Origin of the sequence: Halopseudomonas pelagia CL-AP6 (assembly GCF_000410875.1) — a bacterium.
Lineage (GTDB): Bacteria > Pseudomonadota > Gammaproteobacteria > Pseudomonadales > Pseudomonadaceae > Halopseudomonas > Halopseudomonas pelagia.
Map to the genome: position 1 here is coordinate 1 of NZ_AROI01000005.1, position 57,671 is coordinate 57,671.

At 53.5% G+C, this 57,671-nt stretch carries 48 protein-coding genes and 2 pseudogenes (1 of these 50 running past the window's edge); 30 read left to right on the top strand and 20 right to left on the bottom strand.

The window, feature by feature from the left end; genetic code table 11:
- Positions 1-244: 244 nt before the first annotated feature.
- The gene (gene gapS1 / locus K787_RS0103685; protein WP_028614559.1) at positions 245-1,804 is read left to right on the top strand and encodes a GapS1 family protein; all 1,560 of its coding nucleotides are present in this window, start codon (positions 245-247) and stop codon (positions 1,802-1,804) included.
- A 371-nt stretch (positions 1,805-2,175) separates the two neighbouring features.
- Here gapS1 and K787_RS0103690 read toward each other — a convergent pair whose 3' ends face one another.
- From K787_RS0103690 to K787_RS0103715, 6 genes are all read right to left on the bottom strand, one after another.
- Positions 2,176-4,512 carry a heavy metal translocating P-type ATPase gene (locus tag K787_RS0103690; RefSeq protein ID WP_022961444.1) on the bottom strand — a complete coding sequence of 779 codons (2,337 nt, stop codon included), beginning with the start codon at positions 4,510-4,512 and terminating at the stop codon, positions 2,176-2,178.
- The gene (locus K787_RS0103695) at positions 4,505-4,732 is read right to left on the bottom strand and encodes a hypothetical protein (protein ID WP_022961445.1); all 228 of its coding nucleotides are present in this window, start codon (positions 4,730-4,732) and stop codon (positions 4,505-4,507) included. The genes K787_RS0103690 and K787_RS0103695 overlap by 8 nt, the downstream gene beginning before the upstream one ends.
- A 30-nt stretch (positions 4,733-4,762) precedes the next feature.
- A complete protein-coding gene (locus K787_RS0103700) occupies positions 4,763-6,115 on the bottom strand; it encodes an APC family permease (RefSeq protein ID WP_022961446.1) in 1,353 nt (450 codons plus the stop codon).
- Positions 6,116-6,214: 99 nt separating this feature from the next.
- Entirely contained in the window at positions 6,215-6,916 is a 702-nt protein-coding gene (locus K787_RS0103705; RefSeq protein WP_235801898.1) for a copper resistance protein B, read from the bottom strand.
- A gap of 44 nt (positions 6,917-6,960) precedes the next feature.
- On the bottom strand, positions 6,961-8,688 hold the full coding sequence (locus tag K787_RS0103710) for a copper resistance system multicopper oxidase (RefSeq protein WP_022961448.1): 1,728 nt from the start codon (positions 8,686-8,688) through the stop codon (positions 6,961-6,963).
- A gap of 83 nt (positions 8,689-8,771) precedes the next feature.
- Positions 8,772-9,338 carry a cupredoxin domain-containing protein gene (locus K787_RS0103715; RefSeq protein WP_022961449.1) on the bottom strand — a complete coding sequence of 189 codons (567 nt, stop codon included), beginning with the start codon at positions 9,336-9,338 and terminating at the stop codon, positions 8,772-8,774.
- Positions 9,339-9,538: 200 nt separating this feature from the next.
- On the opposite strand from K787_RS0103715, the gene K787_RS0103720 reads away from it, so the two are divergent.
- Positions 9,539-10,204, top strand: a complete 666-nt coding sequence (locus K787_RS0103720; protein ID WP_022961450.1) for a response regulator transcription factor — start codon at positions 9,539-9,541, stop codon at positions 10,202-10,204.
- Positions 10,191-11,537 (top strand): ATP-binding protein, encoded by a 1,347-nt coding sequence (locus tag K787_RS0103725; protein ID WP_022961451.1) that lies wholly within the window; start codon positions 10,191-10,193, stop codon positions 11,535-11,537. Before K787_RS0103720 ends, K787_RS0103725 begins: the two co-directional genes overlap by 14 nt.
- A gap of 295 nt (positions 11,538-11,832) precedes the next feature.
- On the opposite strand, the gene K787_RS0103730 is transcribed toward K787_RS0103725, so the two are convergent.
- The 3 genes from K787_RS0103730 to K787_RS24575 are packed head-to-tail and all read right to left on the bottom strand — an operon-like array spanning position 11,833 to position 13,662.
- Positions 11,833-12,507, bottom strand: a complete 675-nt coding sequence (locus tag K787_RS0103730; protein WP_022961452.1) for a hypothetical protein — start codon at positions 12,505-12,507, stop codon at positions 11,833-11,835.
- Between the two features lie 14 nt (positions 12,508-12,521).
- A complete protein-coding gene (locus K787_RS0103735; protein WP_022961453.1) occupies positions 12,522-13,256 on the bottom strand; it encodes a HupE/UreJ family protein in 735 nt (244 codons plus the stop codon).
- Positions 13,257-13,308: 52 nt separating this feature from the next.
- The gene (locus tag K787_RS24575) at positions 13,309-13,662 is read right to left on the bottom strand and encodes a hypothetical protein (RefSeq protein WP_084671925.1); all 354 of its coding nucleotides are present in this window, start codon (positions 13,660-13,662) and stop codon (positions 13,309-13,311) included.
- A 79-nt stretch (positions 13,663-13,741) separates the two neighbouring features.
- On the opposite strand from K787_RS24575, the gene K787_RS0103740 reads away from it, so the two are divergent.
- On the top strand, positions 13,742-14,020 hold the full coding sequence (locus K787_RS0103740; RefSeq protein WP_022961454.1) for a metal-sensing transcriptional repressor: 279 nt from the start codon (positions 13,742-13,744) through the stop codon (positions 14,018-14,020).
- Between the two features lie 13 nt (positions 14,021-14,033).
- Positions 14,034-15,335, top strand: a complete 1,302-nt coding sequence (locus tag K787_RS0103745; protein WP_022961455.1) for an MFS transporter — start codon at positions 14,034-14,036, stop codon at positions 15,333-15,335.
- A gap of 41 nt (positions 15,336-15,376) precedes the next feature.
- Here K787_RS0103745 and K787_RS0103750 read toward each other — a convergent pair whose 3' ends face one another.
- Positions 15,377-15,994 (bottom strand): tyrosine-type recombinase/integrase, encoded by a 618-nt coding sequence (locus K787_RS0103750; protein WP_022961456.1) that lies wholly within the window; start codon positions 15,992-15,994, stop codon positions 15,377-15,379.
- Between the two features lie 637 nt (positions 15,995-16,631).
- On the opposite strand from K787_RS0103750, the gene K787_RS0103755 reads away from it, so the two are divergent.
- Complete coding sequence (locus tag K787_RS0103755) at positions 16,632-17,444, top strand: inositol monophosphatase family protein (RefSeq protein ID WP_022961457.1); 813 nt, start codon at positions 16,632-16,634, stop codon at positions 17,442-17,444.
- Between the two features lie 297 nt (positions 17,445-17,741).
- The gene (locus tag K787_RS0103760) at positions 17,742-18,323 is read left to right on the top strand and encodes a hypothetical protein (RefSeq protein ID WP_022961458.1); all 582 of its coding nucleotides are present in this window, start codon (positions 17,742-17,744) and stop codon (positions 18,321-18,323) included.
- Positions 18,324-18,422: 99 nt separating this feature from the next.
- On the opposite strand, the gene K787_RS0103765 is transcribed toward K787_RS0103760, so the two are convergent.
- Complete coding sequence (locus K787_RS0103765) at positions 18,423-18,680, bottom strand: helix-turn-helix domain-containing protein (protein ID WP_022961459.1); 258 nt, start codon at positions 18,678-18,680, stop codon at positions 18,423-18,425.
- A gap of 80 nt (positions 18,681-18,760) precedes the next feature.
- Here K787_RS0103765 and K787_RS0103770 point away from each other — a divergent pair, with 80 nt between their 5' ends.
- From K787_RS0103770 to K787_RS0103815, 9 genes and pseudogenes are all read left to right on the top strand, one after another.
- A complete protein-coding gene (locus K787_RS0103770; protein ID WP_152486782.1) occupies positions 18,761-19,165 on the top strand; it encodes a hypothetical protein in 405 nt (134 codons plus the stop codon).
- 407 nt (positions 19,166-19,572) lie between these two features.
- Positions 19,573-20,451: a tyrosine-type recombinase/integrase gene (locus K787_RS22070; RefSeq protein ID WP_022961461.1), complete on the top strand. Its 879-nt coding sequence runs from the start codon at positions 19,573-19,575 to the stop codon at positions 20,449-20,451.
- Between the two features lie 124 nt (positions 20,452-20,575).
- Positions 20,576-21,886 carry a hypothetical protein gene (locus tag K787_RS0103780; RefSeq protein ID WP_022961462.1) on the top strand — a complete coding sequence of 437 codons (1,311 nt, stop codon included), beginning with the start codon at positions 20,576-20,578 and terminating at the stop codon, positions 21,884-21,886.
- A 344-nt stretch (positions 21,887-22,230) separates the two neighbouring features.
- Complete coding sequence (locus K787_RS0103790; protein WP_022961464.1) at positions 22,231-22,956, top strand: cation efflux transmembrane domain-containing protein; 726 nt, start codon at positions 22,231-22,233, stop codon at positions 22,954-22,956.
- Positions 22,953-23,072 (top strand): annotated as a pseudogene (locus tag K787_RS25815) (disulfide bond formation protein B); the annotation flags it as partial. The gene K787_RS0103790 and the pseudogene K787_RS25815, both read left to right, overlap by 4 nt.
- 62 nt (positions 23,073-23,134) lie before the next feature.
- A protein-coding gene (locus tag K787_RS0103800; RefSeq protein WP_152486783.1) for an IS3 family transposase occupies positions 23,135-24,285 on the top strand; the annotation gives its coding sequence in 2 pieces (ribosomal slippage) (positions 23,135-23,378 and positions 23,378-24,285; 1,152 coding nt in all).
- 18 nt (positions 24,286-24,303) lie between these two features.
- Positions 24,304-24,615 (top strand): annotated as a pseudogene (locus tag K787_RS25445) (disulfide oxidoreductase); the annotation flags it as partial.
- Complete coding sequence (locus K787_RS0103810; RefSeq protein ID WP_022961468.1) at positions 24,615-25,292, top strand: DsbA family protein; 678 nt, start codon at positions 24,615-24,617, stop codon at positions 25,290-25,292. The pseudogene K787_RS25445 and the gene K787_RS0103810, both read left to right, overlap by 1 nt.
- 83 nt (positions 25,293-25,375) lie before the next feature.
- Positions 25,376-25,738, top strand: a complete 363-nt coding sequence (locus K787_RS0103815) for a DUF3703 domain-containing protein (protein WP_022961469.1) — start codon at positions 25,376-25,378, stop codon at positions 25,736-25,738.
- 85 nt (positions 25,739-25,823) lie between these two features.
- Here K787_RS0103815 and K787_RS22080 read toward each other — a convergent pair whose 3' ends face one another.
- Positions 25,824-26,468, bottom strand: a complete 645-nt coding sequence (locus tag K787_RS22080) for a ZIP family metal transporter (RefSeq protein ID WP_235801897.1) — start codon at positions 26,466-26,468, stop codon at positions 25,824-25,826.
- Between the two features lie 2,029 nt (positions 26,469-28,497).
- On the opposite strand from K787_RS22080, the gene lnt reads away from it, so the two are divergent.
- Positions 28,498-29,937, top strand: a complete 1,440-nt coding sequence (gene lnt, locus K787_RS0103825; RefSeq protein WP_022961470.1) for an apolipoprotein N-acyltransferase — start codon at positions 28,498-28,500, stop codon at positions 29,935-29,937.
- Between the two features lie 522 nt (positions 29,938-30,459).
- Here lnt and K787_RS0103830 read toward each other — a convergent pair.
- The 5 genes from K787_RS0103830 to cadR all read right to left on the bottom strand — a co-directional run bounded on the left by K787_RS0103830 (position 30,460) and on the right by cadR (position 34,191).
- Positions 30,460-31,056, bottom strand: coding sequence for a protein-disulfide reductase DsbD domain-containing protein (locus K787_RS0103830; RefSeq protein WP_022961471.1), 597 nt, complete (start codon positions 31,054-31,056; stop codon positions 30,460-30,462).
- 22 nt (positions 31,057-31,078) lie between these two features.
- Positions 31,079-32,263 (bottom strand): protein-disulfide reductase DsbD family protein, encoded by a 1,185-nt coding sequence (locus K787_RS0103835; protein ID WP_028614561.1) that lies wholly within the window; start codon positions 32,261-32,263, stop codon positions 31,079-31,081.
- A gap of 559 nt (positions 32,264-32,822) precedes the next feature.
- Entirely contained in the window at positions 32,823-33,335 is a 513-nt protein-coding gene (gene lspA / locus K787_RS0103840) for a signal peptidase II (protein ID WP_028614562.1), read from the bottom strand.
- Positions 33,332-33,679: a DUF3703 domain-containing protein gene (locus K787_RS0103845; protein ID WP_022961473.1), complete on the bottom strand. Its 348-nt coding sequence runs from the start codon at positions 33,677-33,679 to the stop codon at positions 33,332-33,334. The genes lspA and K787_RS0103845 overlap by 4 nt, the downstream gene beginning before the upstream one ends.
- 104 nt (positions 33,680-33,783) lie before the next feature.
- A complete protein-coding gene (gene cadR, locus K787_RS0103850; protein WP_022961474.1) occupies positions 33,784-34,191 on the bottom strand; it encodes a Cd(II)/Pb(II)-responsive transcriptional regulator in 408 nt (135 codons plus the stop codon).
- A 100-nt stretch (positions 34,192-34,291) separates the two neighbouring features.
- Between cadR and K787_RS0103855 the strand changes: the two genes are divergently transcribed.
- The 7 genes from K787_RS0103855 to K787_RS0103885 all read left to right on the top strand — a co-directional run bounded on the left by K787_RS0103855 (position 34,292) and on the right by K787_RS0103885 (position 45,325).
- Positions 34,292-35,185, top strand: a complete 894-nt coding sequence (locus K787_RS0103855; RefSeq protein WP_084671927.1) for a cation efflux transmembrane domain-containing protein — start codon at positions 34,292-34,294, stop codon at positions 35,183-35,185.
- Positions 35,186-35,882: 697 nt separating this feature from the next.
- Complete coding sequence (locus tag K787_RS0103860; RefSeq protein ID WP_084671928.1) at positions 35,883-38,219, top strand: heavy metal translocating P-type ATPase; 2,337 nt, start codon at positions 35,883-35,885, stop codon at positions 38,217-38,219.
- A gap of 585 nt (positions 38,220-38,804) precedes the next feature.
- A complete protein-coding gene (locus tag K787_RS0103865) occupies positions 38,805-40,055 on the top strand; it encodes a TolC family protein (protein ID WP_022961477.1) in 1,251 nt (416 codons plus the stop codon).
- Positions 40,052-41,506, top strand: a complete 1,455-nt coding sequence (locus tag K787_RS0103870; protein ID WP_022961478.1) for an efflux RND transporter periplasmic adaptor subunit — start codon at positions 40,052-40,054, stop codon at positions 41,504-41,506. The genes K787_RS0103865 and K787_RS0103870 overlap by 4 nt, the downstream gene beginning before the upstream one ends.
- Entirely contained in the window at positions 41,503-44,658 is a 3,156-nt protein-coding gene (locus K787_RS0103875; protein WP_022961479.1) for an efflux RND transporter permease subunit, read from the top strand. Before K787_RS0103870 ends, K787_RS0103875 begins: the two co-directional genes overlap by 4 nt.
- Positions 44,655-45,011, top strand: coding sequence for a copper-binding protein (locus tag K787_RS0103880; RefSeq protein WP_022961480.1), 357 nt, complete (start codon positions 44,655-44,657; stop codon positions 45,009-45,011). Before K787_RS0103875 ends, K787_RS0103880 begins: the two co-directional genes overlap by 4 nt.
- Positions 45,012-45,145: 134 nt before the next feature.
- Positions 45,146-45,325, top strand: coding sequence for a hypothetical protein (locus tag K787_RS0103885; protein ID WP_022961481.1), 180 nt, complete (start codon positions 45,146-45,148; stop codon positions 45,323-45,325).
- A 162-nt stretch (positions 45,326-45,487) separates the two neighbouring features.
- Here the strand turns inward: K787_RS0103885 and K787_RS0103890 are convergent, their stop codons facing one another.
- The 3 genes from K787_RS0103890 to K787_RS0103900 all read right to left on the bottom strand — a co-directional run bounded on the left by K787_RS0103890 (position 45,488) and on the right by K787_RS0103900 (position 48,513).
- On the bottom strand, positions 45,488-46,891 hold the full coding sequence (locus K787_RS0103890) for a heavy metal sensor histidine kinase (RefSeq protein WP_022961482.1): 1,404 nt from the start codon (positions 46,889-46,891) through the stop codon (positions 45,488-45,490).
- Positions 46,888-47,562: a heavy metal response regulator transcription factor gene (locus tag K787_RS0103895; protein WP_022961483.1), complete on the bottom strand. Its 675-nt coding sequence runs from the start codon at positions 47,560-47,562 to the stop codon at positions 46,888-46,890. The genes K787_RS0103890 and K787_RS0103895 overlap by 4 nt, the downstream gene beginning before the upstream one ends.
- 735 nt (positions 47,563-48,297) lie before the next feature.
- Entirely contained in the window at positions 48,298-48,513 is a 216-nt protein-coding gene (locus K787_RS0103900; protein ID WP_022961484.1) for a DUF2790 domain-containing protein, read from the bottom strand.
- A gap of 289 nt (positions 48,514-48,802) precedes the next feature.
- Here K787_RS0103900 and K787_RS0103905 point away from each other — a divergent pair, with 289 nt between their 5' ends.
- The 6 genes from K787_RS0103905 to K787_RS0103930 form a co-directional block, all read left to right on the top strand.
- Positions 48,803-50,119 carry an OprD family porin gene (locus K787_RS0103905; RefSeq protein ID WP_022961485.1) on the top strand — a complete coding sequence of 439 codons (1,317 nt, stop codon included), beginning with the start codon at positions 48,803-48,805 and terminating at the stop codon, positions 50,117-50,119.
- 823 nt (positions 50,120-50,942) lie between these two features.
- Positions 50,943-52,355: a TolC family protein gene (locus K787_RS0103910; protein WP_022961486.1), complete on the top strand. Its 1,413-nt coding sequence runs from the start codon at positions 50,943-50,945 to the stop codon at positions 52,353-52,355.
- Entirely contained in the window at positions 52,352-53,458 is a 1,107-nt protein-coding gene (locus K787_RS22085; RefSeq protein ID WP_022961487.1) for an efflux RND transporter periplasmic adaptor subunit, read from the top strand. The genes K787_RS0103910 and K787_RS22085 overlap by 4 nt, the downstream gene beginning before the upstream one ends.
- A gap of 14 nt (positions 53,459-53,472) precedes the next feature.
- Positions 53,473-56,574, top strand: coding sequence for an efflux RND transporter permease subunit (locus K787_RS0103920; RefSeq protein WP_022961488.1), 3,102 nt, complete (start codon positions 53,473-53,475; stop codon positions 56,572-56,574).
- Positions 56,575-56,589: 15 nt separating this feature from the next.
- On the top strand, positions 56,590-56,931 hold the full coding sequence (locus K787_RS0103925; RefSeq protein ID WP_022961489.1) for a P-II family nitrogen regulator: 342 nt from the start codon (positions 56,590-56,592) through the stop codon (positions 56,929-56,931).
- Positions 56,932-57,078: 147 nt separating this feature from the next.
- Positions 57,079-57,671 carry the 5' portion of a cation diffusion facilitator family transporter gene (locus K787_RS0103930; RefSeq protein WP_022961490.1) on the top strand. It continues 316 nt past the right edge of the window, so the window shows 593 of its 909 coding nt (coding positions 1-593); the start codon lies at positions 57,079-57,081; its stop codon lies beyond the right edge, outside the window.

Sequence of the window (57,671 nt, forward strand, 5' to 3'; positions counted from 1 at the left end):
GTTTTTACACACTCTGGGCCATAAGCGGCCCGTTGTTGAATCGTTGCTCCTACCCCCAAAAGTGCTTGCTCATAACCTTCCACGCTAAGCCTCATGCGGCTTACCATGAAGCCAGCCAAGTGGTGAGTTGCTACGCAATTCTTAGATGGTGACAAGCTCGCAGAATCACCATCCAATGCAAGTGGGCCTACTGTGGTCAACACGATTGATGCAACCCAGTAAATAGCGCATGCCGGGGTAAATAATGACTCAAGAAGCGGAAATTACGCAGGCAGCAAGGCCCCGGATGATGAGTGACCGGGATTTCTACACACGCTTCAAGCCCATAAGAAACACCTTCAGGCAGTACGACCCAAAGAGCATTCTGCAAACGAGCCTGGAGATTCTATACCGACCGGATAGGGATCGCCTTGACCGAGCTAAAAAGAAGCCGTGGATACATATGCTGCTCCTCAAATGGGTCTTTATCGACGATGACATCCAGCGCTCTAGCCGTCCCGCCATAAGCGTGCAGCAAATGGATACATTGCTCCAGCGTACCTACGAGCTTTCATGGGACACCCGCGGGCCGAATGATTTTGAGGGCGTAACTTTATTCGTCAGAGCACTCGCGGCGCAGCAGTTTCTATATCAGCAGCCAATGAACTTGGATGGATTGGCGCGTCAGCAAGCTTTGTTTGCAGGGGTGCAGGACGGCCATTTCTTCCAGCGAGCTTTCGTTAGCTCCAACGGCCTCCCGATCGCCCAATTTGTAAAGCTCGCGCTGGGGTTAATTTGCCGTTACCTGGATCAGCCAGGCTATTCAATCTCCCGCCGATATTTTGAGCCGCTAGAGACCGATATTTCACCGGAGCACATAGACGCCTTCCTGTCTGCCGTGTCTGTCGACATTGTAGATCTACCGCCTCTGTTGTATGAGCTTGAGCCCCGAGGGCGCCGAACAACTGAATTCGTCGAGGAAACACCTTTCATCTGCTTTCCCCTCATCCGCGTTGGTGGAGCTTACTGGTGTGTGTATCCCGAAATACTGCACCGAACCCTCGGCCACTTCGTTTTCGATACGCTCAAGAGAGTTGACCTCAATAAGTTCGCCCTGCACTTCGGAAGAAGGTTCGAGGCCTACGTCGGCGAGCTTGTGGCCGCAACGGGATTACCGTTTGCCACTGAGCCAGAACTCGAACGGAAGCTACCTGGCCAGGGGAAACTGGTTGATTTTATGGTGGTTGATGGTGAGGCAAACATCTTCATCGATGCCAAGGGCGTCGAGATGGCGCCGCGTGGGAAAATCGCTCACCTTCAAGATGTGGTTAGGGGTGCAACCGAAAATTCGCTGCTGAAAGCCGTTGAGCAGGGGCTGGCGGTAAACGACAGGCTGAAGCAGCTCGCTGGGGGTGATCCCGTGGTTCAGGAACGCGCAGACAACTACCTGATCGCGGTCACCTACAAGGAGCTGTACATAGGCAACGGACAGATGCTGAGCAGCGCCGTCGGTGAGGATGCTCTAAATCGCATTCTCAGCGCTTATCCAGAAGAGGGCCGAATCCCCCTTCAGCGAATCTACTTTCTCACCATCGACGAAATGGAACGTCTGATGCAGATGGTACGAGAGGGGCGAATTCGCCTGCACGAAGCATTGAGGCGGGCAGCTGCTGCCGACGCCGATCCGAATACCCGGAAGTTTATGTTCTCTATGCATCTCAATGACTGGCCGGAGAGCCAAGGGCTCTACTCACCTTTGGCTGATTCGTTCGAACCGGTAATCGATGGCCTTACGGACACCCTCAAGGTCGGAGAAAGCACCTAAGGAGTTGCCAGATCGAACGTCCAAACTTGTAGGCTGACCGTAAATTCAACTACTGGCGTCGCTTGGCTTCCCGGGCGTATCCGATTGGCTATTTATGGTTGGGATTAGTCACTAGCGACTGGCTGGAGTCGGCCAAAAGCGGTCACAGGACGTCTACAAAAGCAGGAGCGATTCAGTGCTGGCAGCGCTGGGTTGGGTTTGGCTATAACCTTATCGATTGCAAATGCCCATGGTGGGACAGCCTGTTGTTCTTCAGCGCAGTGAGTCACCCGATTTTTCTTGGAGTTGTCTTTGGATAATGTGGAGCCTAAGGAAAACTGAGTTATAAGTTTTCTCCGAGGCTCCACTGACGGGGCATCGCTGGTCTTTGCTTACAGCTTGATAACTCTCAATCGCAAAGCATTAGTAATCACACTGACCGAAGACAACGACATAGCCGCCGCCGCAATGATTGGCGACAGCAGAAGGCCGGTAAATGGGTACAGAAGTCCCGCCGCAATCGGTATTCCCGCCGCGTTGTAAACGAAGGCGAAAAACAGGTTTTGCCGAATATTGCGCATCGTAGCGCGTGACAATTTCCGCGCTTCAACAATGCCCATCAGATCACCACGCAGCAGCGTAATGCCTGAACTTTCAATGGCCACATCCGTGCCGGTGCCCATGGCGATACCGACGTCTGCGGTGGCCAGGGCGGGTGCATCGTTCACACCATCGCCAGCCATTGCCACAATACGACCTTCATCCTTGAGACGTTGGACGATCTTGCCCTTGTCTTCAGGCAGCACTTCCGCTTCTACCTCATCGATGTGGAGTTTGCGGGCTACAGCCTCGGCGGAGGTGCGATTGTCGCCCGTCAGCATAACCACGCGAACACCTTCCTTTTGTAACGCGGCAATAGCCGCTGCGGTGGTCTTCTTGACCGGATCGGCGATCGCCAGTAATCCACAGATCTTCCCGTCCACTGCGGCAAAAATGACCGTAGCTCCGTCCTTGCGCAGCTCGTCTGCCTCTTTGTCAAAAGCGGACGTATCGACATCCTCAGACTCCATGAGCAGCCGATTACCGAGCAGGACTCGTTTACCATCGATCTTGCCCGTTACCCCTTTACCGTTAGGGGAGTCGAAATCCTCGGCATCGGAGAGCTTCAGCTCCATGGCCTTGGCTTTCTCGAGAATGGCATGTGCCAGCGGATGCTCACTGCCCTTTTCAAGACCAGCGGCGTAGCGCATCAGGTCCTCGTCGCTGAAGCCATCTGCTGGCACCAGCTGGGTCACCTGCGGCTTGCCTTCGGTCAGCGTGCCGGTTTTATCCACCACGACCGTATCTACTTTCTCCATGCGCTCGAGGGCTTCCGCGTCACGGATCAGAACCCCAATCTGAGCGCCACGGCCCACACCCACCATGATCGACATGGGTGTTGCCAAACCAAGGGCGCAGGGGCAGGCAATGATCAATACACTCACCGCAGCAATCAGCCCAAAAGCCATGGGTGGCGAAGGTCCGTATATTGACCAGACGACAAACGCAATGACGGCGATGATGATGACCGCCGGCACGAACCAGCCGGCTACTTTATCGGCCAAACCTTGAATCGGCGCTCGACTGCGCTGAGCGCTAGCCACCATCTGCACTATCTGGGACAGCATCGTATCGCGGCCCACTTTGTCGGCGCGCATAATGAAACTGCCCTGCTGATTGATGCTGCCACCGACCACTTGGCTGCCTGCTTTTTTGCTGACTGCCAAAGGCTCTCCTGTCACCATGGACTCATCCACGTTCGAGCTGCCTTCAAGAACTTCACCATCTAGTGGTACTTTGTCGCCGGGGCGTACCCGGAGGCGGTCACCGACTTTTACCTGATCGAGTGCCACATCGGACTCTGCGCCCTCCTCTCCCAGCTTCCTAGCGGTTGCTGGTGCAAGATCCAGTAAAGCCTTGATGGCGCCGGAGGTTTTCTCTCGGGCCCGCAGCTCCAGTACCTGTCCGAGTAATACCAGCACCACGATAACGGCTGCGGCCTCGAAATACACAGCGACCGAGCCATCGTCCTGGCGGAAGGCACCCGGGAAAATCTGCGGCATCAATGTTGCGACCAGGCTATAAAACAACGCAACGCCGGTGCCGATGGAAATCAACGTGAACATATTCAGGTTGCGGGTGAGAACAGATTTCCAGCCCCGAACAAAGAACGGCCAGCCGCAATAAACCACTACTGGGGTGGCCAGTAGTAACTGAATCCAGTTGGATATTTGCGGAGACAGGATGTGATCAATCGCAAAAAGATGACCCCCCATTTCAAGTATAAAAACAGGCAACGCCAGAACGAGACCAATCCAGAATCGGCGTGTCATATCAGTGAGTTCTGCGGAGGGCCCGTCGTCCAGGCTGACTTCTTCGGGCTCCAGGCCCATGCCGCAGATGGGACAATCACCGGGGCCTTGCTGACGGATCTCGGGGTGCATCGGGCAGGTGTACATGGTGCCGGGTGCGACCGGCTCTGTCTCGGCACTCTTTTCGCCGAGGTACTTCTCTGGATCGTCTTCGAATTTTGACTGACATCGAGAAGAGCAAAAGTACCAACTCTTGCCTGCATGCTGGCTGCGATGTTCTGCCGTATGGGGATCGACCGACATGCCACAAACAGGGTCTTTTACAGCGTTTTCGCCGTGGCCTTCATGATCATGATGATCGTGCTGGGGATCACTCATTGCGTGCTCCTGCTTTATTCGCAGGCCAGTCGGCAAAGGCGATAAAGTACAACAAAATCAGATTGACCATCGGAACCAGCATCAACAGTCCCAGCCAGCCCGGATACCCAGTGCGCCGGCATATTCGCCAGACCGGCACGACGACGACGATGGCTACCACCAGCATCCATAGCCAGTGCCCACTCCACATGGCATTTCCATACATGCTCTCGTTCATCATGGTGTTGACCTCCTTTTCAAATCGTAGATATTAATGGTGGTCTGCGTGAGTATTCTCATCGTCCACCGCTTTTTTCCGTGCTGACGATGTCAGGAATATCTGCTCGCCAATTGCAATCACGATCATGGCCACAACGGCCACGGCAAGCACGAAGGGATCCGAGTTCAGCTTGACCCAGACAAAGCCGCCAAGCGCCAGCAGATCCAGCACAATGGCTACTACCGGTACCCACCTCACCGCCTTGATATCTTCGCGCAGATAACGCAACACCCCCCAATGAATGGCGATGTCCATAATCAGGTAGAAGATAATCCCGAGCGCTGCAATCCGGGAAAGATCAAAAAAGGCGGTCAGGATTAGACCCAACACCACCGTGTAAACGAGTGTGTGCTTTTGAATGCTGCCCGACATACCGAAATGGCTATGCGGTACCAGTTTCATTTCGGTCAACATGGCGAGCATGCGCGATACGGCAAAGATACTGGCGAGGATGCCGCCGGCTGTCGCCATCATGGCGATTGCCACGGTAAACCATACTCCGTACTCACCCAGTACCGGACGAGCGGCGGCAGCCAAGGAGTAGTCTCGGGTTTCGATAATCTCGGCGAGTGAGAGGTTACTGGCGACAGCGAAGCCAACCAGGGTATAGATCACCACGCAGGCGGCAATGGAAATGATGATGGCACGGCCCACATTGCGACGCGGGTGTTTCACCTCGGACCCACTGTTGGTAATGGTGGTGAAACCTTTAAACGCCAGTATGCCCAGCGCAGTTGCACCCAAGAAGTTGCCAGCGACCCCAGTCTCGCCCGTGCTGGAAAAGTCGACAGCAAGACTGTCTGCCAACCAGACACCTACCAAGCCGATGATCAAAATACCGGTGATCTTTAGCACACCAATAAAAGATGCAACGCCCTGGACCATCTGGTTTCCCAGCAGGTTAATCACAAATGCAGCCAGGATAAGTGATACCCCGAGAATCGGCACCATAAGTCCGCTCTCATCGCCGCCAAACAGCTGCATCGTATAGGAGCCAAATGTACGGGCGAGAAAACTCTGGGCGATCACCATCGAGAAATACATCAGCAAGGCATGAAATGCGGTCGGTAGCCGATCACCGTATGCCTTGTGCAGATACATACCAATGCCGCCAGCGGACGGATAAGCGTTGGAAATCTTGATGTAGGAGTAAGAACTAAAAGACACAATGACAGCCGCAGCCAGAAAGGCCAGGGGGAAAAGCGCACCTGTCATCTCTGCCATTTGACCTGTAAGCGCAAAGATACCAGCACCAATCATGACGCCAGTGCCCAACATGACAGTCCCTGCCAGTGTCAGGCTGCCCTCGTTGTAATGCGTGGTCCTGTCTTGCTCCTTGCTCATACAACCTCCTGTTAAATACTCATGAACAGAATATTTTGACAGCAAGCGACCCGATGTTGTTCAACTCGGGCCGCGCTGGCCCAATAGCGGTTCAGACCCTCAAAAGGACAGTCTTGCGCCGATAACGGCAAACCATTGTTCGGTACCAGCCCCATCGGCTCTGGCAAAGTCAGCAGTGTCCCCATACTTGCGCTCATGCACGACGCCGATATACGGGGAGAAGGAACGATCTATCAGGTCATACCTCAGCCGTAACCCCGTTTCAGTCGATACCAGACCTTTGCCCACGCCAATCTCGCGGTCCTCGCTGAATGCGACAGTTGCGTCAAAAGCGGCGGCCAGGATCCAGTAGTTGGTCAGCAACAGCTCGTACTCCGCATCCAGTTCAGCGGAGGTGTCTCCATCCTTGCTCACGTAGAAGTTGGCATCAATCTCAAACCACTGGGGCGCCAGGCCGGCAATACCCAGAACAGCATAGGTGCGGTCTGGACCTTCCGGAGTGTCGAACCGGATTCCCGCTTTGGCATCAAAGAAATCCGAGACAGGTATCTGCCCTACCAACTGATTCTCAAGCTTTTCATAAGCCTGCTCTTCTATGGCATATTCGCCTTTGGTCAGCCAACGTACTTTCAGATCGTCTGTACCATAGAAGAAATCTCCACTCCATACACCCAGCTCTTCGTCGTCATCACTGTAGCGGTATTCAAACTCCTCGAATTGAGCGCCCCAGACCTTCAAAGGCTCCTTACGCGGGGTTGTGTCCTGCCTCCGCTCCTGGGCAAATCCCAGTGCAGGCATCATCACCAGACCAGCTAATGTGGTCACCGCCAATGACTTGAAAAAACTCATGCCCCACCTCCCACTTTGACCGACTGCTCGCTTGCAGCTGCCGTTGGAGTCTCAGGTCCGCCTTCAACAATAATCTTGCGGAACATTCCCGCCGCGGCGTGATAGGACAGGTGACAATGGAATGCCCACTGCCCCGGCGCATCTACCTCGGTCTCCATATAAACCGTAGTGCCCGGCTGAACGCTGATCGTATGCTTGACTGGGTTCAACCGGCCAGCGCCAACATCCAGAATGGACCACATGCCGTGCAGGTGCATGGGGTGAGTCATCATGGTTTCGTTGACAAATTTGAACCGAACACGCTCACCGTACTGGAGACGAACGGGCTCAGCGTCCTCGTATTTGACACCATTGATGCTCCATGTGTAGCGCTCCATGTTCCCGGTGAGGCGCATTTCAATTTCCCGGGTAGCTTCACGCTCCTCAAAGAGGGGTTTCTGGGCTTTTAGGTCTGCATAAGACAGAAACTTGCCGCCATTGGCTGCCGTTGGAATCAGGCCACTGCCCTGGGCGTAGAAGGGATCGCTGGTGCCAGTGTCAGCCATCGCTGCCCCTTGACCCATTTTGGAATGGTCCATGCCGGCCATATTGGAATGATCCATGCCCTCCATGCCGGCCATACCAGCCATATTGGAGTGGTCCATACCCTCCATACCGGCCATGCTGCCGTGATCCATACCTTCCATGCTGCCCATGTCGGCCATGGTCAGCCGGGCAGCTTCACGGAGTTCCGGCACTTCGGCTACCATGCCCATTTCAGGTGCAAGGGTTGCCCTGGCATAGCCTGAACGCCCCATGGATTCAGCAAAAATCGTATACGCCTGAGCGTCTTTGGGTCGAACAATCACATCGAAGGATTCAGCAACACCAATACGAAACTCATCAACGCTGACGGGCTGAACATTGTTGCCGTCCGCCTGAACAACAGTCATTTCCAGTCCAGGAATACGAATATCAAAGTACGTCATCGCTGAGGAGTTGATGAAGCGCAGCCGGATTCGCTCACCCGGCTCAAAAATCCCAGTCCAGTTCTGCTCCGGACCCTTGCCGTTGATGAGGCCAGTAAAACCCTGCAGGTCTTCGACATCCGCTTTCATCATGCGCATATCGCCCCACGCCAGCCGATCTTTCAGCGTACTCATAAACCCTTTTTCAGACGCGTCGGAAAAGAACTCCCCAACCGTTTGCTGCTCGCGGTTGTAATAATCTGGCATCATCTTGAGATTACGCATGATGCGGTCGCCGGTGTGCGGATGCTTGTCGGTTAACTGCACTACATAATCACGGTCGTATCGAAAGGGTTCGCGCCCCGCAGGCTCAATAACAATGGCCCCATAAGCGCCGTCGGGCTCCTGGAAACCCGAATGGCTGTGAAACCAGTAGGTTCCCGATTGTGTGATGGGGAAGTTATAGGTGAAAGTTTCGCCCGGCTTGATACCCGGAAAACTGATCCCCGGAACGCCATCCTGCTTATACGGAAGGATCAAGCCATGCCAGTGAATGGAGGTCATCTCATCCAGGTTGTTAGTGACCTTGATGGACACCTCTTCGCCTTCCTTGAACCGCATAACCGGCCCTGGAGATTTACCATTGTAACCAATACCTTCTTTAACGAAGTCGCCGGTATCGATCTGTACTCGATCGACCGTCAGGCTGTATTCACCTGCCAGACCAATAGCCGGTAAAAGCAGGCCCAATGCGCCCGCCAACAGAGTTGTCTTCATGGATCACTTCTCCCAACTGCTTAAATGCATAGAGATCTACCCGACATGCAACATGTCGGGCATTCATCTGGCTAGAAAACCAATCAGTTAAAATTCACATCGCCGTACATGCCAGCCTGGTAATGGCCGGGAACGTTGCAGGCGAACTCGATGGCGCCTTTCTCTGCAAATTTCCAGATTATTTCCTTGTTCTCACCCGGCTCCAGCAACACGCTATTGGGATCGTCATGCTTCATGGAGTGGCCTTTGCCCATATCCATATCCATATCCATGCCCATCCTGCTGTGATCCATATCCATCATCTCTTTGTTCAACTTACCGCCCTGAATGACCCCGTGCTCAACCATCATCATCATTTCGGCTTGGTGAGCCTCATGCATAGACGCCGTGCCAATATTGAATTCATGGACCAGGCTACCCTTGTTCTCAATCACAAAGCGCACGGTTTCACCCGGCTTGACGTCAATGGATTCAGGCTCGTAGTAGTTGTCATGCATAACGACGTTAATGGTGCGATCAGCCTCAGACAGGTTGCCCGGCTCACCGATTTTCACACCTTGCCCATGCCCACCATCGTGAGCGCCAGCACCCAGCGCCAGAACCGAAACCGACATAGCCATTGCTGCTACTGCAAATCTTGATAAGCTCATCAAAGCCTCTCCTGTTATTTGACCCCGTTCAGGGGCCGTGGGCTTGCTGTTTTGCAAGCACGTATCTCTAAATTGATGATTATGATCGTCCATCAACCTGAATCCTTTCTGAAAATATCCAGCTATTTTTTATTCAGGCAGAGTTCAGGTTAATCAGTGACACTCAAATCGACTGTGCTCACATTGCGGAAGAACAACTGATGAGATTACTGCTGGTAGAGGATGACAGCTTGTTAGCCGAAGGACTTGCCAGCCAACTTGAGAAGGCGGGTTTTAGCGTGGACAGGACGCAAACCGCCAGAGAAGCAATCCTTCTGGGTGAGCAAGAGGATTATAGGGTGGGCGTTCTGGATCTGGGGCTACCGGATGGCAACGGTCTGGATGTGCTCCGCAGCTGGCGCTCCAGTAACGCCAGCTTCCCGGTGTTGATCCTGACGGCGCGCGGGGATTGGCAGGATAAGGTCAATGGCCTGAAGGCGGGCGCTGATGACTACCTGACCAAACCATTCCGGACGGAAGAGCTGGTGGCACGGCTTAACGCTATCGTGCGCCGAAGTGAGGGGCGCGTTCACACGTCCGTGAAAGCGGGCGGTTTTGAATTGGACGAAAATCGCCAGAGTCTGAAGATCCAAGACGGCTCAGAGCATAGCCTGACCGGCACGGAATTCCGCCTGCTGCGCTGTCTGATGAGCCGGCCTGGTCAGGTTTTTTCCAAGGAACAGCTCATGGAGCAGCTCTACAACCTGAGCGAAAGCCCGAGCGACAATATAATCGAGGCGTACATACGCCGCCTCAGAAAACTTGTGGGAGCCAGTACTATCGCGACACGACGCGGTCAGGGGTATTTATTCGATGATGCTGTTTAAAAAACCGACATCGGTCAAGGGAACGCTGCTGGCGCTGTTGTTACCTTCGGGTATAGCCCTAATGGCGACTGCCTGGCTTGTCCACGGCATTCTGCTGGAAAGAATGTCCTGGGACTTTGTTGAAAGCCGGCTGCAAGATGAAGTGGCCTTTCTCGAACTGCAGATTCGCCATTCCGATGGCAAGATCGATACATTGCGCACAGGCGACTATTTCCAAGAGGTTTTTCACCATGCCTTCGCCATTCAGTCTCCAACCCAGACCATTATTTCACCAAGTACCTGGGAGGCATTATTGAGCCCCTTGCTGCAATCAGATCAGCAGGGCGCAATCAGAGTGCGCAACACCACTGCAGCCGGTGCGCCATCCGATGTCATTGCCTTTAGAAAAGCATTCATAGTGAATGATCAGCCTTTAGTAGTCATCGTGTCCGAAGACATGGCAGCGCTGAAGGCCAGCCAGGCAGAGCTGCATGCCTGGACTGCAATCGTATCCATCATGCTGATCTTGCTGCTCGTAGGCGTAATCTGGATTGGCATCACCCTGTCTATGCGGCCGGTTATATCGCTCCAGTCCTCGCTGAAAAAACTGCAAGGCGGTGATATATCGCGTATCCACGTCAAAGCGCCAGAGGAGCTACAGCCTCTCGTTAAACAGCTCAATCAGCTGCTTGATTTTCTTGACCGGCGCCTTGAACGCTCGCGGGATGCGCTCGCTAACCTGTCCCACAGCGTCAAGACGCCGATCGCAGCAGTACGGCAGACTCTGGAAGATACCAGTCGCCTGCTGGACAATAACTTGAGGCGCGAAATGGGATCGCGACTCGGCGATATCGACAAGCAGCTGGAGGCAGAGATGCGGCGTAGCCGCTTTGCTGGACCCCAGGTCGGGAAAAGTACTTTTCCAGTGAAACAGGCAAGAGATCTTCTATGGATGCTTGGTCGTTTGCATCCCGACAAGTCGTTCGAGTTGTCCACGGACATGACGCAAGAACATCGCTGGCCTATTGAAGAACACGACCTGAGTGAAATTCTCGGCAATCTTCTGGATAACGCCGGCAAGTGGTCGTCAACCTTCGTCGACTTATCCCTCAGTGAAGACGACAAGAAAATGCTGATCGTCGTGGCTGACGATGGCACCGGCGTTACACAAGACGAAGTAAGTGAGTTAGGTAAACGTGGTTTGAGACTGGACGAGCAAACGCCTGGACATGGTCTGGGGCTGGCAATAGTTTGCGATATAGTCGATCGCTACAGTGGACAAATACATTTTTCGCACAGCTCCTTAGGTGGCTTAAAAATCGAGATCGCTTTCGACCGAGGACCTAATAACTAGTTGGGGCCATACGAACAATACTTCTTCGATCCTTTGAATCGCCCTTGGTTTCGTAGGCACTTTGAACGTCCGCTTCTGGCAGAGCCCGGCCAATAGCAGCCAGTCGCATCAGGCAGAAAACAACCCGAAGCTTACGTTGGGGAAAGGCAAAACGTGCCAAAAGCGGACAATGGCCCAAGAGGTGTGAAGGAAGCTTTCAATTATCCACCAGAGCACACGTTTATGGCCACCAAGCCAAGCCAGCCTCAATTCGAGACTGGCCTGGACGTGACGGCACCTAATCAGGTCTTCTGCTTCACATCGCCCGCTTTAACTCACCGTAGTTACCACTAGTGCGAAGCACGAGCGTGACATCCTCATTATTCCGATTACGGAAAAACCATCCATGATTGCCGGTGAAAGCCGCCTCCAGCTCACCTTCATCTTCTGCGACGCCACGTCCTTTCTCGTAAGAGATGGACTGGCCCCCGCCGTCACCGTGAGTATCGAAGTTGACCGGGCCGCCCTCGGATATCCAGTGAAAGCTAGCTACCGCACCTTCTTCCATGGTTAGTTTGAATTCAGTGCCTTCGCCAGGGGTAAGCACGACACGCACTTCGTCCTGCCATTCAGGCTGTGCATCATCTGCCGGAGCAGGTGTCGCGACCACTGGTTCAACCTGTGGCTCAGGGGCAGCTGTTGCCCCCTGAACCGGTGCCGGCTCTGATGTGAGCTCCTCATAAGCGGAAGGTATTGCCGTCAACTGCGCGGCTTCATCCGCTGCGGCTTCTTCGGCAAGCTGCTGCTTTATCTCACCCATCTCAGTCAAACCGAGCAGGCGGCCTGCACCGGTCGGATCCAGTGCGTACTCCGCTGGCATGACCACGGTCACCAGAAGCGCCAGCGCGACCATTGCGGAGATGATTGTAGAACGGATCAGCTTTGCGGTGCTGGGTAGTTCAGCGCGGGAGGGCATATCGGTGTTATACATAAATTTCTCCGGAATTAAGCAATAAAGTAGCCGGTGAGCTGATAGCCGATGAGCAGAAAGCCTGCACCCATCATGGCCACGTTGGCGGTATAGGCGTGATGGAAGAAGCGTTCAGTCTTGCGCCAGAAGCTCATCACAATCAGGATCATGGCTAGAGCAATGAGCTGACCCATTTCTACGCCGACATTGAATGCGAGCAGGTTTGGGACCAGTCCATCTGGGGAGATGTCGTACTCAATGATCTTCGACGACAGGCCAAAACCGTGGAACAAGCCGAAGATCAATGTCGCGGCCTTGGTGTTGGGCTGAAAGCCGAACCACCGCTGGTACGCGCCGAGGTTATCCAGCGCCTTGTACACCACCGAAAGTCCGATGATCGCGTCGATGATGTAGCTGTTGATGCCGATGTTGAAATACACACCCAACAGCATGGTGAGGGAATGCCCAACAGCAAACAGGCTCACATAGATGGCGATGTGTTGCATACGGTAGAGGAAGAAGATCACTCCCAAGAGAAACAGCAGGTGATCATAGCCGGTGACCATGTGCTTGGCACCGAGGTACATGAACGCGATCAGGTTCACCCCGGTGATTTCCTGAATGTATCCCTTGTCGCCCTCGGCGACAGCGTGGGCCAGCACATCGGCGCTCATACCAAGCAGGCCGAGTGTCAGGCATATCCAGAACAGACGATGTCCGCCCGTGCCAGCACGCGCACGCCAACGGCCGTCAAACAAAATTGACAACATAAAGACTCCAAAAATTGGTTTAAAAAGTTGCGTTGCAGCGAGACTCAATCAGTCAGGACGCTTTGGGCGGACGCTCGAGGCGGTAGCGAAAACTTCGAGGGGAATCGCCGGCCTGGGAAGGCAGTTGCCTGACTGACATCCAATGGCCAGAGACAGGCCGGATCGTCGGATGGTCTAAGGATTCGTGACTGTGATTGCTGGAGTCGTGATGCACATGCTCCTCTGACTCCTCATCAACATCATCGTGGCTGTGGGAGTGGTCAGAATGCCCGCCTGACGCCTCACCAGCTAGCTCAGCAAGGCCATGGGATGATGCTTCACCCACTACAGACAGCGACATGCCAGACAATGCCAGCAGCATGACGACAATCGGAATCAGCATTTTGCGATGGAGGGCCGTGATCATCAGTCAGCTTGTTGGCAAGAGTGTTGGATTAATAGGATTCTAAAGCATACCATCCCCCCCAGGGGGATAGGAATTAGAAATGACAGGCGACCATATGCACGAATCACATCCGGACATCATTAAGCGTCTTAAGCGCGCGCAGGGTCATCTTGCCAGCGTCATCAATATGATTGACAGCGGCAGACCCTGTCTTGAACTGGCACAACAGTTACATGCGGTGGAAAAGGCGATCCAGCAGGCGAAGCGGGTATTGGTGCAGGACCATATAGAACATTGCCTTGATGCCGCGATAGGGCCCTTAGAATCCGAACAACAAAGCCGTATTGATGAGTTCAAAGCCATAGCCCGTTATCTCTAAACGATGGTAAGCAATGCTTGATATCCTGAAGCACCGCACATACCGACATCTGTTCTTCGCGCAGGTCGTTGCGCTGCTGGGAACCGGCCTGGCAACCGTCGCGCTGAGCATCGTCGCTTTTAATCTGGCAGATGACGAAGCAGGCAAGGTGCTGGGCACCGCCATGGCCATCAAGATGGTCGCTTATGTATTGATAGCACCCTTGGCTTCGGCACTGGCAGAGAACGTACCGCGCCGGGTGATGCTGGTCTTTCTGGATTTGGTCCGTGCTGCGATCGCCCTTGCTTTGCCCTTCGTCACTGAAATCGGGGAAGTATATCTACTGATCGCAGTGCTTCAATGCGCGTCAGCCGCCTTCACACCCATCTTTCAGTCCACCATCCCGGATGCGCTGCCGAATGAGGCTGATTACACTAAAGCCTTATCGCTATCGCGGCTAGCCTATGACATGGAAAATCTGGTTAGCCCCGCGTTAGCAGCATTGCTACTGGTGTTCACCAGTTGGCAGGCGCTGTTCTCTGGAACTGTCATTGGGTTCATAGCATCAGCGCTGCTGGTGACTTCGGTGGTTATTCCTTCCGGCATCAAATCGGAGAAACGTAGGGGCGTTTATGCGCGTGCCCGGCGGGGGTTTGATCTTTTTACAGCAACACCTCGTCTTCGTGGGGTTATAGCATTGAACTTGGTCGTTAGCCTGGCAGGGGCGATGGTCATCGTAAATACAGTGGTACTGGTCCAGGGTCAGTTCGGCCTGACCGAGCAGCATACGGCGATGGCTTTTGCTGCATTTGGTGGTGGCTCGATGCTGGCCGCCTTGGCATTACCGGCTCTGCTGCAGCGATGGCAGGATCGTCAAGTCATGCTGACGGGGGCGGTCATACTCATTTCCGGATTAATTGTTGCGCTCCCCGTAAACAGCTTGGCCTGGCTTCTACCGGTGTGGGCCTGGCTTGGCATCGGCTTTTCTGCCACGCAAACACCGATCGGCCGGCTACTGACAAGGTCCGCCCATGGCCAGGATCGGCCGGCTGTTTTTGCTGCACAATTCTCGTTATCGCACGCGGGCTGGCTGATTGCGTACCCCCTGGCCGGTTGGCTGGGGGCTTTTGCAAGTATACAGATCACCCTTTTGATACTAGCTGGTTTAGCGGTAGTTGCTTTGGTCTCAGCCATCAAACTCTGGCCAGCTAACGATCCGATAGAACTACTGCATCTACATGACGCCCTGACGGAAGACCACCCACACACTGCCTCGTCTGGGCGTGAGCATGCACACCCATACATCATCGACAGCTTGCATCCGAAATGGCCGTGATAATGCCGCAGGAGGCGCCAAGCTTTTCCCGAAGACCTATACTAAGCTTCGGTCTGCTCAGCCATCTCGATAGCATCGTCGATCTCTATGCCTAAATACCTAACGGTGCTCTCTAGCTTCGTGTGACCCAGTAGCAACTGCACGGCTCTGAGATTTTTCGTTCTGCGGTAAATCAGTGTTGCCTTGGTGCGTCGTAGCGTGTGAGTACCGTACATAGCAGGGTCAAGAGCAATCGACGTTACCCAAGCCTTGACGATCCGGGAGTATTGCCTAGTAGAAAGATGCTCTGAGCTATGCAATCTGCTCGGGAACAGGAAGTCGTTGCTACGCAATTGGGCGTGATGCATCCAAGCCTCGAGCGCTGTTCGGGTTTGGCCCGTGATTTCAAACTGAACAGGCCGATGCGTTTTCTGTTGCGTTACAATGGCTCGGGACAAAACGTGCGCGCCGTGCGCAATATCGCGGACCCTGAGCTTTGTTAAATCACAGGCGCGCAACTTGCTGTCGATGGCCAGATTGAAAAGAGCTAGGTCTCGGGTGTTCTCCGCAATCTGAAGCCTTACTCGGATGGACCAAATGTCTTGAAGCCGAAGCGGTGCTTTCTGCCCGACGAGCTTGCCCTTATTCCAAGGCTCGCGAGAAAAGTTAGTGGTGTTCATAGCTTATCCTCCACGTCATGGAAGATAACAATGAAGCCTCAGAAGCTTGGACGCTATTGGCCAAGTTATGCCGACACGAACTGTCCGCTTTTGGCCGATAGCTGCCGATCACATGCCGTCTAGCGTAAGATATCGATTACGGTAAAGCAGTGGCTGAGAGTGAGGCGAACTTCCCATGAGCGAATCAGTACGGACGATTGTGAGATGCCAAGATTCCGGCGATGACACCGGGGATCTTATTGTCGAGCTCCCACCAAACGTGCTTGCAGGAATGGGCGTCGGTCCCGGTGATTCACTAACTCTCGAATTGATTGACGGCGTGATAGTCCTCACTCCAATCAGGCATGCTGAAACCAAATCCTGAGACAGCTGTTGACCGCCGAGAGTAGCTCCTCCCCACAGGGTGCAGGCGGCCAATAGCCGACAAAGCCAAAGCGATAGCCATCTCGAAGACGGACCGTCGTGGTGATGAGGCGCGGATTGGTAGACCACTACATTCTCGGCGCTGGAGGGGCTAGAGCAAGTGCGCTCAGCCTTTGACGCGGAGTCCGGCTGCAGCTGAGATTCTTCTGTAGTATGCATCTGCATCACCTGTCAGGTGTGGCTCCTTCACGTTAAAGCGAAATGGAAAGCAGGTATGAATACGCTCGATTATGCTCAGGTGCTCAAGCAGGTCATCCGTGAGGTCGTTGCTGCTGGTGAGTTGTTGGTCGCCGAATGGCAGCGACCTTCAGGTCCTCGTGGTTCCGGGGACAAAGCAGACGTGGATGTGGAGATCGAAAGTCTGCTTCGCACTGGCTTGATAGAAATTCTGAACTGCGACTTTTGGGGGGAGGAGACTGGGTCGCAGCTTAACGGTGCGGAGCATTGTTGGGTGGTTGACCCGAACGATGGAACGGCCGATTTTTTAAGCGGATTTAAGGGTTCGTCGGTTTCCGTGGGTCTGCTTTTCGAGAGCAAACCGGTGCTAGGAGTGGTATATGCACCCGTGACCGAGGATCGCGGCTCGGATTGCATCGCCTGGGCGCTGGGGATGGACTACATCTACCGCAACGGCCTGACGCTGAAGCGTTCTCTTTGCGACATTGAACTACAGCGCAGCACGAGCGTGTTGGTCAGCAACGGGGCTCGGAAGAAAGAGGAATTGAACGCGCAACTCTGCTCGCCCGCGACACCTGTGCCTACTACTAGCATCGCTTACAGGTTGGCTGCGGCAGCTGCGGGCGACGCGGTTGCGGCTATTTCCCTCGTCCCCACGTCAGCCCATGACGTCGTGGCGGGACACGCCATCCTTCTCGGTGCCGGCGGCGTATTGGTAGACGAAACGGGCGAAGCCATCGGTTACGACTCGACAGAGAAGCTCAAAACTACTTCCAAGCGCTGCTTCGGGGGCGCACCAGCTGCCTGCCGCGACCTTGTGACGCGAGACTGGGATATCGTCTTTCGCTAGCGGAGGATTCGCTAAAGCATCATCATCCGGACTTACGCGCTCAAAAAGTTCGGTCATCAACCTGCGGGGCGCAGTATCAATATCGAGCACTTCGATGGCTACGTCGGTATTTTGATGGCAAGGCTGAAAGCCTCAAATTCCCATCTCGCCAAGCTCCTGGTTTCAGCGCTCAATCAGGGTATGTCCGGAATTGGCCAACGACAAGTCTGTGCTTTTGGTATGGGGTTAGCTTGCGCATTTGAAATATTTCTTCTGGTATACTCAGTATACTAAGTCATTGAAAAACAAGATAAATAAATGTTGACTCGGCAATTCGTGACCTCTACCATCAAAACTGTCGTGGATGCTGGGGCGGTGAATAAAAACGCTTTCACCAGCCCTCGACCATATAGCAACCTTCCACGAGCGGCATTTATGCAAGAAAACAGTTCACACCAGAACAAATTCAGTCCGTTGTTAATCCTGGTCCATCCTGGCTCGTTATGTGGTTCGGCGGACATGAATCTTTCCGACGAAGCAGATGCTGCCAGGGAAGCTGTGATAGACGAATTAAACGGCTGGTCGGGCAACATACTGGTACTCGACGGTTGGTTGAGTGACGAGCTTGGGCTTTACCCTCTCCTCGATAGAGCCATTAAAGATGCGATTTCAAGATCGCCGATGCTGGCCGACAGACTAGAAGCAGACGATCCAGAGCATACAGAGATCGCCCTTAGTCATCTCGCAGAGCTTGGTGTCCCTTTGGCCACGCCTATCTCTTTAACAGGCGCCTGGTATGAACCAGATTACAATTCAGGTTGCGTGCTTGCCACACAGCAGGGTCTCCTCGAAGCCGGCTACACAAACGTTACCGTTATGCAAAGCGCTGCAGTGCTGTGAGAGGCGAGTGCTACCGCTAATACGGGGAACGACCGGTGTAGGTCCGATTCGCTGGCTCTGATCATTGTGGGCTAAGACCTTGGAGTCTCCGGGCAACCTTCACTGTTGCCGCGACTCCGCTACTAACTGCTCGTACCGTGTAACGAAGTCGATAAGGCTTAACCCCAGCACCTCACATATATCCCTAAGTTGGACCAGATCGAGTCTGCGTGAGCCGCGTTCTATATCGCTTACAAACGATTGTGGGCGGTCAAGCGCCTTGGCAAAATCGGCCTGTGTTAGACCCGCTTCTGTTCGGTATTCCTTGAGCAGCTTAAGCAGAATTGTTGTTTCAGGACGATAAAGAGATTTCGACACAAGCGCCTCAGGTAACTGTTGACAAGGCGCTAAGGTATTACTAATATTCAAATATCGGTTTTTGGGATATTCAGATAGGAGTGCTTGATTTGCAATGGCCAGAGCTTAAAGGTTTCATCCAACTCGTTACCTCGTCCAAAGGGATGGTTTATTTTGACGCGCTCGAGGCATGCAAGTTTTACAAGATTGATATGTCGGACTATCAGGTAATCCTTGACCGTTGGAAGACATTTCTCAAATACATGCCATTTGACTCAGAGCATCAGGTTTTGGAAGGAAGTCTTTGGGTACCCATTGTATGCATAGTGTCTTTTCTAGAAGACTTTGGTTGGGAGCGCGATCAGGTCGGACAAGGTGGCTTGCCTCAGGCGGCCAACAAGCGAAAGGAAGGGTTGGTGCGCGCAATGCTAGAAAGCCAATTCGCTGAGGCCAAGTACGCTTTGGCAGAAGATCGATCGGCATGGTCGAGCCAGCTATGGTCTTAAGCCAAGTACGGCTGGCTGCTTAATGGATCGCTAAATTCGACGGGTGCGCAGCGCTCGTCGGCATGCGTTTGATGGCAAACATACAAGCCGTACTCGATTCATCGAGTACGGCTCGTCGTTACCCATACTTGACCGTCAAGTATGGGGGCGTTGAGGATATTCGCCCAGAAAACGAGCAAGACTTCGAACGTAGGTGAGAGGTCTTCAGTTTCTGGGCGAATATCCTCAATGCACCTTCGCGAAGCGGCTAATATTTTGCCATCAAAAACATGATGTTTTTCTATGCTATGCATGGCTAACCGATTTATATAACCGAGGTTGGCTGGCTGTAAACTTGTTCTGCACCGTACAGATGCTCATTATATCCATACCGGCTGAGCGCCATAATAATAAGAAATCGGTGCGTTATGAACGATCAAACAAAAAAGCAATATATTGCGATTGCAGCACACTTTTACAGACACCATATGGACGGTGCTGCTTTGAGTGTTTCAAGTATCAAGCAAGCTCTGGTATCTACCGCTGTAAATTTTCAGCCCTCATATTTCAGAAGGTTGAAAAATGCCATCGCTTTCGATCTGGAGAACAAGGGGCATATTAAAGCGGCTACAAAAATCAAGGCGGTAGTGAACCCTGTCACTGAGCGCGGTAGCACGCTAATCAAAAAAGCAAAGCCAAAGAGGGCTAAATCATTCGCTGACGACGACCTCGTCGCCCTGGCTAAACATCTTGGGGAAGCTGACTTCCTGCCCGCCTTTGCCGCTGTCTGTCTGATAAGCAAGACGGGTGCCAGACCCGCAGAGCTTCGTGATATGCACCTTGATGGAAATCTACTCTTCATTCGCGGTGCAAAAAAGACTAATGGGACGCGGGGTGCTGACAGGCTGTTGACTATCACCGATGAAACTGTGAGAGGGATAGTAGCAACATGCATAGAAATTCTTCGAATAAATACTTGGACAATTGATGCCATCAGACATCGAATCCGAATCGAAGGCCAAAAAATTTGGCCGCGAAAGAAAATTATTCCAAGCATGTATTCAATACGGCATCAGGTCGGTGCGAACTTGAAAGCCTCATCGTTAGATTTAAAGACAATCGCATACATAATGGGTCACCAGTCTACCAACTCAGTTAGGCGTTATGGTGACAAGCGGCAAGGAAACCCAAAGGCGATAAAGATCGAGCCAGCACCGGTAGCTGACTTGAGGGCGGTGCGTGACAACATTAAGCCACATAACAAAAAGATGCTCGATAGCGATGTGCTTAAGAGAGTTAGTGGATGATCACGAAGTAACTATTAAATTGGCTTTCGGATGCGCTCCGCTTGGATGTCCAAGGTGCCGAGAGTTTTGGTTCAAGATGCATCTAGATATCTGGCAGACGTATCGATAGTAGAAGGAATCAGGAATGGCAGTTAGGCTAGAATTTTTGACCCAGGACCCTCAGGAGATCGAGCTAGCGAAGCGGTACTGGGCTATGGACGGTGAGGGCGCTTACATCGAGAAAGTAAGTGACCTGGTTCCGTTCCGCAAACTGATCCAATCAAGCTTTGTGAGTAGCCATGTGCGCCAGTGGTGCCTCGCTTATGATGAGAATCAGCGATGCTGCCTTTGCAGCGGAGCCGTCTTGGTAACCAAGCGTCATGAGCCGAGAAAGGCGTTTCAGCTTTCTAGCCGTCCTTGCGCAGCGTGTACCGAGAGTATCAAACAAGATGAGCTGCGGATGAGACAAGCCGAAGAGGCGGAGCTTCAGTGCATGCTGGAAAAGCGCAGTCATGAGATGGCTTCCCGGACTATTTCATATGAGTCACTGCCAGATGACGTCTGCGTTTTGCTGCTGGCAATCGATGTTCTTATAGGATCACGTCTTGCCAATGGTACCTTCAAGGAGACTGAGTGCGATGCGCTCGCTCCATATGGTTCCGGCTGTTTCTTCAGGCGGCTGCGCGAGGACAAAATTCTCCTGGATTCGCCCTGCACGTCTAGGCCAGGAACTTATTTTCTAGAAGCTGGTGAGCTCATGATTCGCCGGAACCAGGCAGAGTTTTTCCTGGTGGCCGATGAAAAGTTTGGCCGCAGCGAAAAAGCCATCAGAACCATCGCAGAGCGTGAGTTCACCAACGCGAATGCTTTGTTCGAACTCTGGCTTGATTATGCCGAAAACGACGTTGTTCGTTATTTACTAGACCAATGCGAAACCTATCGTCTCATACTCGAATCTGAAGACCTCGAGAAAATCAGAGGGGTAGTCAGGCAAGGGCTTCACACCTACAGCGTTTCACAACTGTGGTTTGTGGTTTGGGTTGTGGTAAGGGCCGCGGCAAGCTACGCAAATCACAGGTTCTCCAACCGCACTAAAGCTGCCGCGACAATCCCTAGAAAGATCCGAGAACAGATCGAGACGGTAGCTCATGAAAATGGCATCAGCAGAAGCTGGAATCGTCCAGATGGTCATCTTGCAGGCTCTCTTGGGAAAGCCTTTTCGAATCTCTTCGAGATCGATGAAAAAACCGATGGTAGGCAGGTTTTTCAGAGACTTGCTCTGTTGAACCCTCAATCGGGCATAGAGCGGGACGACGAGCTTGAATCATTGGCAGCGTCGTTCATGGAGCGCGCGTTGCATGACCAAAATGCAGGGGCAGCTATGGCTAGGTTCGCTGAGGCGATCCATGCCGGATGTGACACCAAAGCCGCGCTCGAAGGGCTCGTAGTGAACTAGCGGACGATCAGTGAACAAGCCTATCCAGTCCATCATTTACGATCGAACTAGAGGCTAGCTTTGTTGGCCATTGCGACCGCTGGAAAAGCAATTTGTGAGGTCGCCGGAGATGGCAGCGGGGGTCGGGTTGTGGAGCTGCCCCCAGGGGGGGCTCGCAAAAAAGGGTGTTGGACCAGGTGACGAACTGAATTTAGACGTAATGGATGGAACAATTATCCTTATCAATTCAATGATGGTCTAGCACCTGCCAAGGCAGAGGAAAAACTTTATCCACTGTCCGGAATCAGTTGACCACTGCAATATAACCCTTAGTATTCCTGCTTTCGCGTTTAGTGGGGGCTGTCATGGATAGCTGCTGTGAGAACAAGGCCGGGGAACTGGCGCAACTGAGAGCCAGCCAGAGCCGCGTGCTGTATGTGGTGCTGGCCATCAATGCGGTGATGTTTTGTGTCGAGTTCACTGCAGGCTGGATCGCAAGCTCAACGGCACTACTCGGTGATTCGCTGGATATGTTCGGCGATGCCGCGGTATATGCGCTGACGCTCTTCGTGCTGGACAAGAGTCGCCGCGCCCGTGCCGGCGCTGCGCTGTTCAAGGGCGGCTTCATGCTGTTGTTCGGTGTGGTGGTGATTGCCGATGCAATACGCAAGCTGGTGCTTCAGGAAGTGCCCGCCGCGGACTTGATGGGCATAGTGGGTACTCTTGCCCTGCTGGCAAACGGCGTCTGTTTCGCGATGCTCTACAGCCATCGAGCTGACGACCTGAATATGCGCTCGACCTGGCTCTGTTCCAGAAATGACCTGATCGCCAACAGCAGTGTGATTCTTGCCGCCGGAATGGTCGCCGTTACCGGTACTCTCTGGCCAGACGTTATCGTCGGTGTCGCCATCGCCCTGCTATTTCTGCAATCCGCCTGGCAGGTCATCCGCGAAGGGCTTGTGGAGTGGCGCGCGGGTGATTCCGAAGCTGCCGCTACCCCAGCCAGCGATGATTCCGATAGACCTGTCGATAGCTGTTGCTCTTCGTCGCAGAGCAGTTGCTTCAGTGAACGCGGAGCAGATTCCCGATGACGGCTAACCGAGTTGCTCCCTGGTTGTTATTGTTCGCAGCCTGGCTGCTGGCAGCGGTGTCTTCGCTGTCAGCTATATACATCGGCGAGGTTCTTGGTCAGGCGCCTTGCGTTCTGTGAATCGCCCCTAGTTTCGTAGACACCTCCAGGCCTTATAATCGAGGCACCCAGGAGGTCCAATGAGCAACCCACGCTACACCGAAGAATTCAAAATCGAAGCCGTCAAGCAGGTGGCAGATAGAGGCCATTCCGTTGCCGAGGTCGCCGCTCGATTAGGCGTGTCGGCACACAGCCTGTATCAATGGCTCAAGCGCTACGATAAGCCCCCCGCCCAGCGACAGCAGGATGACGATCTCCAGGCTGAGAACCGGCGATTGAAGGCCGAGCTCAAACGCGTATCAGAAGAGCGCGATATATTAAAAAAGGCCACCGCGTACTTCGCCAGAGAGTCCGACTGAGGTACGCGTTTATTCAGAGCCAAGTGGACAAATATCCCGTGCGCCGCCTGTGCAAGATGATGACAGTGCACCCCAGTGGTTACTATGCCTGGTGTCGCAACAAGTTATCTAACCGTGCTCGGGAAGATCAGCGCCTGTTGGGCCAGATAAAACACTCATGGCTTGAAAGCGGCGGCGTGTATGGCTATCGCAAAATTCATCTGGATCTTCGTGAAGCTGGCGAGACCTGCGGTAAGCACCGGGTAGCCCGGCTAATGCGCGGCGAAGGACTGCGGTCTCAGACCGGCTATCGGCGCCGTCGAGGCTACTACAGCGGTAAACCTGCTGTTGTCTCACCGAACCACCTAGATCGTCAGTTTGAAGTGTCGGCGCCCAATGTTGCCTGGGTGACAGATATAACTTACATCCGCACCTACGAAGGCTGGCTGTATTTGTCCGTGGTTATCGACCTGTTCTCTCGCCAGGTCGTTGGCTGGTCGATGAAGCCGCGCATGACTTCGGATTTGGCGCTGGACGCTCTGTTAGCGGCAGTATGGCGCCGTAAACCGTCAGGGTCCGTAATGGTCCATTCGGATCAAGGTAGTCAATTCAGTAGCGGTGATTGGCAGAGCTTTCTGAAAGCGAATCATCTGGTGGGCAGCATGAGTCGTCGCGGTAACTGCCATGATAATGCAGTCGCCGAAAGCTTCTTTCAGTTGCTCAAACGGGAGCGCATTAAGCGGCAGATCTATCCGACACGTGAGGCTGCAAGGCGCGATGTGTTCAATTATATTGAGATGTTTTACAACCCAAGGCGCCGACACGGCACGAGTGGTGACCTGTCACCGGTCGAGTACGAAAAGCGTCACTACCAGAGCCTGACGGGTGTCTAGGATACCGGGGGCGATTCACTGTGTTGGTTTCAGCGCGCCTTCATGTTTCCGTTGACGGTGATTCTGGCAATAGCCTGCTTCCACTCGGACTTCAAAGTCTGGCGCTATGCCTTGCCGCTTGCGGCGCTCGGTGCGCTATTCGCTTTGGCGCACTCGCTGCTTTATGTAGGGCTGATTCCCCAGCCCATTCAGCCCTGCACGGCCACGGGCCCATCCTGCTCGGGCGCCGGAATGACCATTTTCGGCGGGTTACCGCTTCCATTCCTCGCGTTGGGCATCTTCGCTGCCATCATCGTTATGCTTTTGCTTATTCGTCGGAGAACTCGCTAATGAATCGTCGTTCCATCGTCGTCGCCGTATGTATCCTTCTTATCGCAGGGTTCGGGGCCGCGGTCTTATTCAAGCCACAGCCTCAGCCGCCGCAACAAACTGCCCCCGCTGTCGAAACGTCTGATGCCACCACCGGGGCCGTGGAGAACCAGCAGGCATTGGTTCGCTTCCACTCGCCCACCTTTGGACCTGCCGATGCGCCCGTGACCATCGTCGAGTTTTTCGACCCCTCCTGCGAGGCTTGCCGCGCCTTCTACCCCATCGTCAAACAGATTATGGCCAAGTACCCGGACCAGGTGCGCCTGGTCTTGCGATATACACTGTTTCACCAAGGCTCCGAGGAAGTTTCCAGGCTCCTGGAGGCTGCTCGCCTGCAGGATATTTACGAGCCGGTACTTGAAGCAGTGTTGGAAGCACAGCCCGATTGGCATGACGACCCGCAGGTGACCAAAGCCTGGGAGGCCGCCGAAGCAGCCGGCCTTGATATAGCTAAAGCTCGCGAGGACATGCAGTCGGCGAGGATAGACGGCATCCTTGAGAAAGACATGCAGGACGTAGAAGCCGTAGGAATTCGTGGTACGCCCACTTTCTTCGTGAATGGCCGCCAACTGACCCAGTTCGGGCCTGAACCCCTACTGCAGCTTGTTGAGGAATCGTTGCCGAAGGCGCAAAACTAGATCGTCAAAAGTCGGAGAGCCTGCGTGATAGCTTTGCACCCAGACGAGAATGCGAGTCGACTTAACAGAAGGAGGGTAGGGCGGTGAATAATGAGCTAAGGACGTTCTATCAAGCAGAGCTGGCTGCAGCTACGGACGCCGCGCATCAGTCCGACTTCGCCACGGCGTTCAGCCACCTCGAACGTGCACATATCCTGAGCCAGAAGTTCGCGTTCGCGCACGCCGCAACGCATATACGTATGCTGCGGCTTGGCTGGCGCACACGTGATGCCCGCGAGATATTCGGACAATTGACTCGTGCTGCCGCTGCGCTGGTGTTTTCGCGAATCTGGGTGCCCCTCGGCAATACAGGCCGAGCCAGCGTAAGCCCGTTTGAGCCGATGCATGTTCCAGAAGACCTGGCCAATATATTGAGGAGCACAAAGCGCGACAATCGAAGTTCCTGAGTGGAGCCATTCTATCCACCCCAACATCAAACACATTTTCTACGTGAAGACCCCCTTGCGTGTGGCTTGGCGCAAATGAGTGATTTCAGCCGTTGCTGCTGATACTCCCCAGCCCTGCCGAAACGAAAGTGAACACGACGAAACCACCCGTGAACGCAACGATCGAACCTTTGGTATCCGCGTTGGCATCGTGACCTTCACTCAACATGTCCTCGACTGCCGCTACGGTTAACAGACCTGCGGTGACAGTTAGCGCGATCATCTTGAGCGTTTCACTCTGGCCTCGCAGACCATAATAAGCGAGGATGGCAGCGCCCAGCACCGGAACGAAAAAGAACGTGGAAAGCGCCATCCGCTGTAGCCGAGGGATACCCTTGTCTTTCATGTTCGCCATTGTGGCGTAACCTTCAGGAAAGTCCGCCAGCACTTGCCCCAGCGCAAGAACTACCGCCATCGACATCGCCACTGCAGAACCGGCCCCGATCAAAAGCCCGTCACTGAAGAGATCAATAGACACGGCGATATAGATCATCCACATGCCGCGGTTTTTCGCGCGCGCTCCGCCCTGCGATTGCTGGATCTTGTCGACCAAACTTTCGATCACAATATAAGCACTACCACCGACGCCAAACGCAATTCCGACCGTCCAGCCCGACAGTACGGCCAATACCTCCGGCATCAACTCGACAGAAACGACTGCCAGAACGATGCCGGATGCCGGATGCCGCATGCAGTGCTTTGTTCAGCCGCCTGCCTGGCGTACGCGTGAATTCGGCTACCAGGCCACCAGTCAGGTTTCCAATAGCAGGTAGTAGTGCGAGACCTATCACTGACCATATGTCACTCATATCAACCTCGAAGCAAGGTAGGTGCTAGTTCCAAGCATGCTCTAGGACCTTTCTTGACCCTCTGTCCGGTAGAGAGTTCCTACTACTACTTTTGGGTTTGATGGTCCGGAGGTGTGAATGTATAAAGCTTGTGGGGACGCGGGCGGCTGCGGTAACGGGTAAGTGACTCCTCACCCGAATAGCTCTTCATCGACCGGCAGGTCGATCAGTATCTATGACGTGCTTAAGCTCGATTGCCCCTCGGTGGAGCGATTGATACGTCTTGCTCTGAGCAGCTTCGACGAAATCTGCAGCTTGGCTTTTAATCTGGTGGATGGTCATTCAACGACTTTGCACAACGGCTCGGACGACGCTATCACGAACGAACCTTTGCCCTCAGACTAAGAGCATCTCTGAGAAAAATCGAGATGCGGCTTGTGAAGATAGTCGGGCCACCGAGGACTCAGCTTATTCAGGCGCCGAAAAACATGTGCGCTCGGCGTGTTGCTAGGATTAATGCATCTATGTTTGTCGCCGAGCTGGCTACCGGTTTGATAGCCCATTCCGTTGGATTGATTGCTGATTGAGCTCCTAGACGGCCATGCCGTCGGTCGGTAGCGCCGCATGGACGGGTTGTTTGCTTCGGTTGCAGGCAGACCTGTCGTCGGACTGTGTTCTAACAGGTCTGAAGAGGTTCGGGTTGTATCTACGCTTGAACCGATGGCGGCTATGCACCGCGTTTTCGACTTGCAAGGAGCCTGACCTTCGCGGACGCAAACTGCCTGTGACCCGGCCAGATTGCGGAGTGCTGGAAGGCAAACGTTCGGCTATTGCTTGCAGAATTGTAATTGTTTGGAAGTGATACAAATGTAATAAAGGCGGTCCAATCAGCTGAATGTTGCGGTCTAACGATTCCCGCTAACGTCCGGTGCGCTTGAGAAATTGTTTGCAGTCATGGAGTAGAACCCGATAAGCAATGATGTTCTGGCAAAAATAGAGGAGAGTAGCTACATGATGCAGCAATATAGGACGGAAAGCTGTGGACGGAGCACGTGCTCTGGACGCTAGCCAGGGCGGTGTATTTTTTCGATCTGGCGCATCTGACAGCGCGCCGGATATCCAGGCTGGCACGGCATTCTGATAATCGTACCCGCCGGCAACCTGGTCTGCTTATTATATAGCGTTTGCGTCCTGGCCGACCGAAAAAACCGGTCTCGCGGGTTTAAACAAAATATCATTGAAGTATCACCCACATACAAGAGGCTGAAAATGCCGCGCCCCTTGGTGAGTAGCCGAAATATAATGCTTCGCTCAGCATTTCAATAAGCGCCATTTCACACAAATATTGTAGACTTTAACGAACTTTCTGATGATAGCTTGTATTCGCTTGGTATTCAGACCGTCCAGGGTGTTCTGATGACCGAAGGCAAATTCGAGAGGAATAACGGCGGATTCTTCAGGCCTTGGTCAGTCTAGGCTTCTCGGATTGGGCCGCGGTTACCGAATTGTACGCGCATCGGTAATTCCATTGGCACTGCCCTCGCCGCGAGGCGCAGCCCGAGCGGCGTGCGCGTGACCTAGTGATGGGTCTTCTATATTCGGCGGCAATTCATTGATATCTCCACGGCGGGCCATCACAATCACCACCGATTCATTTCCGGGTCCGGTCGTTGAGTTATGAGTAGGTAGCAATGTGTTGTTGCGCGTACACAATCATCTGGAGGAGTCGATGTCAGTTTACTCGCACGGAATCCTGCAATGGGTTGATGGGCCTGAGTTGAGCGGAGCAAGAAGACATGCGCTACAGGCTTGATCTTGGCTTTGGAGGCGAGAGCATTGGATGATAAGTGTGCACTAACCTCCGACCTAACCTGGGGAATGCGCTGCAACACGTTTCTAAAAAGGGTGATGGCTTTGCTAGCCGGAGGCACCATGCCGCTTGCATTTGCTCCTGTGGGTTGGGCATGGATTGCAGTGATTGCTCTCGCCGCACTATTTGTCCTGGTCTCGCAACCTTCAAGACGTCAGGCGCTATGGTCGGCTTACCTATTTGGTCTTGGTTACTTCGGAGTTGGTGTCTCCTGGGTCTACATCAGCATCAGCCAGTACGGCAATGGGATCGTGGTAGCAGTTACCGCCACAGCGGCCCTAGTCTCGCTGTTAGCTCTCTTCCCATGGGGCGTTGTGTATCTCGTACGCCGTCTGCAACTCGAGATGGATGCGACGGCGCTTTGGTTGGGGCTACCAGCGGCATGGGTCCTGAGTGAATGGGTGCGCACCTGGTTTTTAACCGGCTTTCCTTGGCTTTTACTTGGGTACAGCCAGACCGACACCACCCTTGCCATTATCGCTCCTGTCTTTGGCGTTCTTGGCGTGAGCTTTCTGGTGGCCTTACTCGCTGGCGGGCTTGCGTGGGTTATTTTGGGCTTAAGCCTGTGCCGTGCGACGGTAGGAGCTGCCGTTTTAATCGTTACTCTCGCCGGCTTGCAGCTTCTGGATCGGGATTGGACGCAGCCAGCCGCCGACCCTATTAGTATTGCCCTCTTGCAAGGAAACATTCCGCAAGACAGGAAATGGGACCCGGATTCCCAGGTCATCACACTTGAGCGCTATCAGGCGCTTACAAAGCGGCATCTCGGGGCCGATATGGTGCTTTGGCCAGAAACGGCAATCCCGATGTGGCATGACCAGGCCAAAAAATATCTTGCTGAGCTTGAGGCCTTAGCCGATCAAGCAGGCACCTCATTAATGATTGGGGTCCCGGTCCGTGAGACGGATGGCCGCGCCTATAATGCTGTGGTAAGCCTCTCCGATCCCTCAGGCTTCTACTACAAACGCCACTTGGTGCCCTTCGGTGAGTATGTTCCGTTTCGGGAGTTTTTAGGTTCCGCCCTCGACGTGCTCGGGACGCCCATGTCCGATTTCACACCGGGACGAGAAGCACATGTACTGAATATAGCAGGGGTGGCTGTAGGGGCGCTCATCTGCTACGAGGCGGTCTTTGGCTCAGAAGTCACGGAACTTCTGCCCGAAGCACAGCTGCTGGCAAATGTCAGCAACGATGCCTGGTTCGGCCGTTCAATCGGGCCTCTCCAGCACTTCCAAATGGTCCGCATGCGTGCCATCGAAACCGGACGTGACCTACTGCGAGCTACTAACACGGGTGTCACAGCAGCTGTCAGCTACGAGGGAGAGATCCTTGCACGAGCTCCTCAGTTCCGCGTAGCTAGCCTCAGTGCGAAAGTGACCCCCCGAACTGGCGCTACCCCTTATGTGCGCTGGCAGGATTGGCCTATCCTCGGCGCGATCGCACTCGTACTTGGTTTGCTCCTACTTCGTCGAATTCGGAGGTATCATCGGTTAAATACATGACGGTCACCACTCTCATAGTGGGCAGACTCTATATCGGGGGAGGAGGGGTTGTTCTACCTGTGGCAACTGGTTTGCAGGAAAAAGGCTCAAAAGCAACCCTGACCGATTCGGTCGATAGAACGCTGCGGCCAAGAGACTGCAAAAGAGCTTATGCGGACCAGGTGGCGTCCAAGGTTTGGAGGCGATGCGCACCGTAATCGAAAGGCCCTTTTCATGGGAGACTCGCGCCCGCTAGCGTGTAAGAACTAGGAGAGTTGAGCGAGGTCCGTTGTTGGGAGTATGCGTAAATTTGGCATCCCGGAGAGTGGGCCATGGAAACCGCAGGTTTACCATCGCTGACCAGGAAAAGGCGTTGCCGACACCATGATGAGCGTTGCTGCCCGTTTTGTGGTTCGCCCGCCTCAAAATGTGAACGGTGGGCACGTTATCGAACTGCCCAGAGCAAGCAGAACAATCGAAAATACTCTGAATCAGTTGTTCGCAGCGATTCCCAAACTGAGTCGTTACCGAGGGTCGTCTTGCTTATTGTCGCGTGATATCGTCCAGGTTCAGCGCAACGGGCAGATCGGTCGGTGCTAGACAAACACCCTCATCACTGCAGGCTTGCACCCGTACAATCATTTCGAGCCTGCCTACTTTTTCCAGCACAGCGGTGTGTTTTTCGTCTGGTCGCAGCCGGATAATTGCACCATCGTCATACACCACAAGGGGGATGTCAGCCAGCACAACGTCACTAACCCGGCCTCGTGGGTACTGCGTCGGAATTTCGAGCGCCTGGCCGTTGACCGAAGAGCTTACGACAGTGGGAATCAGGAAGTCCGACGAGGCCGGGTTTGCGTTCACATGCCAGCCCGGCTCAATATTCAGTGTCACAACGAAATCACCCTTCCTCCCCACCATTGCTGCCGCTCCTTTCGCAACAGTGACACGGATTTTACCAGCGGAATTTGCCAACCCTGTCCGGGTCGGGATCGGGATCGGGATCGGGACTTCAGGCTCGGCATGTTCAGTTTGGGCAGCATGAAGATTGTTTCCGTTTCTGTCGGTCATCACGAACGCAGCGATCGCAATCACAAATACCACCACTCCAGCCAGTACTCCTTCGCGTCGAATAATCATGATCGGCCTCCAGTATTTAAGGTTATGGGCTTTTGGTGCGACTTATAGCGGCGACCAAGCTGTCTGTGTCAAAAAGCCCCGTGAAACGCGCGATAACGGTGCCGTTGCGGTCAACAACCACCGCGAAGGGTAAGGCCTGCCCGCCGGTAGCAGTTAATAGCGCGTCTTTTTCAGGGTTGCTTACTGTCACGTCAACTTGTATTGGCACCATTTCGGCGCGCCGCACAGCATCGGCCACCGCGGCCTCCTTATAGACCGTGCGCTCAAGTATCTTGCAGTTGATGCACCAATCGGCGGTGAACTCCAGCAAATATGGTGTATTTCGGGCTTTTGTCTCCGCCAGTAGTTTTGCGGAGTAAGGTTGCCAAACGACTTCGTTTCCGCTGCTGCCCGGGGGGGATGAGAATTCAACAGTCATCGCAAGGGCAAGACCTGCCGCCGTTGTGGCGATCACCCGAACGGTACAACCACCTTGCACGAACCGGCGGGCACCCCAAGCCAGCACTAGTGCCAGCCAAGACCACCATAGCCAGGGATAAACCGCTTTGGGCACCAGGCTCGCGGTGAAAAAGACGGCTGCGGCCAGCAAGACCAACGCGAGTACTTCTCGAACGGCCAGGCTCCAGGGTCCCGCCTTGGGTAACCGGCTCAGCCAATCGGGTTTGAGCATTAATACTGCGTAGGGGAACGACAGTCCGAGGCCGATACTGCCGAATATCCCCATAATTACCGGCGCCGGCTGAGTAACGGCAAAGGCTAAGACTCCGCCTAGGAAAGGGCCCGCGCAAGGCGCGGCCAAAACAGCACTCAATAACCCCGATAAGAACGGTTCAAAATAGCGCCGACCATAGGTAGAGGCGGCGAATGCCGGAATCGGGATGGGTACATCTATCAAGGTGATCACAGCAAACCCGACCAACAACGCGACAAGAGCACCGACGAACCCCGTAGACTGAAACAAAGTGCCCCAACTCCACTGCAGAAGTGCGGTCAGCCCGCCCAACGTCAGGAAGAACGCGAGTGTTCCTGCGATGAACGCTAATGCGGCCAACACGCGGTGCGATCGTTGGCTGCCTGCCTCTCGCAAAATGATCCGGACCTTAATGGGAATTGCAGGCAAAACGCAAGGCGTCAGGTTGAGCAGCAAACCCGCCACTGTCGCCATTAAGATCTGACCGCCGACGTGTAAAGAGGGAATTTGATCCATCACTTAGGTATTCTCAGCCCCTTCCGACGCTTCCTGGTCGAAGCCCGATCTGTCGCTGCCATTGGCCACTCGCATCCTTAAACAGCACATTTTTCTTGTGCCCATATCTCTTCTCATTATAAACGCCGTTTCTTGAGCTGCTGGCAAGCGTCAGCAAATGGTAACGATTATCGCATCAATTTAAGGCATGACGCAGAGCTGACATAACGTTGACCTTTTACCCGAAAACCGCACCAGGCCCGCCGGGGCAACCATGGTTACCTTGCGTCTTCGGTTTATAGTGGTGACTATCATCGGATAGGGCAACCAGCCAGACAGAAAATGCTCGACACCAGCACTGACGTGGTGTTTAAGGCCTGCGGCGATGCAGATGGCTGCCCCTGTTTGTATGCCCAACGGGGTTTTAACCGATCCAGCTGAATCGAGGCCCGCAGAACTCTGATGCGCCTGATGGTGGTATCACTCCTGATGGCCGGCACGGCCATGAAAAAGATAACGATGCCGTGCCCTATCTAGGCCTTGCCTGCCCAGCGTACCGTATCCGTTGACGGTGAGCCTTTCATTTTTTGACTCTGCCGGCTTCCGCATTTGGGCTTAGCAAACTGCTCAGGATCAACATGGCGGCGCCACCGACAATAGCAATATCTGCCAGGTTAAACGCAGGCCAATGCCAGGACTGCCAATAAAAATCCAGGTAGTCGATTACATGTCCTCGAAGTGCGCGATCAATCAGATTTCCAACTGCCCCGCCCAAGATAAGGCTATAGCCTAGGGCTTCATTGTTGGGTCGGGGTTTACGAAGTATCAGAGCCAGCACTATCGAAACGACCAAAGCTATGACGACGAAGAAGTAACGCTGCCAACCACTTGAGTCTGCCAGGAAACTGAACGCTGCACCGGTATTCCAGAAATGAACCAGATTAAAGAACGAGGTAAGAGGGATTACGGTGCCGACCGGGAGCGAGCCCGTAATTGCGCTTTTCAACGCTTGGTCGGCCGAGGCAATGGTCAGCGATAGCATCCACAAGAACCAGGGAGCAACAAAAGATGACCTTCTCGGAGGCGAGCTCATCGCGTTTCTTCTTGAAGAAGTCGCTGCAGCTCAGGTGAAAGGGGCATCGGCGCAAAAGCACTAACCCTCGCGCGTTCGCTGTTTCCGAACGGCACCCAGATCTTCGAGAACAGCAGGGCCGCCATGATTCGCGGTACTTGGCTGAGCACCTCCCGAAAGTCGCGCAACTGCCAGCCGGCCCTCAGCATCAGCCAATGGCTCTGAGCATGAAGAATAGGCATTCGCTGGCTCAATATGTGGGCTCGCTCCAGCCAGGAGAAAGCCTCGGTTGGCGCCTCTTCATTAAGTGCTTTCCGGGCCTCGCAGAACGCCTCATCAATGGCAATGCCGAGAGCTGTATTCATCTGGATCTCACTTACGCAGTATATGCCCAAGTGAACACCCTATAGCCGCTATAGGGTCAAGCGCTATGGATTGAGACGACGCAAAAAATGGCTTCATGTCGGAATTACGAAAGAGGTTTGTCGTCCCCCAGCAGCCCCGAAAGTATCCCGCAGTCCAGGCTTTGTCGTCCGTTATCGCAGCAGCCTCGCAATGTCACCAGCTGGTTTTCGAGAGCCTGTAAGGATGCGATCTGAGCCCTTACCTGGGTGATATGTCTATCAAGGAGCTCATTGACCGCAACGCAGGGTTGCTGCGGCTGTTCCTGATAGCTTTGCAAAACCCCAATTTCTTCCAGTGACATTCCAAAAGAGCGGCATCGGCGAATGAACAGCAGTTTGTCCGCATGGTGTGCTTTATAGATTCGATAGCCATTGTCCTGGCGATTAGGTGGTGGAAGCAGTCCCCGACGTTCATAAAAGCGAATCGTCTGAATGTCCACTCCTGCCTGGTGTGCAAGTTGGCCGATGCGCATGGTCTGCTCCTTGGTAAAAAGTCATTGTATCCGGCCTTGACCCTATAGCTACTACATGGTCTTAAATCGATGTAATAACGACCTATAGGAGAGGCGAATTATGACTTCTTGTGATAAATCCTGTGACTGTGGCCCTGACCCGGTAACCACTGAAACGGCAGCCGCGCCTTCGAATGAAGGAACTTGGGTCAGTAGTTTCTCTGTACCCAAGATGGATTGCCCTTCAGAAGAGCGAATGATTCGGCTTGCTCTCAATGGCTTTCCTGAACTCAATTCGTTGGAGTTTGATCTGAGCACCAGACAGGTACGCGCTTTCCACGACGGTCCTGTTGATCATATCGCGACCAAGCTGGAATCACTTGGTTTAGGGGCAACGTTGCTCGGTACTCAACCGGTCAGTCAGGACGCAGCTTCGGCCAATAGCGCCAGTGAAAAGGAGGCTGCTTCAAAGGAGGCTGGTGTGCTCAAAATCCTGCTCGGTATCAATGCCGGGATGTTTATCGTCGAGATGGGTACAGGCTTGATTGCTCATTCGACGGGTCTAATCGCCGACTCCCTGGACATGTTTGCTGATGCTGCCGTCTATGGCCTTGCTCTCTTTGCGGTCGGTCGGGCTGCGCGGCTGCAGGTTCGCGCTGCGCACCTGGCGGGTTTGTTTCAGATCGTGTTGGCTCTGGGGGTACTGGTGGAGGTGGCTAGACGTTTCATCTACGGCAGCGAACCCGAGTCGTTGCTTATGATGGGGATCGGCTTAGTTGCACTCGTAGCAAACGCCATCTGTCTCTTGATGATATATGGCCATCGCGAAGGCGGTGCACACATGAAAGCGAGTTGGATTTTTTCGGCCAATGATGTACTAGCGAATATTGGCGTTATCGCCGCAGGAGCTCTGGTTGCGTGGACAGGCTCTTCCTATCCAGATTTGGTAATTGGTGCGGTCGTTGGCATCATTGTACTCAACGGTGCACGTCGAATTCTGGCATTGAAAGCCTAACTAACCTGATGAGAGTCACACTCGCCTTTGCTAACAGAGACGCGTAGCTCGCGGACTTTCCCCAGTGGACTTCCAAGGGTTATGCGGGAGGTTATTCTAGAGCCTGCATCCAAGATAGAGAGGAAGGGCTTTGCAGCCGATCCGCCAAATGGAACGAGAGTCGACGTGGCCCATCGCCCACCTGACGTCTTTCCAGCCGACCTGGCTCATCAACAACTTGATGCGCCCACCATTTGCGTTGGCGCAGATGGCAAAGCCACAGCGCAGGGTATGGCTGGCGTGTAGCACGGTCGGGCCATTGGCTGGTAGCGCCGCACGGACGGGTTGTTTGCTTCGGTTGCAAGCAGACCTGGTGTTGGACCGTGTTCCAACAGTTATGAAGAAGTTCGGATTGTATCTACGCTTGAACCGATGGCGGCTGTGCATCGCGTTTTCGACTTGCTAGATGCCTAACCTTCGCGGACGCAAATTGCCTGTCACCCGGCCAGATTGCTGAGTGCTGGAAGGCAAACGTTCGGCTATTGCTTGCAGAATTGTAATTGTTTGGAAGTGATACAAATGTCATAAAGGCGGTCCAATCACTTGAATGTTGCGGTCTGACGACTCCCGCTAACCTCCGGTGCGCTTGAGAAGCCGGAAGCTTGGTTTCGCTAATGACTCGTCCGTACCGACTCGAAACGCAAATGGAGGAATGAACATGCCGCCATCCTCAGACTGTCCGTCGCACTCGAAAGCTGACGAACCACGCCGGGAGCTGAACGACCCTGTTTGCGGGATGGTGGTTACGCCAGATAGCCCGTTCCATACAGAACATCAAGGCAAAAGCTACTATTTCTGCAGCCAAGGGTGCCAGACTCGCTTTAAAAAAGAGCCAGCGAAATATCTGTTGTCCCAGCCCTCGGCCTCGCCTTCGGGTAAGGAAGGCAACACCAACTCAGAGTACATCTGCCCCATGCATCCGGAGGTTCGACAGATGGGGCCAGGAAGTTGCCCTATCTGTGGGATGGCCCTGGAACCGGTGTTGCCTGATTTGGACAATGAAACAGATCCGGAGTATGAGGACTTTCGGCGACGATTTTGGCGGACCCTTCCATTCACGGTCCTAGTGACCGGCCTGGCCATGTTTGGTCATGGATTCGGCCTGTTCCATGGGCAATCTCAGAATTGGGTTGAGCTTGCTTTGGCCTCCCCCGTCGTATTGTGGGGCGGTTTACCTTTCTTCGTCCGCGGTCTAGCTTCGGTACGCCAGCGCAGCCCCAATATGTGGACGCTTATCGGTTTTGGGACCGGCGCGGCGTACCTCTACAGTATGGTCGCTACGGTGCTACCCGAGCTGTTCCCTGCATCTTTCAGCGTTGGCGGACGTATCGGTGTGTATTACGAAGCGGCTGCAGTGATCATCTCGCTGACTCTCTTGGGTCAGATGATGGAGCTCAGGGCGCGGTCGAAGACTTCTTCGGCCATCAAAGCCCTGCTGGGCCTTTCGCCAAAAACGGCGAGACGCATCAACGAAAACGGAAGCGAAGAAGATGTTCCGCTGGAGCAGGTGCAAGAGGGGGATCGGCTAAGGGTTCGCCCCGGTGAGAAAGTCCCTGTGGATGGCCTCGTCGCAGAAGGGGAAAGCGCCGTCGACGAGTCGATGCTCACAGGAGAACCGGTACCTGTCACCAAAAGGCCGGAGGACAACGCTATTGGAGCCACGCTGAACACGCATGGCGCCCTGGTCATCGAGGCAACCCGCGTTGGCTCAGATACGATGCTGTCGCAGATCGTGCAGATGGTTGCCAATGCGCAGCGCTCCAAAGCCCCTATGCAGCGGATGGCCGACGTGGTCGCTGGTTACTTCGTAATGGTCGTGGTGGGAATCGCTATTACGACATTTTTCGTCTGGGGCTTTCTCGGTCCTGAGCCTGGATGGGTATATGGCTTGATCAATGCTGTCGCGGTGCTGATTATCGCTTGCCCTTGCGCTCTGGGATTGGCCACACCCATGTCTATCATGGTTGCTACCGGCAAAGCTGCTGGCAGCGGAGTGTTGTTCCGGGATGCGGCCGCGATCGAGAACTTCAAAAAGGTGACAACCTTGATCGTAGACAAGACCGGGACTCTGACTGAAGGTCGTCCAGTCTTCGAATCCTCTGAAGGCTTCGGGTCGTTCAATTCGGAGGAGGTGCTTCGGTTGGCAGCGAGCCTGGATCAGGGAAGCGAACACCCGCTGGCTCACGCAATCGTTGACCATGCCCGGTCTGAAGGTATTGTACTAACCAAGCCGGATACCTTCGAATCAGGTTCAGGCATCGGCGTTCGCGGTCAAGTCGAGGGTCGCCAGCTACAGCTGGGTAATACCGCTTTGATGGAAGAGGCGGGTATCGACGTCGCTCCGCTGAAGGGCAAAGCAGAAGCGCTCCGCCAACGCGGCAGCAGCGTTATGTTCCTGGCAGTCGATGACCGGCTCGCCGGGGTGTTGGCGGTCTCTGACCCAATCAAGCCGACCTCCAAGGAAGCAGTGTCTCGGCTACATGAAGAGGGCATCAGAGTAATCATGGCGACCGGGGATGGACTGACTACAGCGAAAGCAGTCGCGGAGGACTTGGGCATCGACGAGGTATATGGCGAAGTCAAACCTCAGGACAAGGAGCAGCTTGCGTCGCGCTCACAGAACGAAGGCCAATTTGTGGCCATGGCCGGGGATGGCATCAACGACGCGCCTGCTCTAGCCAGAGCGGACGTCGGTATAGCCATGGGGACAGGGACGGACGTGGCGATGAGCAGCGCACAGGTAACGCTAGTAAAAGGAGACCTTATGGGGATTTTGCGAGCGCGCGCCTTGTCGGTCAAGACGGTAGGAAACATGCGCCAGAATCTACTACTAGCGTTTTTGTACAACGGACTAAGCATCCCAATCGCGGCAGGCGTGCTTTATCCTTTCACCGGTTGGCTATTGTCGCCAATGATTGCGGCTTTGGCGATGAGCTTAAGTTCCGCATCGGTTGTCTTCAATGCGCTGCGCTTGCAGCGTTCCCATATCGAATGACTGTGAAATTTGAGACTGACAAAAATGTAATCTTCAGTTCAGTTTTGCGTCAGCGAGCTCTGATACCATCAGTCTCAGTTTCTAGGGGAGAAAAGGGGAGTAGAACCGGGTGCACCCCGCTTCGCTTCCCAATGGCCAGAGCCTATGATGACGTGCAGAAAAGTATTGATCGCTTTGCTTATGTTTCTCGCGCTTCCCATCAATGGGACGGCGCAGGCCATGGCGTTCGATACCCATCACGACATGAGCCCCTCGAGCATAATTTCCGATGTCGCGGCTCCCGAACTGGCAACTCCTTCGCGCGAGTGTTGTGATCCAGACGAGCTCACCTCGGTCTGTGAAAATGGGCAAGAATGTAAAACCAGTAGTTTGCTCCAGCTCGCGCTCGACAAGGTCGTATCACCGACGCTCCCCCCCCGTCCCGCTTTGCTCCTAACGGGTCAGGCTCCTTTTCGAGCGCCTGACATTGTTTGGCATCCTCCACGCCGCTGATTTTGCTTGTGTCACCTAGTTTCGCCTGATCGATAGGAACAGGCGGTCAAGGCACGCCTATGGCATGCGCTAGAACATCAACGGAATCGAGATATGAATCACCGAATTCAACGGGTGCGCAAGTATGCGACCGCCCTGATTATTGGCTTGGGTGCAGTGCCTGGCATGTCGGCCGCACTCACGCTCGAAGAAGCGATTGAGCTTGCCGAACAGCAAGCCCCATCCCTGGCTGCGCGTAACGCGAGCCTGCAAGCTGCCCAGAACCTGGTCACGCCGGCTGGCGAGTTGCCTGACCCGCGTTTGAGCGTCGGCGTACAGAATCTTCCTATCGAAGGTGACTCCAGTCTGCGCTTGGGCGCTGAACGGATGACCGCGCAAATGATCGGCGTTATGCAAGAGGTCCCCAACCGAGCCAAGCGCAGAGCACGCGTAAGGACTGCCGAAGCTTCGGTGGAGCTGGCCCGTGTGGAGCGAACGGTAGAACGTCTGCAGGTTCGTCAATTCACGGCTGAAGCCTGGATTGCGACGCTATCGGCCGAGCAGAAGCTAGGCATTTTCGATGAGTTGTACGCAGAGAATCGTCTTCTGGCACAAGCGGTCAAGGCCCGGATTGCGTCTGGTCGAGGGCTGTCCAGCGACAGCGTTCTGCCTAAGCAAGAAGCGGCTCTTCTAGCAGAAAAGCAGGATGTACTGGTTCGCAATGAAGCAGTTGCCCGTGCGCAGCTGCGTAGTTGGATCGGTGCGGCTGCAAGCCAGCCTCTTGAGGGCAGTTGGCCTGCGTGGCCGGCGGACTTTGACCACTATCGACACAACTTGCACCGACATCCTGAGCTGCTGGCTTTCGATCCCATGCTTGACCGTGCTGAAGCGAAGATTGCCGAAGCAATCTCTGAGAAGAGACCTGACTGGGCGTGGGGGCTGGATTATAAGCGCCGCAGTGAATTCGGCGACATGGTCAGCTTCAACGTCAGCTTCGATCTGCCAGTGTTTGCGGGTTCCAGACAGGATCCGAAAATATCCGCTGAGCGCGCACGCCTGGCAGAAATTGAAGCCGAACGGCAAGCCATGCTGCGTATGCATAACCAGGAGCTTGCTACCGAGCTTGCTGAAATGCAACGACTCGAGCAAGCGCTTGCGCGAGTCGAAATGACACTGCTCCCGCTCGCTGAAGAGAAGGTCCGTCTGGCTATGGCCGACTACCGGTCAGGCAGCGGCGAACTCACCACAGTGATCGCTGCGCGGCAGGAATTTATTGACCTGCGCCTGCGCCGCGTCGAGCTCGCCGGAGAGCGCGCGATGCTCAACGCCCGCCTACATTTTTCTTTTGGAGATACCCAGCCATGATATTTCGGATCAAGCGATTAGCGCTGTTGATTAGCCTGCCCATGTTCATTACGGGCACAGTAGCCGGGATCAGTGTTATTGCTAGTAGCGCTCAGGCTCAGTCTGCCGAGCAGAGCGAGAAAGAAGTGCTTTATTGGTACGATCCCATGTACCCACAGCAACGCTTTGACGCGCCAGGTCCATCGCCATTCATGGACATGGATCTAGTGCCTCGTTATGCCGAGGAGGGTGGCGATAGTGCTTCTATGCTCATCGACCCCTCAGTGACCCAAAATCTGGGTATGCGGGTCACCCCGGTCACTCGGGAATCTATTAGCCAGATCGTCGAAGCAGTAGGCACCCTGGCCTACAATGAGCGTGATGTAGCCGTTGTGCAGGCCCGCAGCGCTGGCTTTGTCGAGAAGATATACGACCTCGCACCGGAAGACGTGATTGCTGAAAATGCTCCGCTGGCCGACCTTCTGTTCCCTGAATGGCTGGCCGCCCAGGAGGAGTATCTGGCATTGCGCGGCATGGGCGAGCCGCAACTGCTTGCTGCAGCGCGTCAGCGCCTGCGTCTTGCCGGGATGCCCTCAGAGCATATTGCAGCGCTGGAGCGTAGCGGCAAGGCCAGCATTAGCTGGACCATCACAAGCCCCATCGGCGGTGTACTGCGCTCGCTTGATGTCCGAGAAGGAATGACGCTGCCTGCGGGAGCATCTCTTGCTCGCATCAATGGTCTGGATAAGGTCTGGCTGGATGTTGCAGTTCCTGAAGCTCAAGCGAGTAACCTGACGATGGGACAAAAGGTTGAGGCCAGGCTGCCTGCCTTCCCAGGCAAAAGCCTGGAAGGCGTTGTCGCGGCGATCTTGCCCGAGGCCAATCTGGACAGCCGGACTGTTCGGGTCCGGGTCGTGCTGCCCAATCCCGACCAGCTCCTGCGCCCCGGCATGACCGCCGACGTCACGCTGAGCCGCGATGAAGCTGAAGCTCTGGTGGTCCCCACCGAAGCACTGATCAGAACAGGTCGGCGAACCCTGGTTATGCTCGCTGAGGATGATGGCAAGTTCAGACCGGTAGAGGTCATGACTGGCCGGGAAACCGATTTCAAGACGGAAGTGATCTCCGGCCTTTATGAGGGGCAGCGCGTTGTTGCGTCCGGACAGTTTTTGCTCGATTCCGAAGCCAGTCTGCGCGGATTGACCGTCGGGCCAGAGCAAGCTCCGGGCACTACCAGCTCAGCCCTACACGAGGCCGAGGGCACCATCGTGGGACTGGAGGACGACATGGTCAACTTGTCCCATGGTCCGTTCAAAACGTTGAACATGCCGGGTATGACGATGGCATTTTCAGTCGCAGATACCGCCCTGCTGGAAGGACTGCAAGAAGGTACCCGGGTCCGGGTCGGCGTCAGCGAAACCGATGAAGGCCTTGTTATCGAACGGATCGAGCAACTCGGAGACCAGCCATGATTGCCAAGATCATTCGATGGTCAGTAACCAACCGGTTTCTTGTGTTGCTGGCGACGTTATTTTCCGTTGCCTGGGGCATATGGTCGATCCAGAACACACCTATTGATGCGCTGCCCGACCTGTCAGACGTTCAGGTCATCGTCCGCACACCTTATGCCGGACAAGCTCCCCAGATTGTTGAAAATCAAGTGACCTATCCGCTGGCAACGACCATGTTGTCGGTTCCCGGGGCAAAGACCGTTCGGGGATATTCATTTTTCGGCGATAGCTATGTGTATGTTCTCTTCGAGGATGGCACAGACTTGTACTGGGCGCGTTCGCGGGTGCTCGAATACCTAAGCCAGGTGCAGAGCCGCCTTCCCGAAGGCGCTGCACCATCGCTGGGCCCTGACGCCACCGGTGTAGGCTGGATCTATCAGTACGCTCTGGTGGATCGCACTGGTCAACACGACCTTGCTCAACTGAGGTCGTTACAGGATTGGTTCCTGCGTTACGAGCTCAAAACCCTCCCCAACGTTGCAGAGGTCGCGCCCATTGGCGGTATGGTCAAGCAATATCAGGTGGTGTTAGATCCGGTACGGATGGCCAGCCAGCAAATCACTCAGCAGCAAGTCAGGGAGGCAGTTGAAGAGGCCAACCAGGAAACCGGTGGAAGCGTGCTGGAACTCGCCGAAACCGAATTTATGGTTCGCGCCTCCGGCTATCTTTCCTCACTGAAGGACTTTCGCAACATTCCGCTAAGCCTTGGCGCTACCGGCACGCCGATAACGCTTGGCGATGTCGCGCATATTCAACTAGGCCCGGAGATGCGTCGGGGGATTGCCGAACTGGACGGCGAGGGCGAGGTGGTGGGTGGCGTAGTGATCCTACGTAGCGGGAAAAATGCCCGCGATACCATCACCGCGGTGAAAGCCAAACTTGAAGACTTGCAGAAAAGTTTGCCTGATGGGGTCGAGGTGGTGACAACCTATGACCGCAGCACACTGATTGACAGCGCAGTGGCCAACCTCAGTTTCAAGCTGCTTGAGGAGTTCGCTATTGTTGCACTGGTCTGCGTCTTGTTCCTCTGGCATCTGCGTTCATCGCTGGTCGCGATTGTCTCTCTGCCCATCGGAATTCTCATCGCGTTCATCATCATGCAGCGCCAGGGCGTTAACGCCAACATCATGTCTCTAGGGGGGATCGCGATCGCGATCGGAGCCATGGTGGACGCGGCGATTGTGATGATCGAGAACGCCCATAAGCACATAGAAGCCTGGCACAAGAAAAACCTCGACAAGAAACTGAAGGGCGCCGAACACTGGAAAGTCATCACCAATGCAGCGGTCGAGGTCGGTCCAGCTCTTTTCTTCAGTCTACTCATTATCACTTTGTCGTTTATTCCGGTTTTCACACTGGAAGCCCAGGAAGGACGGCTATTCGGCCCGCTCGCCTTCACCAAGACCTATGCCATGGCGGCAGCCGCAGGGTTGTCGGTCACCCTGGTTCCGGTGCTGATGGGGTACTGGATCCGCGGTAAAATTCCCGACGAGCATCGCAACCCAATCAATCGTGGGCTCATCTGGATATATCAGCCAGCTCTCGAAGCAGTACTGCGCTGGCCTAAGACAACCATCGTGGTCGCATTCGCTATTTTTCTGACCGCACTCTGGCCGATCTCCCGGCTGGGTGGTGAATTCTTGCCGCCGCTGGACGAAGGAGACCTGCTGTATATGCCAACTGCATTGCCCGGCCTGTCGGTTCAGAAAGCATCGGAGCTGTTGCAGCAGACCGACCGCATGATCAAAAGCGTGCCTGAAGTAAAGCGCGTATTCGGTAAGGCGGGTCGGGCTGACACCGCGACCGACCCGGCCCCGCTGACCATGTTTGAAACGACCATCCAGTTCAAGCCCAAGGATCAATGGCGTCCCGGAATGACGCCTGAGAAACTGGTGGAGGAACTCGACAAGGCTGTGCAGGTGCCTGGGTTGGCCAACCTGTGGATACCGCCTATTCGCAACCGCATCGATATGCTGGCTACAGGTATCAAGAGTCCGATCGGGGTCAAGATATACGGTTCGGACCTGGTGCAGATTGACAAGACCAGCCAGGCGGTCGAGCGCATCGCCAAGACGGTTCCCGGGGTTAGTTCGGCTGTCGCCGAGCGACTCACCGGTGGACGCTATATCGATGTCGATATTGACCGCAGCGCGGCTGCACGTTATGGACTGAATATTTCCGATGTGCAGTCCATTGTGGCGGGTGCGGTCGGGGGTGCCAACATTGGCGAAACGGTAGAGGGTCTGGCTCGCTACCCCATCAGTCTGCGCTATCCGCGCGAATGGCGTGATTCATTGACCGACTTGCGCAACCTGCCGATCTACACGCCGGAGGGAAGTCAGATCACTCTCGGAACGGTTGCGCAGATCAAGGTGACCGATGGCCCTCCGATGCTCAAAAGCGAAAACGCCCGTCTCACTGGCTGGGTCTACATAGACGTACGTGATCGCGACATGGCTGCAGTGGTGGAGGACCTGCGTACCAGAATCGGCAACGAAGTGCCCTTGGACTCAGGCATGAGCATAAGCTATTCCGGCCAGTTCGAGTTCATGGAGCGCGCCAATGCGAAATTGAAGATGGTTGTGCCGGCTACGCTGCTCATCATATTCGTGCTGCTGTACCTCATCTTCAATCGCTTCAGCGAAGCCCTGCTGATCATGGCGACACTTCCATTCGCTTTGACTGGCGGTGTCTGGTTCCTGTACCTGCTGGATTTCAATCTGTCAGTGGCTACGGGCGTGGGCTTCATCGCACTGGCGGGGGTGTCAGCCGAGTTTGGCGTCATCATGCTGCTATACCTGACCAATGCCTGGAGCGATCGCGTGAACGCAGGACATGCGGACAGACCTGCACTTCTTGAAGCGATCCGCGAAGGTGCCGTACAGAGGGTAAGACCAAAGGCAATGACTGTCGCGGTCATCATCGCTGGCCTACTTCCAATCCTGCTCGGCAGTGGTACCGGTAGTGAAATCATGAGCCGGATTGCCGCGCCAATGGTCGGCGGCATGATTACCGCACCACTTCTGTCCCTATTTGTACTTCCGGCCGCTTATCTCCTGATGAGGCGCCGGTCCATTAAGCAAGGCAAACCACGACCTGGAGATTCAATATGAAAACCAAACTGACACTCGTTCTCGCTCTAGCCCTGACCCCGGCAGCCTTTGCCGAAGAGATGAAAGGTATGGACATGAAGCAGAGCATGCCCATGGACAACATGAAAATGGAGCAGTCGAATACTGCGGCGCAGACCGCGAAGGCAACCGGCACCGTGCGCAAGATCAAGCAGGATAAAGGCTCTGTAACCATCGCCCACGGACCCGTACCGGAGCTTCAATGGCCCGCCATGGTCATGGGGTTCAAGGCGACTGTCGAACAGCTTGAGGACCTTCAGGAAGGTGATGAGATCGAGTTTGAATTCACTTCAAAAGGGATGAACTCTACCATTGCGTCGATCAAGCAGCTTTAAAGAAGGAGATGGCTAGCTACCGGGTCGGTACGGTAGCCATCCCGCTCAAGCATTACATAACTGTAAGGATGCCAACAGCTTGTCGTCAGGTTCATACCCGTAAGCTGTACCCATTCCCAACAGAGAGGTGTCACATGAACAAATTTACTAAAGTGCTTTTCCCGCTGGTTCTGGCGTTCGCGGCTACTGCAGCAATGGCCGAAGATGGTAGTGATTACGCAATGAGCGGTGTGCCCGATGCTCAAGCGCCTTCCATGGTGCCTCAGATGGCGCACCAAAACCCATATTGGGTCAAGGGCGACCATCATTGCTGATAGCCTAATAAACGGGGCACTGGAATAATTGAGAGGGCTATATGAATCTTTATAGAAAAAGCCGAGAAGTGGCGATTAAACATCCCTTGACGACAGGCAATAACCTTCAGACCATCAACTGAGTGTTGCACTTAGACCCTGAGACCCCAAGGCCCTTCATTACTATGGGTTTGGAGGCTTGTCGGTCACCGGAAAAATAAGACTGAAAACGGTGACTCCTCCTGGGATGCTACTCACTTTGGCAGAGCCACCATGTAAGCTCATGATAGAGCGAATGATTGCCAGCCCAAGACCTGTTCCGCCTTCTGAGCGTGAACGGCTTGGGTCTACTCTGTAAAAGCGCTCAAATAAATGTGGAAGATGTTGAGCAGGAATTCCTTCGCCTGTGTTAGATACTGCTAGAGAAATGGTCTGCTGTCGTCTTTCTATCGTGAGATGGACATTTGACATTGTTGGGCTGTGCCTGATGGCGTTGGATAACAGGTTTGATATCGCGCGCTGTATCATCAGTCGATCACCAAGGACAATGCCACCGCCGTCCATATTCAAGCCGATCTGCTTTTCTTCCGCTGGAAGACTAAACAATTCAATCAGGCGGGCGGCTTCATGCTCTAACTGTACTGGCTCGAAAGGTATCAAAGAAGCGGGGTGGTTTGTCTGAGCCAAGAATAACATGTCAGATACTATTCGAGAGACGCGCTCAAGTTCCTCAGTACAGCATTCGAGTACTAACTTATACTCTTCTGGTGGACGCTTCTTCGACAACGTAACTTGAGCTTTTCCCATCAGATTAGAGATAGGTGATCGCAGTTCGTGAGCAAGGTCATCAGAAAACTGAGATAGCTGTTGAACTTCGTCATCGAGTCGATGGAGCATAAAGTTAATAGCATGTGCCAAATCACTTAGCTCCTGAGGTAGTTGTTCAGTGGATATCCGATGCGTGAGATCCTGAGCAGACACTAACGATGCGATGTGGCGGAACCGTCTTAAGGGCGTGAGACCTCTCCGTACGATCCACCACGATCCGAAGCCAATCAGTGCTAAAAGTGCGGGGAAAAATAATAAAGCAGATTTGAGGTACATTCCCAATAATGTGGTGTCTTCAAATCTATCTACGGTCAACAATACTTTTACCGCGTTCCCATCGTTGAGCAACATTATTTTCGAAGCGGTCAGGAAATCAGTGCCTTTGTCGTCACTCCAGGCGGTAAATTCACTGTTGTCAGATGCTGATATGTCGGGCAACTTGCGAATTAACGATTCGTCACCTGCTGCAAGCAGGATTGTGGAGCGAGGTTTCAACGTATAAACAGTTAAACTTAAATTATTATGCCCCATCACCATGTCCAGCAGCGCATGGGGATGCTGAAGTAGTAAGCGTGCAGTCATATCGTCATTGAGGCTATGTTCGACTTGCTTTAGTTTGCCAGCTAGATTGTTCTTGGCTATCAAATCAAGCTGATAATTAAGTATAGCGTAGGTTAATATCGCTAGGATGACGACTAGCGCTGTTCCCATGAGGCTTACAGAAAGGCCCAGACGTAGAGATAAACTTGGTGGCTTCATCCTCTGTCCTCTAGCACATAGCCAACGCCTCTTATCGTGTGAATTAACTTTGCCTCAAAAGGCTCATCAATCTTTGCCCGAAGTCTGCGTATGGAAACCTCAACGACGTTGGTATCGCAATCAAAGTTCATATCCCACACTAAAGAAATAATCTGTGTGCGTGATAGCACTTCGCCAGCCTTCCTCATTAACAAGTGCAGAAGAGCAAATTCCTTACTAGTTAGATCAATACGTTGATTTCCTCGATAAGCTCGATGTCTCGCGGGATCTAGTTCAAGATCACTAACTTTTAACACAGAGGATACGGGCATCTGTTCGCTACGCCTAAGCAAGGTGCGAATGCGAGCAAGCAACTCAGGGAACTCAAAAGGCTTAACCAAATAATCGTCAGCCCCCAAATCCAAGCCCTTTATTTTGTCAACCAAGCGTCCCCTGGCCGTAAGCATAATGACGCGTGTACCGCTGCGGCCTCGAATATACTTTAGGACATCCCAACCATCGATTTCAGGTAGATTGACGTCGAGTATGACTAGGTCATAGTCATACTGATTGACCAAGTGAAGCCCATCTACACCATTCGCAGCTTTATCTACTACATAACCACTTTCGCTCAGCCCTTGGTGTAAGTAGTCTGCGGCCTTGGGTTCGTCCTCAACAATAAGGATTCGCATGATAACGACCTTTCTATAATATTCGGTAGTAAGAAACTGTTGTTTTTATATGCGTTTTTTATATGTGTTATACAACAGTATGCTGCTTCCTTCTGGTTCATTTCGCGCTACACAACAGAGCCGCGAGGCGGCCGTATTGTGGTGACAATATGTCGCATTGTATTTGTCGCATTGTATTTGTCGCGTATTTTAGCAGAATTCTCATCTGCATAAAGGTGATAATATCAATAGATAATATAAGAAAAGCTCCTTATTAAGCATTTTTATTTAAGTCGACATTCAGGTTGGACTACGCGACGGCGAAAAAAGGCCGGATTTCCGTTAACTGGCACTACCCTGGGTTCAATTCGGCAAAATGCGTGGACCTCACTGGGTATTTCCTCGTCATGATTTCCTTTTTTTATTCTGTCGCCATGCTAGGCGTAAATTGGTGATGCGCTAGCCCTAGATCGAATCAACCATTAGCGAGTGGTTCCCTGAGATCCTCGTTGCTGAGGATCTTGATGCACCGCTTGCATCATTGGGTCACGCGTATGATTACACCGACCGAATGGCCGAATGAGCGGCCAGATTTATAGCCCTGTGAACTCGTCACAGCTGGAAATAGCCGTGTGATCGCTGGTTCTGAGACTTATTTAGAGTGCCCATAGGCAAAAAGCCAATTAGATAACGATCTTAACTGGCTTTTTGAACTGCTAGGTATAAACAGCGCAGCAATTAGTAAAAATATAATAATTAGTTTTGAGCTTCAGCGCCTTTTTTTGTCTCCTTTTTGAGCTTGCTCTCTTCCTGTTTTGTAACGTTCGTATTATCGCCGTCACTTTGTATATGCAGCGGAGCCCTAGCGGCGGGTACTCCGCTGAGGGCGCGATCACTCCCATCCTCAGCCCACGCGCCAATTGACATCAATGCGATCACAAAGGGTATAGCCAATTTACTGATTGATTTCATAGAACCTCCTCGTTTGTATTTGCAGCAGCTTACAGTAGAGGAGTGACAGCAAGCTGAGCACAAAATGACAAATCTGTTATTAATGTTATTTTCTTAGTATAAACGTCTGCGCGCCCGACATTTATTCGTGACAAAAGTGCCTGGGAATTGTATTTATGTCAAAATTGTAATGGTGCGGTCAGCTAGGTGTTATTTATAGTCGGTATACTAAGATGTATAGCTAAAAGTCAAGTAAAACGGATCCCGATGTCATGCACGGTTGATGTTATCCACGGTTAAGGAGTAGCTGATGAATGTAAGAAAAGTCCTTTTTTCTGCCTTTGTGTTGGGCGTTGGTTCAGGTGGTGCGGTCGGTGCCGAACAGGCCACTGGATTCGTGGAGGGAATCAGTCTCGACGTGACTAATCGAAATTTTTATTTCAATCGTGACTTTCGCAACGGTCAGTCCAGCCCGACAGGTAATGGTTACTCTGAGGAATGGGCTCATGCCATTATCGGAGAGTTCCGGTCAGGTTTTACTGATGGTGCTGTCGGTTTTGGTGTGGACGCTTTTGCAATGCTTGGGCTGAAGCTTGATTCCGGTGGTGGGCGCTCAGGAGCAGGCGGTTCCGTTGATCTGCTGCCTTATGACAGTGCTGGTCGACCCGAAAGCAGCTATTCGAAAGTAGGGGGCGCCTTAAAAGCGAGGCTTCAAGATACCGAGGTCAAGATAGGGGATATATTTCCGCAAACACCAGTTGTTTACTATGGTGATTATCGGTTATTACCACAAAGCTTTCGTGGCCTTAGTCTGGTCAGTACTGATATCGATAAGTTGACTGTCCAGGCGGGACGTCTCCACTCAATGAGTCAACCCAATACAAGTAGTATGCGAGACGATTTTGCCACTTTCTACGCTGGCCCGGTGGATTCTCCCTGGGTCGCCTATTTTGGTGGAGATTATGATCTTAGTCGTAATATAAATGTAAGTCTTTACACCAGTCGCCTTAAGGATGCTTGGAATCAGCATTACGCAGGCACTTCATTTAATTATCCCTTGGCGAATAATATTACTCTGACAGGTGGGCTTAACTATTATAAGGCGGTTGATGAAGGTCGGAAATTATTAGGTCGTTTTGACAATGATATCTACAGCGGAAATGCAGGTGTGCAGTTTGGTCCACACACCGTCACCGTTGCATTACAAAGAAACAGTGGCGACGACGATTTTGATTATTTACGTCAATCCGGTTCTATTTATCTGGATAACTCAATCCAGTATAGCGACTTTAATTCACCCAAAGAAAATTCCCGTCAGATCCGTTACAACTTAGACTTGGCAACTTTTGGATGGCCGGGACTGAGTCTGATGACCCGCTACGCGCAAGGTCGAGATGCAAACTATTCCGGGGCTAATGAGGTATACGTTCGCCGAGATGAGGCCGGTACGCCGTTGACAAACCAAAAACGTTGGGAGCGGAACGTAGAGGCGACTTACGTGCTTCAAAGTGGAGGTATGAAAGGTTTGACATTCAGGCTTCGCCAGGCGACTACCCGCGCTACAGAGTTTGAGTCCGACCTTGATGAAGTTCGTCTTATTGTAGAGTATCCGCTGGAAGTGCTTTGATCGGCTTTGCCGCCGAACAACGCTTTTGGACTTATTATTATCTGACTGCGTCAGCTTTGCTAAAAGTCGACTAGCTAGATTTTCTCGTCATTATTTCGTTCCGATGTTTTGATAATTTAACGACGATCAGCGTCTTACCACCGTATTCGTCTCTTGAGCTTATTTGCTCCTTCCAATGAGATGCTTTAGCGCCTTAATTGGCGCTTTTTTTTGCTTTACGGATCAGTCCCAGCAATGCCGTGCATCCTAACAAATTGATATCCGATGTCAGTGTCCCTGAATTTAGTGGTTTTTGCAGGTCTGAATCATAACCAGGTTATCGAGGCTGTTTTATTTAAGTCAGGTCTTGGTGACTGCGGTTGTCTTGCTGGAAGAAGTTCCTCTCAGCGCGATTGTCCTCCAACTGGTTTTTGTTTTTTCAAACAGGGGCTAACAAAAACGCAGCCATAGAAACCTGAAAATAACAGGATTGTCACTTGCGGTTAACTCTCTGGTTAACCTCATCCGGGATAATGGCTCCACGGATTACATTCGAATACCACGGCGAGAGCGCTATGGAATATCGCGAAATATGGACGAGATGAGGTTAGCTTTCGTACTGTTTGGAGTGAGCACGGAGTTATGCCAGAAGATCTCGGCTTACGCCTAATGATGACCCACCTATATGGATTCGGTGTGAACGCGGATGAGTCTTCGCCTAATGACGAAGCTTGAAAGCGTGAAACGTTGATTGTGAAAAGTCACCTAGGCAGCGTCACTGTGATCTCCATCGAGCTGACCCTACTACATTTCAATTGTTGTTCAACCTAACATGAGGTGGCTTATGCTTGCCCTTTTTTGTTGTCGTCTGCGTGCGTCCGGGTGGTCGCGTCAGGCGAGGCTTTTGCTCTTCGGTAGCATGTTAATGGGATGGTCTAGCTTTGGTTGGCCAGCTGATCGTGATACCGCGATCCTGACCTTGTCAGAGACCCTGGCTCGTGTTCTGCAGTCCAACCCCGAACTGGCTGTTTACCCCTATGAAATCCGTGCAGCCGAAGCAAGAACACTACAGGCGGGTCTGCGACCCAATCCCCGTATCTCTGTGGACGTCGACAATGTCCTTGGCAGTGGAGCACTCTCCGGTATTGACGCAATGGAAACCACGCTTGCGCTTAGCCAGGTAATTGAGATGGGTAATAAGCGTAGCCTTCGACGTGACGTCGGTAGTTGGCAGGGCCAGGCGGTAGAGCGTGACTATGAACTTGCGCGCCTTGATGCTCTGGCGGCAGCTGCAAGCCGCTACCTTGAAGTCGCACAAACCCAGAGGTTGCTGAATTTCTCAAAGCAGATTGTTGAATGGACTCAAGCTTCTGAAGCCGTGGCCAAGAGGCGTTTCGACGTGGGTGGCGCTAGTAGGGCCGAGCTCGGCCGCGCCCGCACAGATTCGATGCAGGCTTCGCTGGAGACTAGCAATCTCGAAGTACGGCTGGCGAGCGCCAAGCGCCGCCTGGCAGGTTTATGGGGAGAGACTGAACCCGATTTCGCTATTGTGGGGGCGGAACTTTTTTCATTGGTGGAAATACCAGACTTTACCCGCGTTCGGGCCCAGCTTGAGCAAGCACCGCAGTTGCAACGGTTCCTGACCCAGCGCAGGTTGCGCCAGGCCCAACTTGAACTCGCCATCGCGGCGGGCCGGCAGGACATTGAGATCGGTGCCGGTTTCAAACACCTTCGAGAAACCAACGATATCGGAATGGTGCTGCAGTTCTCCATGCCGTTGGGCTTGAACGACCAGAATCAGGGGAATATCCAGGCCGCGCGTGAGGACCTCGCGGTACTCGACATGGAGGAGGAGGCAACACGGGTCAGGATTTTTACCGAGCTACGCAACGCATACGCTCAACTCGAACAGACCCGTCGCCAGGTCACGGTTCTGCGTGACGACATACTGCCCGAAGCACGGGAGACTCTGGAGTTGATCCAGGAAGGTTACCGCGCAGGCCGTTTCTCCTACCTTGAGGTCGTGCAAGCCCGACAGCAAGTGCTCGCGGTCGAGAACGATGCAGTTTTGGCTGCTACCGACTTTCACCAGACCCTTATAACCCTAGAATCCCTTACTGGTCAGCCTCTGACGGGTGCCGGACAAACTCTTACCCGTACCAACACCACCAACGGTCCGCCCTCCGAATTCCGTTTGCCATACCTAGATGGGTCCGCTGTTGATGAGCAAACGTCACGACAGGAAAAGTCACGATGAACAAACTATTGAATCTGGTACTTGGCTGTTTGCTCCTAGTTGCGCAACCGCTCCAGGGTGTCCTTGCCGCAACCGATCCTAAAAAGGAAACACAAGCCACTCACGCCAGAGAAAACGCTTCGCATCAGCATGCAGCGGAGGAGTCAGACGCTGAAGCACAGGACTCTGAAGAGGGACACTCTGAGGAGGAAGGTAATCCTGCCGCGGAGGAAGTAGGACATGCCGATCATGCTGAAGAAGTACAGGGTGAGGGCCACGAAAGTCATGAAGACAGCGAAGAGCCGGTTCTGACTCTCAGTGCCGATCTGTTACGGGATTTAGGTGGTGAAATTGCCGTCGCGGACGCGGGTGTCATCCGGCAGCAGGTGTCATTGCCGGGAGAGATCCAGCTTAACAAGGAGGCAGTCACTCACATCAGTCCGCGTTTCGCCGCGAAAATCGTAGAGGTGCGTGCCAAAACTGGTGACAAGGTCAGCGCAGGCCAGACCCTTGCTGTGGCAGAGAGCTCGGAAACTCTTGCACGCTTCAGTCTTCAATCGTTAATCAGCGGCGTGGTGATCAACCGGGAGGTTACTCTGGGCGAGCATCTGTCTCCAAGCGACACTGCCTTTGTGGTCGCGGATATGTCAACTCTTTGGGCCGACATTGCGCTATATCCAAGGCAAGTGCCATTGGTGAAGGTTGGCCAGTCGGTCCGCCTGAGCACCAACTATGGCCCGGAGGCGGTTGATGCCCGTATTGATTATGTCTCTCCCTCGGTAGATGAGCGCACGCGTACTGGCTTGGCCCGTGTGTTTCTGTCCAACGAAAACCAGGCGTGGAAACCGGGTATGTTCGTTCAAAGTGACATAGCCATCGGCGAATATCCGGTGGATGTTGTCGTTCCCGAGAGCGCAATCATCGATTTGGAAGGCCAAACAACGATTTTTGTAAAGGAAGGTGAGCGTTGGGAGCCGCGACCGGTAACCGTAGGTCGCGACGATGGAAAAATGGCAGAGATCCTCAGCGGTCTCCAGCCCGGTGAAAGTTACGTAATCCAAGGCGGATTCGTGCTCAAGGCGCAGCTGCAAAAGAATGAATTCGAATCCGGTCACAACCACTAGTTTAGGGGAACAGTATGCAAGGCATCATCCGTTTTGCGCTGGATAACCGGCTACTGGTAGTCACGTTAGCTCTGGCGACGCTTGTTGGGGGCTATTTCGCCTATCGTACTTTGCCGGTGGACGCTTACCCGGATATCTCGCCTGCACTTGTTCAAGTGTTTGTGGAAACTGAAGGATTGGCGCCAGAGGAGGTGGAAAAATACGTTACTTACCCGATCGAAAGTGCCATGAATGGGCTGCCCAAGCTTGATCATGTGCGCTCAATTTCCAACTTCGGTCTATCTGTTGTCAATATTTACTTTGAGGAGGGAACGGACATTTATTTCGCCCGGCAATTGGTGGGCGAACGACTTCAAATGGCTCGGGAGTCAATCCCCGAAGGCTTTGGTGAGCCGGTAATGGGGCCGATTACTACTGGGCTTGGGCAGATCCTGTTTTATGTGCTCGAGGACACCACGGGCCAATATAGCACTACCGAGCTGCGCGAGATTCAAGATTGGATCGTCAAGTTCAATTTGCAGACCGTCAAGGGCGTAACAGAGGTCTTATCTATTGGTGGTGAAGTAAAACAGTTTCAAGTCAATATTGAGCCGAACGCATTGCTCCGTTACGACGTCAGCTTGCCGGAAATCAAGGCGCGAATTGAAGCTAACAACGCCAATGCGGGCGCTCAGTTTATTGTCAAGAATGACGAGGAGTACATTGTGCGCTCGGTAGGTCTCGCCACAGACCTAGAGTCCTTGCGTAATATCGTGGTGAAGACCAATGACGGTACACCTGTATATCTGCATCAACTTGGCGACCTTGAAGTTGGCGGGGAAATTCGTCGTGGACTGACGACCAAAGATGGTAACGGCGAGGTGGTTGTTGGGATGGTATTGAAGCTGATTGGCAGCAATACCTCGAATGTCATCGGCGCTGTGAAGCAGGAGTTGGCGGCGATCAACGACAACCTTCCGGAAGGCATCGAAGTCCAGCCTTATTATGACCAGGCCACTCTGGTCAAGGCAGCTGTAACCACTGTAATGACTGCACTATTGCAAGGCATTATTCTGGTGGCCCTGGTGCTGTTGGCTTTTATGGGTGGGCTGAGGCCAAGTCTGGTCGTCGCACTGTCCATTCCATTTTCGGTAGGCTTTACCTTTATCGCGATGAAAATCTTTGGCATCTCCGCGAACCTGATGTCATTGGGCGGGCTTGCGATAGCAATAGGCATGATGGTTGATGGCGCGGTTGTTGTTGTTGAAAATGTGGATCGCATGTTGCGTGAGGCTCAACCTGATGAGTCTCGTATGCATATCGTAATGCGTGCCTGCCAGTCGGTCGCACGGCCGATCCTATTTGCAATCAGCATTATCATTATCGTATTTCTGCCGCTGTTTACCTTGCAGGGTGTAGAGGGCGCCACGTTCAAACCGCTGGCATATACGGTGGCGGTGGCAATGTTCGGATCGCTTATTTTTGCCTTGGTGATCGCGCCGGTGGTCGCTACGCTACTAATGAAGAGCCCCAAGGTGCGCGAAGACAAGCCACGCAAAGATATTGTCAGCTTTCTGCTCAAGGGCTATAAACCGCTGGTAGAGGCCATGGTCGCCCGCCGCTGGATCGCTTTGGTGCTGGCGGTGGTCGTTTTAGCCGTGGGCGCTGCAGTCGCGCCGCGTTTGGGGTCAGAATTCGTGCCGCGCCTTAACGAGGGTGACCTGTTGATCCGAGCCACCATGGCGCCTTCCATTTCTCTGGAAAAGGCTGAGACCACCATCACCGTCTTCGAACGGCAGCTGATGGAAGACTTTCCGGAGGTAACACAAGTGGTTTCGCGTATTGGCCGGGGTGAGGTGGGTGCACACGCTGATCCAGTGAACAACGCAGAAATATTCGTTGCTCTCAAGCCACAGGATGAATGGGTCAGCGCGGACACGTTGGACGGTTTGTATGCCGCGATGAGCGAGCGATTCGAAAGCTTCCCTGGTGCCAAGTTTAACTTCACCCAGCCTATCGCTGCGGCCGTAGATGAGTTGCTCACAGGCACGAAGGCCGAGCTCGCCGCCAAGCTATTTGGTGATGATCTCGATCTGCTGGTTGAAAAGGCCCAAGAAATCGAACAGGTGATGCGTACTGTAAACGGAGCCCAGGATGTTCAGCGTGATCAGATCGGTGGCACCCCGCAATTGCGCATTACGCTGGATCGAGCCGCCATTGCCCGCTATGGACTGAATGTTAGCGATGTTCACGACACGCTTAGTGTAGCCGTGGGAGGAAGTGAAGCGGGGCAGGTGTTCGAGGGTATTCGTCGTTTTGATATCTATGTCCGGCTAAAAAAGGAGGCGCGCAATGAGACGGAGGTCATTCGGCAATTGATTTTGGAGAACACCGCTGGGCAGCGAATCCCGCTGGAGGAGCTAGCAGCAATTGAAGAGGTGGTTGGGCCGAGGCAAATCACCCGGGAGAACAATCAACGCTTCATTACCATTCAGACCAACGTACGCGATCGGGACATAGGCTCCTTTGTAGCCGAAGCCGACGCGGCTATTGCCAAGCAGGTCGAATTGCCGCCCGGGTATTTTCTCAAATGGGGCGGCCAGTTTGAGCTTCAGCAACAGGCCAACAAACGGCTGATGATTGTGGTGCCGATTACCCTGGCGCTAGTTTTCGTGATGCTTTACGCAAACTTCGGCTCACTTCGTAATGCGTTGCTGATCATGCTTAATATTCCGTTGGCTTTGGTAGGGGGTATTGTAGGCTTGTGGATGACAGGGCAGAGCTTGTCGGTGCCCGCGTCGATTGGTTTCATCGCGCTGTTTGGTATCGCATTGGAGAATGGTTTGGTGCTGGTCAGTTATCTCAATGAGTTGGTCAGGGACGGCGTTTCCGTTGCTGAAGCCAGTGTTCGCGCGGCTTGCGCACGGCTACGTGCGGTAATCATGACTGCGGTAACAACGGCGCTCGGTCTATTTCCACTCCTATTTGCCAGTGGTACAGGCAGCGAAGTGCAACGGCCTCTGGCGACCGTCGTGGTCGGGGGGCTGGTGACGGCTACGATTCTCACCCTGTTGGTTATTCCAGCCCTGTATCAATGGTTCGCTGATAAACCAGATGATATCGGCGAAACGCGTTGAAAAGGAGATTACGTCATGCAAGAGATCAAAGCTTACATCAAGAACCACAAGCTTGAAGCGGTGACCCTCGCGCTGCATCGGGTAGAGGGTATCAGTGGTATGAGTGTGTCCGAGGTACGTGGTTTTGGACGAAGTAAAGCCCATACCAGCGCATCTAATCCAATTGACGGTACGGCAGATTTCGTCAAGCACGTTAAGATCGAAATCGTGTGCCACGACCAGTACGTGGACGAGGCGCTTGAGGTGCTGAAAGGTTTAGCCCATACAGGGCTTCGCGGCGACGGTCGTATCTTCGTCAGCGATGTCAGTCGGGCGATCCGGATTGAAGATGGTGTGGAAGACAACACAGTGGTGTGACTTCAATACCGTCGAGATTTTGTGGGTGGTAATCGAAAATACCCGCCCGGCAAATTGTCGGGCGATTTTCAAATAGCAATGAGCCTAGAATCCAGGTTTTGGAACACAAAAACGCTATCATCCTAAACCCATGTGGAGGTGGACCCTATGAGTCATGACCATACCCATATGTCTGGTGGGTCCAAAGACAAACGCGTTGCTATTGCCATCTGGGCTAACGGAATACTGACCATCGCTCAGATAGGGGGCGGGATCTTCGCCGGCAGTCTTGCGTTAATTGCGGACGCCCTACATAACTTTTCGGACATGGCTTCGTTAGTAATTGCTTATGCGGCTCGAAAGATAGCGCGCCGTCCCGCAGATGCAAAAATGACCTTCGGTTATGGTCGAATTGAGGTCGTTGCAGCGCTGATAAATTACACTTCATTGATTATTATCGGGTTTTACCTCGTTTACGAAGGCGGCATGCGCATTATTGATCCACCGGAAATAAAGGGCTGGTGGGTAGTCTGGCTGGGCGTTGTTGCGTTGACAGTCGATACATTGACCGCCGTGCTCACCTATTCTATGCAGAAAGATAGTGTCAACATTCGCGCTTTGTTTCTGCACAATCTTTCCGATGCACTTGCTTCTGTCGCCGTCATTATTGGCGGTGCCCTTATTCTGCTTTACGACCTACGTTGGGTTGATCCTGCAATCACGATAGGTATCGCCGGGTATGTGCTTTATCTAGGTTTTAC

Excerpts from the sequence above, each read along its gene's own strand:
- K787_RS0103835 (WP_028614561.1), bottom strand. The coding sequence starts at position 32,263 with ATGGATCAAATTCCCTCTTTACACGTCGGCGGTCAGATCTTAATGGCG.
- K787_RS0103855 (WP_084671927.1), top strand. The coding sequence starts at position 34,292 with ATGACTTCTTGTGATAAATCCTGTGACTGTGGCCCTGACCCGGTAACC.
- K787_RS0103845 (WP_022961473.1), bottom strand. The coding sequence starts at position 33,679 with ATGAATACAGCTCTCGGCATTGCCATTGATGAGGCGTTCTGCGAGGCC.
- K787_RS22080 (WP_235801897.1), bottom strand. The coding sequence starts at position 26,468 with ATGCGGCATCCGGCATCCGGCATCGTTCTGGCAGTCGTTTCTGTCGAG.
- K787_RS0103715 (WP_022961449.1), bottom strand. The coding sequence starts at position 9,338 with ATGAGCTTATCAAGATTTGCAGTAGCAGCAATGGCTATGTCGGTTTCG.
- K787_RS0103760 (WP_022961458.1), top strand. The coding sequence starts at position 17,742 with ATGTTGACTCGGCAATTCGTGACCTCTACCATCAAAACTGTCGTGGAT.
- K787_RS0103860 (WP_084671928.1), top strand. The coding sequence starts at position 35,883 with ATGCCGCCATCCTCAGACTGTCCGTCGCACTCGAAAGCTGACGAACCA.
- K787_RS0103745 (WP_022961455.1), top strand. The coding sequence starts at position 14,034 with ATGCTTGATATCCTGAAGCACCGCACATACCGACATCTGTTCTTCGCG.
- K787_RS0103695 (WP_022961445.1), bottom strand. The coding sequence starts at position 4,732 with ATGATGAACGAGAGCATGTATGGAAATGCCATGTGGAGTGGGCACTGG.
- cadR (WP_022961474.1), bottom strand. The coding sequence starts at position 34,191 with ATGCGCATCGGCCAACTTGCACACCAGGCAGGAGTGGACATTCAGACG.
- K787_RS0103810 (WP_022961468.1), top strand. The coding sequence starts at position 24,615 with ATGAATCGTCGTTCCATCGTCGTCGCCGTATGTATCCTTCTTATCGCA.
- K787_RS22085 (WP_022961487.1), top strand. The coding sequence starts at position 52,352 with ATGAACAAACTATTGAATCTGGTACTTGGCTGTTTGCTCCTAGTTGCG.
- K787_RS0103880 (WP_022961480.1), top strand. The coding sequence starts at position 44,655 with ATGAAAACCAAACTGACACTCGTTCTCGCTCTAGCCCTGACCCCGGCA.
- K787_RS0103720 (WP_022961450.1), top strand. The coding sequence starts at position 9,539 with ATGAGATTACTGCTGGTAGAGGATGACAGCTTGTTAGCCGAAGGACTT.
- K787_RS0103890 (WP_022961482.1), bottom strand. The coding sequence starts at position 46,891 with ATGAAGCCACCAAGTTTATCTCTACGTCTGGGCCTTTCTGTAAGCCTC.
- K787_RS0103865 (WP_022961477.1), top strand. The coding sequence starts at position 38,805 with ATGAATCACCGAATTCAACGGGTGCGCAAGTATGCGACCGCCCTGATT.
- K787_RS0103735 (WP_022961453.1), bottom strand. The coding sequence starts at position 13,256 with ATGTTGTCAATTTTGTTTGACGGCCGTTGGCGTGCGCGTGCTGGCACG.
- K787_RS0103920 (WP_022961488.1), top strand. The coding sequence starts at position 53,473 with ATGCAAGGCATCATCCGTTTTGCGCTGGATAACCGGCTACTGGTAGTC.
- K787_RS0103830 (WP_022961471.1), bottom strand. The coding sequence starts at position 31,056 with ATGATTATTCGACGCGAAGGAGTACTGGCTGGAGTGGTGGTATTTGTG.
- K787_RS0103730 (WP_022961452.1), bottom strand. The coding sequence starts at position 12,507 with ATGTATAACACCGATATGCCCTCCCGCGCTGAACTACCCAGCACCGCA.
- K787_RS0103905 (WP_022961485.1), top strand. The coding sequence starts at position 48,803 with ATGAATGTAAGAAAAGTCCTTTTTTCTGCCTTTGTGTTGGGCGTTGGT.
- K787_RS0103790 (WP_022961464.1), top strand. The coding sequence starts at position 22,231 with ATGGATAGCTGCTGTGAGAACAAGGCCGGGGAACTGGCGCAACTGAGA.
- K787_RS22070 (WP_022961461.1), top strand. The coding sequence starts at position 19,573 with ATGAACGATCAAACAAAAAAGCAATATATTGCGATTGCAGCACACTTT.
- K787_RS0103895 (WP_022961483.1), bottom strand. The coding sequence starts at position 47,562 with ATGCGAATCCTTATTGTTGAGGACGAACCCAAGGCCGCAGACTACTTA.
- K787_RS0103755 (WP_022961457.1), top strand. The coding sequence starts at position 16,632 with ATGAATACGCTCGATTATGCTCAGGTGCTCAAGCAGGTCATCCGTGAG.
- K787_RS0103875 (WP_022961479.1), top strand. The coding sequence starts at position 41,503 with ATGATTGCCAAGATCATTCGATGGTCAGTAACCAACCGGTTTCTTGTG.
- K787_RS0103705 (WP_235801898.1), bottom strand. The coding sequence starts at position 6,916 with ATGATGCCTGCACTGGGATTTGCCCAGGAGCGGAGGCAGGACACAACC.
- K787_RS0103750 (WP_022961456.1), bottom strand. The coding sequence starts at position 15,994 with ATGAACACCACTAACTTTTCTCGCGAGCCTTGGAATAAGGGCAAGCTC.
- K787_RS0103725 (WP_022961451.1), top strand. The coding sequence starts at position 10,191 with ATGATGCTGTTTAAAAAACCGACATCGGTCAAGGGAACGCTGCTGGCG.
- gapS1 (WP_028614559.1), top strand. The coding sequence starts at position 245 with ATGACTCAAGAAGCGGAAATTACGCAGGCAGCAAGGCCCCGGATGATG.
- K787_RS0103710 (WP_022961448.1), bottom strand. The coding sequence starts at position 8,688 with ATGAAGACAACTCTGTTGGCGGGCGCATTGGGCCTGCTTTTACCGGCT.
- K787_RS0103690 (WP_022961444.1), bottom strand. The coding sequence starts at position 4,512 with ATGAGTGATCCCCAGCACGATCATCATGATCATGAAGGCCACGGCGAA.
- K787_RS0103700 (WP_022961446.1), bottom strand. The coding sequence starts at position 6,115 with ATGAGCAAGGAGCAAGACAGGACCACGCATTACAACGAGGGCAGCCTG.
- K787_RS0103900 (WP_022961484.1), bottom strand. The coding sequence starts at position 48,513 with ATGAAATCAATCAGTAAATTGGCTATACCCTTTGTGATCGCATTGATG.
- lspA (WP_028614562.1), bottom strand. The coding sequence starts at position 33,335 with ATGAGCTCGCCTCCGAGAAGGTCATCTTTTGTTGCTCCCTGGTTCTTG.
- lnt (WP_022961470.1), top strand. The coding sequence starts at position 28,498 with ATGCCGCTTGCATTTGCTCCTGTGGGTTGGGCATGGATTGCAGTGATT.
- K787_RS0103870 (WP_022961478.1), top strand. The coding sequence starts at position 40,052 with ATGATATTTCGGATCAAGCGATTAGCGCTGTTGATTAGCCTGCCCATG.
- K787_RS0103740 (WP_022961454.1), top strand. The coding sequence starts at position 13,742 with ATGACAGGCGACCATATGCACGAATCACATCCGGACATCATTAAGCGT.
- K787_RS0103925 (WP_022961489.1), top strand. The coding sequence starts at position 56,590 with ATGCAAGAGATCAAAGCTTACATCAAGAACCACAAGCTTGAAGCGGTG.
- K787_RS24575 (WP_084671925.1), bottom strand. The coding sequence starts at position 13,662 with ATGATCACGGCCCTCCATCGCAAAATGCTGATTCCGATTGTCGTCATG.
- K787_RS0103885 (WP_022961481.1), top strand. The coding sequence starts at position 45,146 with ATGAACAAATTTACTAAAGTGCTTTTCCCGCTGGTTCTGGCGTTCGCG.
- K787_RS0103780 (WP_022961462.1), top strand. The coding sequence starts at position 20,576 with ATGGCAGTTAGGCTAGAATTTTTGACCCAGGACCCTCAGGAGATCGAG.
- K787_RS0103910 (WP_022961486.1), top strand. The coding sequence starts at position 50,943 with ATGCTTGCCCTTTTTTGTTGTCGTCTGCGTGCGTCCGGGTGGTCGCGT.